This is a genomic window from Methylophaga thiooxydans DMS010 (assembly GCF_000156355.1).
Classification (GTDB): Bacteria; Pseudomonadota; Gammaproteobacteria; order Nitrosococcales; family Methylophagaceae; genus Methylophaga; species Methylophaga thiooxydans.
The window spans coordinates 156,002-213,092 of record NZ_GG657897.1; the positions used below are offsets into that span (position 1 = coordinate 156,002).

Consider the following 57,091-nt stretch of genomic DNA (forward strand, 5'->3'; position numbering starts at 1 on the left):
ATTGTTTCTGCCAACCAATAACAGGCGTATAGGTGGTTATAGTAGGTGTTTGTGTATGCGTTACCGGCTGTTAACACTTCATTTTCTGTATCCAGAAGATCTAGCAGAGTGCGTTGGCCCAGGTTAAATTGTTGCTGATAAGCTTCACGGGTTTGTTTAGCTGAGTTTAACCTTTGCTCAAGAATCGGCAGTTGGTGAGCAAAGTTATCCAATGCGTTCCATGCCAGACGAACATCACGCTCGATATCACGAATAGCAATATTGGCTTCTTCTCGTGCTTGCTCACTTAAAAAACTCGTTTGTTCCAGACGGGCTTTATCTGCACCACCATTTAACAGGTTGTAACGCAGACGAATCATCGCCAAAATTTCTTTTTCGTGGCCTTTCGTTCCATCCAGATCATTGTCTGCGCGTGTACTCAACTCCAAATCGACACGTGGGTGGAAAGGCGCTTCAGCGCCCTGCTCCTGCGCTAACGCTGCTTCATGTTGAGCCATCGCTGAGCGAAGGGCTGGATGTTGATGATAGGCAATTGCTAAGGCATCTTCTAAGGTTGCTGGTGCTTTATCACAACATTCCAAACCAGGATCAACGGTTGATTCCGGCATATTGCCGACCACACGGTGATAACTGCTAATGGCATCTTCAAGGTTACCTTCGTTTGAAGCTTGGTTAGCTTGAGACAAAGCCAAACGACCTCGAGTCTGCTCTAAATCAGCGCTATTACCCACACCGCTATTACTGCGCTGCTCAATTTGAGAGAAGATTTTTTCATGTCCCTCAAGGTTATCTTCTGTCAGTTTCAACAAATCTTGTCTACGCAACACATCGAGATAAACCTCAACAGCTCGCAACGAAGTGGTTTCGGCCGTATCCGTTACGCCATAACCGGCGGACTCAGCTAAAGACTGGCTTTGTTCAATAGAACTTTTGGTTGCAAACCCATCATAGAGCATTTGGGAAGCGCTCAAACCGGCTTCGCCTCGAGTCAACGTCCTGTGTCCAGGTGCCGTTGAATTGTTTTCGGCTCGCTCTCTACCAATGCCCAAGTTCAAGTCAACTGTTGGGAAGTATCCCGCTCTGGCTTGATCGACAGTCTTATCGACGCTCAGGCTACGGTTCGACTCAGCCAAAATGTTGGGATTACTTTGAATCGTTTTATCAACAGCTTCGGTAAGTGTTTGAGCTGACGCCGTTTGAGACAACATCAGCAATGAACCCAGAACTGAAGCTGATAATGTTAGTAATTTAAATTTTTGTAGCATTGCAATACTCCATCAATCAACGTGCGTTAATTTCGACACGACGATTTCTTACCTCAACAGTGTCATCAGGGGTGGACACTAACAGTCGATACTCGCCTTCGGCAGAGATTCTAACGCTGTCAGCAGGAACACCAAAGTCAATCAGTTGTTGACGGACTTTTTGGGCTCGACGCAATGACAGGGCCTCATTGTAGGCACTAGAGGCAGAGGTATCGGTATGACCCGTGATAACGACCTCACCAAAGCTTCTGTCAAGAATTTTCTGATAAATCTCTTGTGACTCTACTCTCGATTCAGCAGTAAACTCTGTTTTGTCCAGCAAGAAGAAGAGTTTTGCGCTGAATGGCTCAGGCAATGTAACCAACTTCGGTGTTTCAGGTAGCTCCATCGGCGGGACTTTACAGAAAGGTGACTCACCCTCTGCTACCACTACCGGTGCTTCTACAGATTCGCGTAAGTCTGACTGCATTTTGTCAGGCCCAATGGTGTTATGAATACCACTACAGCCTGTTACGACAAAAGCAACCAACAATAGCAGACTAGAACGGCACAACTTGATCATCTCTGATGCCCTTTATGAGAAACAATGTATGTTTGAAATTGGAGACGGGGTTGAGAATTGCGCAATAGGGGAGCTGAAATGAGCATAGCAAGACTGCTATAATCACTCTGCCTTGTGGCCGCTTGGCGCATAAAATCCTTCATCAATCATGTTCTCCCTGAATGCCGACCCACTAAGGTGACAGTACGTGTATCCTTGAAGTATCAATTTTTATCAATGGCAAGTCAACTTATGCATTTGTCCAAGATACTATCAATCTAAACAAAGCCATACGCATCTGTGACTATATCAGCTTGTTTACACAAGCCCTATTAAACATGATTGTTTGGTAAATGTGAACCGGATCACATTTTCTATTTTTACGACACCCGCCTAGCAGCCCTTATCAAATAGCTTTCCACGGCCGAAAATGGCTATTGTTTGCTATAACAAAGACTCAATGGCTGAATTCATTTGTGCTGAGCTTGGCTCTACTCGACTAGAGAAGTGCTCAACCACCTCTCCTTGCGGATTAATGAGGTATTTGTTGAAATTCCAATCAGGCTCTTCCGTCTGCTTATTAATTTCTCTGAATACTGGGTTAGCCCTATCACCTTTCACATAGCTCGGCGCTATCATGGTAAAGCTTACGCCAAAATTTTCGCGGCAAACTTTGGCTGCTGCTTCCTCTGTTTTCGCTTCCTGATTAAAATCGTTGCTGGCAAACCCGACCACAACCAAACCTTGTGATTTGTATTGTTGGTGCAAAGCTTCCAAGCCTTCAAATTGATGGGTATAACCACAGTGACTTGCTGTGTTGATTATCAATATGGGCTTGCCGGCCACCTCATTACAGAGGTTTACCGTACTGTTCGAATGCAATTTAGGTAAATCGTAATTTAGAAATGTTGGACAAAGATCGGCAGCATGAATGTTTCCGGAAAAAACGATGCCTAATGCAACTATAATTCCACGCATGGTTGTTCCTCTACTAATAAGTATCCCGACAAAAAGCCAGACCAACTATGCTCGAGTTGAAATGAAAATAATGTGATATCGAAAATTCTTACCTGCTTCCTCACACTGCTGTAGAAGTGTCGATAACTCAGGATGTATTGTCATGCTGAGTGTTTTATCTCTAATTACGTGATAAAAATGTGGCTAAAGATGAAGCCTACCCTCCCGCTAATATGGGAGGGCAGACTAGAATAATTACTGCATTGCGTCTTCTGCTTCATCAGCGGCATCTTCCATTGCATCGCCCGCTTCTTCCATAGATTCATCAATTTGCTCACCGGCTTCTTCAGCAGGCCCATCGTTATCACATGCCGCCAACAGGCCAAAGCCTGAGAATGCAAACATGATCATCAAAGCACGACACAACATCATGAATGAAGTTGATTTTTGTTCGTTCATTTTAGCTCTCCTATTAATGGGTCAATTCTTTGGTGAATGAGGGATTGTTTCCTCTATTCCCAAGACAACGAGAGTAACCTATCGTTCAACTTTGTCACAACAATCCCCATGACTGACTTCACAGTATGCAACTATTAACAACGATGCTGATAAACAGTCGCAATATGTATGGGACAACGTATCAATTATCCACAACTTCATTAGACGCTAAAACACTACCAGTATCAAAACAGCGGTGAACTTTTATCTATTTGAGTGCTCGGAATTTATAACGAGCATGTACACAAACAAATGGCTTGCTTGCATTAGCCCTGAATTATTCTGTGGCGATGCTCAACGAGGTGATAAACAAAGGAGACGACGATGAAAAAAATGCTATCTCTTATCTTGGGGCTGACTTTCGCCTTATCACTAACCGCGTGCAATACCATGGAGGGGGTTGGCCAAGACATGGAAGCAGCAGGTGATGCTATCGAAGGTGAAGCCGCTGAAAATAAAAATTACTAACCGCTATTCAGACAATCCCGGTCTGCTCCACCGGGGTTGTTGATAGTAAAAAAGCTAGGCAATAACCTGGCTTAATCAATAGAAGGAGCATTTGCGAAAAACAGCTTTTCTCTCAAATAAGAAATCGTCAACAGCCCGCCTGAGGTTGAATATTTCTTTGTGAAAACAACCTAGCAATGCCCCCGCGAAGAGTTGTGTGAACCGGGAGAAGCAGAAAACCTTAATGAACACTAATGGCCATACCTACACTCTATTTGCGCCCCAGCTTTTATAAATCTTCTCAGAAACACGTTCCAGAGTAGTTTCTGGCACGGCATCAGACATTCCGGGCTCAAGCGGGTCAAAATGAAAAATATATAAACGGGATGCAAATTGTTCAAATGGCAGAGACGCCTCACCTGAGCGTTCTGAATAGCCAGCAGTACTAACCAGAATATCGTCACCCCAGTGCTGACCACTGTCATTATTAGGGTTATAAAAATACACCCGCATAATATTCTCCTGATCCAAGGCAACACGTAGAATCGTGATGGCATGCCAACCTATGAATCGCATAGCACTATCAGTGATTGCCACTCCTGCGGGTTGCGGGTGAATTAGTGGCTGGTTGCCATTGTAATAAGGATGATAACTTGCGTAAAACCGTCTTAAAAAGTCGTCCAAATCAATCAACTTTCCCGTTGCAACATCAACATTAATACTGAAGCCTCGACCACACCACCAACCATGAAACTCAGGGTTGACCCAACGATGTGGATCGCCGTCTCTATCTGCACAACGTCTACCCATCTCAGCATAGATACGATCCAAATGTGGCACTAGAATCAGCGAAACTGGATCCAAATCAATCGGCAGTTCTTTGGCGACACCAGAAATACTCTCATGTGATGAAATGGCCTGCCCCTCAAAGTGCATGACAACCTCATCATCACGCGCGGCTCTGACCACAAGCTGTAATAGATTATCCGGATCGTTATAAGCCCACATCGAGATTGCTCGCGCTGACTGGCAAGTGGGGTTATTGCCTTGACCGACGCCTAAAGGCTGCCCCAACACACATAACACCCCTTCAAGTAAACGTGCTTCGGCTGAGGGTGTTTCACCAAACAGCAAGGTCAATCTCTGTTTCGAGAAGTCTGATAGCGTTAATGACAGCTGTCGCCATAAAGCAGGTGCGACAGGAGGCTGATACAAAATACAACGCTCCAACATTAACGCCAGACCATAAATAGCTTGTGCTGACTCTGGATGCACCGTTTTATCGATCAAAGCACGCACTAAATCCGCGAAACTGAGTAAACAGTCACGCCCGGTTGACGATAGCCCCAGAGCCTCACTAAGTAAGTGGTCACTATGCTCTGTAACATAGCGTAGCAGTACAGCATGATAGGGTGACACCAGTCCGGTGTCATGCATCGCTCTGGCAAACCCGGTGGCTTCATACTGCAAAGCCGCCGTATCCATGCTCTCAAGTCGAGACAAATACACATCAACACCGGGATCTTCCCTTGATGCCTGCGTTGCCCCATACAAGCTGCTAACCAAACGGTCAGCGCCATGACCACTCTGTCCCAGATCAATATCTGGATTTTGCTGGCAAATGGCAATCTGCGTCACCATTTGCTTGATGTGGTCAACTTGTATCGGACGCTGTTGCAGAATTCGCCAGATCTCGTCAATCAACTGCTCAATCACGTGCTCGTAACCGATACGCTGCGCAAGGTATTGCAGTAAACCACGACTGATTTGAGCCAAACGACCCTGCGTTTCACGTTCAGCCTCTGAAGGCACTGAAAATAATAGCTGTAAGTTGACTGCCAAAATCTGGGTCAGGTGATGATGCGCCTGCTCAGAGGAAATGTCGGCATGGTTGTATTGCTCATCAGCCACAGCCAGCAGCCGTAAATCACTTAAGGCCTCAATAAGCACTGTATCGGCATCAGCACTCTTTAACGCGTAGGCACTCAGTGACGGCACCAGAATCTGTGGAAAGGCATAATCGGTGTTATTGAACACACCCGCCCGCTCTATGCGCTCAATGTAACGTTCTATAAGCGCATAACCACCATCACACTGAACAACACGCTTGACGCTGTCATAGAGGCGTCGAACTTTAGTCGCTTTTGAAAAGTCGGGCGCTTCGTCGAGCGCCGTAATAGCGTTTTCCAGTCGTTCTAGTAAATGCGGTTGCATCGTTTCATCGTGGATACTGGCCTCATTAACTGATTCAACCAAACTCATTCCTTATAGCACCAAAGAGTGCATCAAACGTAGAAGTCTAAGGACTCCTGATGTTTCAACAAATCCCGTATTCTTTCAGGATCATCACCGAAAAAGTATATCAAACCCCAATGCGTGCCAAATGCCGTACGTTTTGTTACGGTCTCCTCTAGTGGCGCGGTTAATTCATGGAAATCGAAATACGGGTGGTTTTCAGTTTCGTCAGGCATTTCAAGGTTACTGACCACCCGGCGACGGGGGTATACACCAAAACACCCCGCATGCCCTTTCGCACCGACAACCTCTTCAGGGAAGAAGGCTTCAATTTCATCATCGGTAGTTTTAGGATCAAACGCCAAAATCAAGCCCTGATAAGCATTAAATCCGTAAGCCCGCTCTAACAATTCGAACACTTTAAAGCCTGGCGGGCGATAAGCCACCTCGCCAAAGTACATTTCACCGTCACTGGTGACAAAATATTCTGGGTGCACAAAGCCAAAATCAATATCAAAGGTTTTGATCAGTTTCTCGATCTGCGCTTTGATCTGAGGGCGGTATTTTTCCAACTCTGGGGTTGCCGGAACAAACACCGAATACCCCAATGTGACATACTCAGAAATATTGAGAAACTGTATTTTGCCGTTATGGATCCACGCTTCTACAGCAAACTCCCAACCATCAAGATGCGACTCCATCAACACAGGAAACTCTTCGTCAGGAATCATATCGACTTCATCTGGTGTTCTGATAACTCTGTGCCCAAGGCAACCAGCCTTATCAAAGGCCTTGAGATGTATAGGATCATTCGGATCACCATCTAGCTTTAATAAGGTCTGATTCACTCGTTTCAGGAAGCGAACCACATCTTCCTTATCGTGGGCTTCTTCAAAAATCCCCACTCTGATACCACCTAGCTGTGCTCTACGCTTCATTAAGGCTTTATCGCGTAACAGTAACGACTGGCCAAACAATTTGGGATTTTCAAGCAAGACAGAGTTGATCGCGCCTGCCCATTCAACGGTTTCTTCAAACAAGGGAATCGCCACATTAACACCCTTCTCTCGCAGTGTTTGTGCTATCTCCATAGAGCGATCATTAAGCCTTTCAAAATTCCATTTTATGTATGGAATGTTATGGGTATCGCAGTACTCTTCAGCCCAGTCAGGCGCAACTACGACATAACGTCGGTCAAACTTCTCAGCCGCCTCGACGGCATTCAGGCTCCACCCCAAAAAGGCAACGTAACCTTTATCAGGATTTTTACTTCTACTTTTTACTTCAGACATCGTGCTCCCCTAATTAAGTTAGTGGTGCATCTTAAACATTCGACAAAGCGCTGGTTCGTAACGTTTGTCGGCATGGTAATGCAAAACATCATGTGACTAAATCTATGGCGGTAATAAACAAGCTCATTGCAAGCTTGACGACTGAACCGATAAGGCGATCAGCCATATTACAAAGCAACAAATCGCTTAGGCCATTGGTGCTCAAAAAGAAAACACTCCTTGCCAGCTTTAAGGCAGGGATCGCTTTTCAGCTTATTTTTTAACTGCTCTAACGTCGCTTTGACTCTTCGGCCAGCAACGTACTGACCGCCAAAAGCGATGACTAATGCAGTACCCATGTCAACCGCACAAACATTGGACCAAAGGCAATGTTGATAATATCCTGAGCGAGGCTAATCTGACGTAAAGTCATCGCAATAGCCAATGTTTCCTTGGCATTCGGCATGCCTGCTTTAGCAATCAGTGCTTACATGTTGACTCCACAACGCGATAAATTGAATCATGGTTACCCCTTGAAAGCTAGTCACTGAGCACAACCCTATAGAAAAAAACCAACAATGTCCAAAATAACAAATAAAAACAATTGGTTAAATATCAGTCAATTTATTCTGTCACGCACTTCTTTTCCTGCCACAGATCATTTATTGTTAGCAATTTATTCAATAAAAAAGCCCCGAGATCAATATTGAACTCGGGGCTTTTACAGTTTTGGTGGGCCCACCAGGACTCGAACCTGGGACCAAGGGATTATGAGTTAAACGTCCCTAAATTTGAAATTCTTTTAATACCTTTTATTTTCAATTACTTAATTACTTTTTAGACTTTTCTGAGTTTGACATAATTGGCTCAAAATAGCTATTATTTGAGCGCTACTGTCTACATAGTGTCTACATAGGGACCAATGGGATTTTTGCTGCAGGTTTGATTTCAAACAGCCGCAAACACTTTCCAATCTATAACTTAACACACTGTATTTATTGATTTATTTCTCATGTAGACAGCAAGGAGAGTCATGAGAATTACCAAATCATTTGTAGACAAGGCGATTCCGCCCAAGCCAAAACCCGATCAAGTGTCTACACAGGACTTCTATCGCGATACCGCGATTCCTGGCTTCGCTCTCAGAGTCACTAGTGGTGGTGCCAAATCTTTCATCGTTGAAAAGCGTGTAAATGGCCGTGTAAAGCGGATCACGCTCGGACGTTACGGTAACCTGACTGTAGAACAGGCTCGTACAGAAGCCATGAAGATCTTAGGCAAGGTCGCCACTGGAGGTGACCCCATTGCTGAGAAACGGGAACGCTATGCTCGTTCTGTTTCTTTAATGGAAGTCTATCGAGACTATCTCGCTACACGAAAAGATCTCAAAGACTCTACGATCCATGATTACAACCGAATTATGAATGGTGCTTTTGAGGATTGGCTGAAAAAGCCGATTGCTGAAATCACCAAAGACATGGTGGAAAGAAAACATCGTGAGCTCGGCAAACGCAGTGAAGCCAGAGCCAACAACTCTATGCGCGTGCTAAGAGCACTAATCAATCATGCCATGAGTAAATATGAGGATGCTAAGGGTAACCCGATCATTATAGTGAACCCTGTCGAACGACTCAGCCAAACCAGAGCTTGGTACAAAGTGGAAAGGCGTAAAAACCTGATAAAGCCTCACCAATTGAAAGGTTGGTATGAAGCTACCCTTCAGCTCAACCAGGAAACCACACGGGATTATCTGCACTTTTTGCTCTTCACAGGCCTTAGAAGAACAGAAGCCGCTCAATTACGCTGGGAATATGTGAACTTCGAAGACCAAACCTTCACTATCCCTGACACCAAGAATGGTGAAAGTCACACACTGCCCTTCTCTAACTTCATAGAATCGATGTTAATCAGACGCCATGAGTCACGGCAGAGTCATTTCGTTTTCCCCAGCGACTCAAAAACAGGATACATTCAAGACCCCAGGAAGGCGATCCTGAGAGTGAGTGAGCTATCTGGTGTAGAATTTCGACTGCATGATCTCAGAAGAACTTTCATCACCATTGCAGAAAGTAGAGATATTCCAGCTTATGCTCTAAAAAGACTGTTAAATCACAAAGACAGCAGTGATGTTACATCGGGTTACATAATCAGTGATATTTCTCGTCTGAGAAGCCCTATGAGAGTCATCTCTGACTTCATCCTCCGCTCGATCGACTAAGTTAAATAATGGAAAGAATAACTATGCAGGAAGCTAACTTTAAGAAAAAAAACAATCTGAAATCATCAGCCCAACAAAGTCTTGCTGTTATATCTGGCTCACTCCTGTCTACGTCACTAGTTGTATTAACTGCGAAGTATTCAAACTTTCAGCCCTTCATCGCATACTCGATAACGATAATATTCCTAATACTGGGACTGGTTATTAAAAACAGAGTTACAAAGTTGCAGGATATGATAAGAACATTAATGTTGTCTTTTTTGGCCACATTCTTGTCATTTCAAGTTCTTAGTCTGGTAGCTGACATCACGTTAAGACTTCTGTATTGGGAGCTCCCCTTTCAAAATGTTCCATCATTAATTATCGACAATACTCCTCATCAGCAGAGTCTCTTTTCATCTCTATTTTATTTACTGATAGTGCCCACCATTGTGATCTGGCTTTGGGATCGACCATCTGAACTAAAGTTTGTGGATGAAATAAAAGTTCCAAGTTGCATGAAGGAGTTTATTTTGAAATACAAATTCTTTGTCATTTCAGCTTTTGCAATAATTACCTACTTCTTAGTAACGGGATTTTATTATTGGTTTGCAGGTGAGCAACCTATGGGCGGCCTGGCAAATTTAGCTCTTTTTGGGGATTTCTTTGGAGGGACTATGAATCCCCTTTTGAGCTTCCTAGCTCTGATTGCACTTTTTTACACAATCAGCATACAAAGCCGAGAGTTGGCCCTATCGAGGGATGAACTCAGAAATTCTGCAGATGCACTTACATCCCAAAATGCCACATTAAAAAAACAACACTTCGATAGCTCTTTTTTTGAGATGCTTAAAATGCATAACTCTCTAGTAGATGACATCGATATCACATTCTCTCATTTACACGCAGGAGCTAACCGATTCCAAGGAAGAGACGCATTCGACAAATTAATTGACGTCTTTAATAGACGTTATGAGGGAATACGAAACCAAAGTCCAGACATAAGCGAAGAAGATAAAATTGAACGAACGTACCAATCTTTCTACAGTTCTCACAATCCAGACCTTGGTCATTACTTCAGGTATTTATATAACCTCATTAAGTACATTGATCGGAATAGTTCTGAACTCAATGACCCCCGCATGTACTCAAACTTGGTCAGAGCTCAATTATCAGATGATGAAGTCGTGATACTTTTCTATAACTGTCTTAGCAGCCTTGGGAGAGAAAAATTTAAACCTCTAGTCGAGAAATATGCGCTTTTGAAGCACTTACCAGCTGATCGCCTAGTCCACGTTGATCATAAAAACTTTTACAAAGAATCTGCATTCACCTAATGAGTTAATCAATGACGGACTTGTATAAGGTTGATAAATACAACGAGAACTTTGATTTCTTTGACGATGAGATTCCTGAGAATGACAGGCTTTATTTCTCGTTGGGAGATCAACTTAACAGAGCTCGCTCGATTCTCCAGAGCCGTTCCAGAGAACAAATTGAGTACATCATTGAATCTCTCGACTGGATGCTTCGTGAGAGCAGTCAGCTAGAGTTTGAGAACTCTATGCGAAGACTCGAAAACGAAGATTCAGTGTTTATAAATCGAGTCAAAGCTTTCAAATTATTCAGTGAAAACTACGACATTAGAAACCAGCCAAACCTCCCAAATGCCTCATGGGCTGACTATTTCGCAACACTTTCCCTCGTCACCATATTGGAAGCCATCCACCCAGAAAATTATGAGTACAGCATTTCTCATTTGGACTTCCCCCTGGAAGCGCTTGAAGCAGTATGCATTGCTGAATTTCATAGAGAGATCGAACAGGCTGAAAGCTTGTCTGCAAAGCGAAAAGGCAAAACCGGTGGTAAAAGAAAAGCGAGTAAGTTTGCCGATATCATCAACAAAGTTCTTACTACCTACCGTGACACACCAGGCCTCTCTGATTTATCCAATAGAAAAGCCGGCTATATGCTCAGTGAAATACTCAAAGAAGAAATTGAGTCTTCGCCATTAGATACAGAAGAGCCAGAGCATCGAATTGAAATTTGGCTGGGTAAGTATAAGAACGGAAAACTTACCATTTCAGAGTAAATATATTCTTAGCTGCCAGAGGTATATCGCTAGCTGCTAGCAGCATTCAGAATAGGGACTCATAGCTTTAACTTTGTTTGTGCTTGTTTCACAAATGGAGAATAACTATGAGCAAACTTCTATCAACCAGCCAAGCTGCTGAATATCTTGGTGTAAGCAAAGCCTTCCTGGAAAGAGATCGCTGGGCCGGTGCACGTATTCCCTTTATCAAGATTGGGAGTCGTGCTGTCAGGTACCGTAAAAATGATCTTGATGATTACATCAATCAACAAGTGCGTGTTTCAACTTCTCAATATGGGGAGGAATAAATGCGTCACAGAAAAACAATGTCTTTAAAAGAGTGTTCTTTAAAGAAACCACCTCGTCTCACAACAAATTTCCCTTATAAGCAAATTCCCCTTATAAGAAATTCCAGTGCTTCAAAGGGAGGTGGTAACTAATGTTTCCCTTTAAAGAAAAGAAAACTGAAACGCTTTATAAAGATTGGGGCGAACCCGGTGAGATAAAAACATCAACACCCAGAGTTGCAAGAATGACTGAGGATCTTATGCCTACTCCTTTAAAGGATTGGCTAAAGGATGTCAGTCATAGAATGCAGACTCCGGCAGACTTTTCAACAATATCCGCTGTGGTCATGTTTGCATCAGTCATTGGTTCAGCATGCTCCATAAGACCAAAACAAGAAGATAGCTGGGAAGTTATCCCCAATCTCTGGGGTGCTTGTATCGGCCAACCTTCAGTCATGCTTAAATCACCCAGCATGCAGGAGGCAATGAGCATGCTCGAGAAGCTTCAGGCTCATTATGGTGAAGAATATGAGCACCAAAAGAGCCAATTTAAAGCTGATGAGCTGGAGAGAGAATTAAAGCTAAAGGATATTGAAAGGCGAATGAAAGACCTCGCAAGAGGCAAGGGTATTACAGGAACGGTTGAAGCTGATGCGATGGCAGTATTAAAGACTGACTATGCTGAGATATCTAAAGAGCTTGAACAAACGCCTCAAAGACGCCTTTTCAAAACCAATGAAACAACTGTCCAGAGTATGACTTTAATTCAGGAGCAAAATGAGAGAGGCATTCTGGTATTTAGGGACGAGTTAGTTGCTTTGTTACTGAATTGGGACAAAGAACAAAATGCCGACGAGAGGGGCTATTTTCTTGAAGGATGGAATGGAAATGGCACTTATACGGATATGAAAATATCAAGGGGGCTGACTGAGGCAAAAAATATATGCATAAGCTTATTAGGTGGAATTCAGCCTGATAAGCTAAAACGCTACCTACTCCAAGCTATTAAAGGTAACAACGATGGACTATTGCAAAGGCTTCAGCTTGCTGTATGGCCTGAAAATCCCGATTCATGGTCATTAGTAGACCAAAAGCCAAATTATGAAGCTAGAGATCATGTTGAGGTCATTTTATTTAAACTCGCAGAATGCGATTTCAAAAAGCTTGGCGCTAATGAAAATAGCGAGAAAAATAGACCATTTTTCAGGTTCGACGTTCAGGCTCAAAAAATTTTCAATGACTGGTTAACAGAGCTACAAACTCAAAAAATACCTCAAGAAGACAATCCTCTAATGCTGGAACACTTCGGTAAGTATCGTTCACTGATGCCTAGTCTTTCGTTGATTTTCCATTGTCTGGATAGTATTGATTCAAGTTACATTGGACCGATCAAAGCCTCATCTGCTCAACTAGCTGTGCGTTGGTGTGATTATCTTGAGAGCCATGCGAGAAAGATTTATTCAATGATAGATAAAGATGAAGAGCAAGCTGCAATCATTTTAAGTAAAAAAATTGAGGCAAAGGCCTTAGCTAATCCATTTACAGCAAAAACCGTATACAACAAGGGCTGGTATGGTTTAAAAGATAGAGTTGAGGTTGAAGCTGCTTGCAGGGTACTTATAGATCAGAATTGGCTTCAAATAGAAGCCCGTGAACCCAATAGTTCAGGAGGCAGGCGCCCACTACCAATTTATAGAATCAATCCAGGTCTTTTATGAATTGATATCTTAATGTGGGCATCTAAACCAGCTAAATCAGTAAAGATGGTTTAGTTGGTTTGTCTTTAGCGTTATGAGAAATTTTTCTCTAGCTCTCTTACCACCGGCTTCAAAGAATCATTAAATTCACGAAAGTTCTTAGCATAATGCGCGCGACGATGGCAGTTGGGACACAGGCCTATAACATTCATTGGATGATCAGGCCCTCCATCGGCAACCCGATGTAGATGATGACATTCGATATATGGACCTTTCCTGGATTCAAAAGGCGCGGGCACAGCACAAGCTTCACACTTACCCCCAGCTCTTTTTCTTACATACAGCCTCAATGCTTTAGATCGGTAGTAAGCCGACTGCCTCCTTTCACTAGCATTTTTAGTATGGGAAGGCTTTTCAAGAGCAGCCTCTCTCAACTCTAGTAAAGATTTTTTTCTCAAATCTTTTGGCGAGAAAGTTGAGATTGTTGTCGTACTGCTTCCAGGAATATCAGGGCAAGAGTCAATATCAAGGTGAAATATAATTGCTGACCTATCTTCACCATGCTTATCTGGTCGAACCTCTTCGTGATACCCAAGCAACTCAGCTTGCCCCATATATCTCACATGAGCCTTCCTGGTGTATTCAAAGGCATGAATAATTTTGTTATTTGCTTTGTGATTAAGAATGGCTTTGTTGCCATTCTTCATTTGCATATCACCAACCTGCCCTTCGCCGGTATACCAAAACGTTCCATCTGGGCGGTATTCATCTTTGTAGCTGTTCTCTTCACCTTCAGATGTAAAAATAAAAATCACATCTTCATCTTGAGGAGTAGATATGCCTCCTTGAGCCTGACCTTTATACCGCCCATGTATTTCTGTCTTGCGGTGATACTCTTTCCCTATTTCAAACTTCAAACTTGTACGTCCATATCAATTAGTTGTTCAAAGAATATTAGTTTAATTGTCCCCTCATAAGGTCTGTCTGTTGTGACTCGAATTGTTGAGCCATCAGGTACTATTTTTATACCTACTGGAGAGCTCGTAATGAATGTGCAGATAGGGTTCTCGATTAAGTCATCCAGGTTTACGATATATTCCGTTAGACCAGCATCAGTTAGTGAACTACACCCTCCACTCTCATGTATTGCGACGGTGCCCGAAGTATCGAATGTAATGAATCCTCCAACTTGATGAGCCCTGAAGCTTTCAGTCTCACCGACATGAACCTTATTTTCAACTTCATAAGGACTGTCACCATAATACTTAGATGTCCTGTTCAACTCATTAATAACCGATTTGGTACTGAGCTGACTTATAGCACTCCCTGTGACTTGATATGAGACTGCTAGTTCTGAAGCTGTCATTATCGACAGACCCAAAATTCTCGAAAGTTTGGAGTGGTCAAGTTTCATTCGAAAAGCAAAATTTATAATTCAGCTTGCTAGAGAGCAGAACTAAACAGATAACTAGCTAAAAGTACTTGTGCTCCAATAGCAGCAAAGCCTATTAACAAATTTTCAGGTATTAACTCACCTGCACTCACCTCAATACCATCTACTCTGAGGCAGTACCTCATAGAAAGGGCTCTAGGATATACATTCAAATGCAGGTGATGCTTCTGACCAGGGTTTATCTCATAAGTCTTTTCATCATTCATTGAAAACCCAGAGCCCGAAGCTCTCAATATCTCTTTCTCTCCATTTTTCAGAGTAGTCTCAGTACCCCAAAAAAGTCTTTTTGGTGAAAATCTGGTTTCAACCTGGAGTTCTGTGTCTTTCCATTGAAATTTCGTTGGCATATATTCCCTTGTTGTTGATTAAAACCTCTTCAGCTTAGAAGCCGTTCTCTGCAATCTGGACAAGCCCCAGTAGCTGTTAAGTTATTGCCGCATATAACGCATTGGCCGTACTCTCCCGATGTGGTCGGTATGTTTATTTCTTTTTCAGCAGCGTCTAAAAGTCCGAGCTGTTTCAATGCTAACTCGACGGCTTTTGAGGCCTCTGATACTGAGCAACAAAAAACTTCCCCAATAGGAGCAAGCTTATCGAGCTTCTCGACCAGTATTTGATGGGTTTCTGACTCAACCAGCTCAGCGCGTTCTGTGTGATAAACAGTGCTTATTTGCCACATGCCTAAGGGCTGATTGTAATGTCTAAACAACTTAACTCGCTTCTCAAGCGAATTAATTTTTCTGGTGACTGACCCTTTTTCAGTACCAGTAACGTTCTCAACTAGCTTTTTAAGGTTCTGAAGGTGCTGCTCAGCAAAAACCACTTCTCTCTCAATAGGAGCCCTATCCCCTCCAGGGCATTCAACTCCACTTACTACATGTTGAGGAACAAGTCCTTTAGTGTTGATGAAACGCCTTCCACCGCAAACCTGGCAAGTGGCTTTTAGTCCTATCCAGATGTTATTGAGATCTCTGAGTCGATCTAGAACATTAGTCGTACTCAGAATCGTCATGCCCACTTTCACACGCTGAGCTTTGACGTTTTCAAAAATATAAACAGCGCCACAGGGATAACGATAACTGGATTCGTCCATTCAAGGCTTAGCTTCTGTAGAGTGAAGACAGAAAAAATAACATTCTAAAGACCTTGCCTCTCGAAAAGATCATCTATTTGCTCATTCTCAGCTGCATCAGAATCAGATATTCCTTTCCACCGGTGTGGATTAGATTTAGCTTCTTCTTCATATCTATCTCTGTTTGATTCAACAATTGTGTCCTTGTCGCAGCTGTAAACAACGTCCCAAACTTCAGAGTCAGAAAACTCGATTTCAATGTTATCAAGTCTACCGGTAAGAAATTCGTAGAGTTCTGAGTCCTCTATTTCATGCGTCTCCAATGCATCTGGAAAGGCATCATATTCCATTACATCTCCAGTTAAATTCGAGTGGTAGTGCTCAATCACCCTAGTTTTGAGTAAATCCTTTAAATCCTCATCAACGCACATTAAATTCAGTATGTCTGCCACATACATGAACTCATCGTTGAGATCATCCCAAGACTCATTCAACTCATTGTTTAATTTATTTCTGATGTAGCTGCTAAGTCTAGTGTCATATGGACTTAATGCCTGCATTTCTAAATTAGAAAGTAGAAACTCGAACTCCTCTAACATAATCGTGTTTTCTTGACCAAAGAAGAACCTATCCAGCAGCTCATCTAGATCATATTTGCGCAAACACTGCTCTCCTAAATTAGCAAAAACAGTGTTAAAAAGTACAAGGGTATATTGATCGAGCTTCGGAGATATCTGAGTAGCTTTTAAGTAATAATCCAACTGTCTAACTAGAACTTGCTCGAGAGCCTCTTGGCTGATGATTCCATTTCTTGAGTAATTAGCGAGGGCGATGAGGGCATTGGGACTTCTAAGGTAAGTTAAGACTTCATTCATCAACGCTGTATTAGTTGCATACTCAGAATTTACAAAGTCTCTTATTGATGGATTGAAAAGTGAATAATAGTGTTTTTTATCGTAAACCTGAGTTCTGTTGACCAGGGCTCCGGTTAACGCCTTAATTTCGGTTGTAAATGAACTACTTTTTGCTAGACCCGGTTTATTTTCCAATAACCGATAATAGAATTCCTCCAATAACCCCTCTTCTATCGGCTTCTCATTCAAAACCACAGCAAGCACTAGATATAAAGATTTTTCACTCAACTGAGAATCAAAAACTTTCCTCCAGATTTGGGATGGATTACTAAGGCTTGTTTCGATATAGCTCCAGTAGTGTTCCGGTTTGACTTCATCCAAGCGCTGACAATCAGTAATAAACTGCACCAACCTAGGGTTGAAGTTTTTGTGCACAATTATTTTTAGATATCTTTTATCTGTATATAGCTCGTTGACATATTTTGGTGTCAGATTTCCAAACCAAATGTGGTTGTATAAAATTTTTGCTTTATCAAACTTCGATAAGTTACCAACCGCCAATAAGAACTCGTTTTGAGATGTGTTCTTTTGCTCAAATATCTCGGAAAGACGCTTCGCTCTGTTGAGGATATTTGTCCGCGAGGTCAATATGAACCTCTTATTACTGCTAGATTGAACTCTTTTTATAAAGCTAACTACGTGAGAATCCTCATGAGCATTGAAAGCCTCAAGGTAGTTTGTCCCTAAAAAATCATCAAAATAAAATATCTGCTTTTTTTGAGGATCAAAAATATCCTCAGCTTCATTTAGAGAGTTCTCAATGTAAATAAATTTATAATCTTGGGCGATATATTGATAGCAAAGCTGCTCGGCCAAAAATGTTTTACCTACACCAGGTTCACCACAAATTATTACTGAGTGTAGCTCCTCAAGTTTTTTCTCAGCTTTTAGGTGACTCTCCGTCATCGCATACATTGCGAGTTTTGAGCTAATTTCTTCTATTTTGTACTGACTTCGACCATGTATCGCACTGTGAATTATTCGGTTAAGTACAGTGGTACTTGTCATCCACAATTTATAGTGCTTTTCCTCAATGTTTGGGTTATCACCCAGGAAGTCGTTAAGGTCTTCCCTGCCAACCACATCAGACTCTTTATGGATGAAAGGGCTAAAAATCGATTTTATCTTTTGCTTATTTGCCTTTGACAACTCCAAAGATGTTACAAAAATATACCTTTCCGGTGAGAGCTTTTTTACCTTCTCAACTTCTTCCTTTTGAAGGTGTGATAACAACGCAGTAATACCGGTTTTAAACCAATGCTTGCATTGAATTATGATTTCGCCACCTGTAGAGGAGAAGTATCTTCCATCAACGCCTCCATCTTTGCCTGGCTTAAAGCGCTCTACGAGAACGCCATCTCTTTTAGAAATAACATCTGCAGCCAGGACCTCGAATTCCTTGTCATTTAGAGCATGAAAATCATATTCGCTCACGAAATATCCTTTTTAACAGCACCACAATGAGTATAAGTCTACATTAGAAAATAAACCGAATTCTGTCTACATAGTGTCTACATAAGACATAAACAAAAAAGCCTTAACGCTAAAAATAACGCTAAGGCTTTGATATATATGGTGGGCCCACCAGGACTCGAACCTGGGACCAAGGGATTATGAGTCCCCTGCTCTAACCAACTGAGCTATAGGCCCGACAACTTGTTGTCTTATGACCCTTCTGAATCGAGGAAACTTCTCAATTGATCAGAGCGTGATGGGTGACGCAGTTTACGCAGTGCTTTCGCTTCAATCTGACGAATACGTTCACGTGTGACGTCAAACTGTTTACCGACTTCTTCCAAAGTGTGGTCAGTATTCATATCGATACCGAAACGCATACGCAGTACTTTGGCTTCTCTCTCGGTCAAGCCGTTTAAAACGCCTTGTGTCGCTTCACGCAGACCTTCAATAATCGCTGAATCAGATGGCGAGATGACGTTCACGTCTTCCACAAAGTCACCCAGGTGTGAATCTTCATCATCACCGATCGGTGTTTCCATCGAAATTGGTTCTTTAGAGATTTTCAGCACTTTGCGTACTTTGTCTTCTGGCATTTCAACGCGTTCAGCTAACTCATCAGGTGTTGGCTCACGCCCCATTTCTTGGAGCATTTGTCGCGCTACACGGTTGAGCTTGTTGATCGTTTCGATCATATGCACCGGAATACGAATTGTCCGCGCCTGATCCGCTATTGAGCGGGTAATCGCCTGACGAATCCACCACGTCGCATAGGTAGAGAATTTGTAACCACGTTGATATTCGAACTTATCAACGGCTTTCATCAAACCGATGTTACCTTCCTGAATCAGATCCAAGAATTGCAAACCACGGTTGGTGTATTTCTTCGCAATTGAGATAACCAAACGCAGGTTAGCTTCGACCATCTCTTTTTTGGCACGGCGCGCTTTAGCTTCGGAAATCGACATTTGGCGTGCAATTTCTTTGATTTCGGAAATCGAAAGACCACGGTCTTCTGAAATCTCAGCCAATTTGCTTTGCGCAGCAACGACTTCATCATGATGTTTTTTGATCGTTGAAGAGTAATGTTTTTTCGCTCGGATGTGCTTATCTGCCCAGTTAACGTTACTTTCATTGCCTTGGAATGAATCGATAAAATCACGGCGATTCATTCGAGCCTGATCAACAACGATGCTCATAATCGTTCTTTCTTGCTTACGAATTTCGTCGATGGTGTCGGCCATCAAGTCGTTGAGGTAGATCAGGGTCTTAGGCGTAAGTTTGAATTCCATGAACAAGTTGCTTGTTTGTTCACGCGCTTCTTCAGCAGCATCGCCAGCGGCTTTGTTGTAGGCTTTGAAGCTATCACGCAAGGCATCAAATCGCGCCTTGGCTTCTTCTGGGTCAATCTCACCAGAACCTTCTTCGTCATCACTGACGTCATCTGAATCGTCGTCATCGTCATCAGACTCGCTGTCTGACTCTTCGACAGAGACCTCTTCCTTAGCTTCTTCTTCTGCGACTTCTTCTTCAGCAACAATAAAACCTTTGATCAGCTCGTTAAGACGCATTTCACCAGCTTCAACGGCATCAAATAATTCGAGAAATGACGCAATACAGTCAGGATAGGTAGACAGCATTTGCAGGCTTTCGCGCAGACCGGCTTCGATACGCTTGGCGATAACAATTTCGCCTTCACGCGTTAGTAGCTCAACCGAGCCCATTTCGCGCATGTACATGCGAACAGGGTCAGTGGTACGGCCAAACTCACCATCGGAGCTGGCTAAAACTGCGGCAGCCTCTTCATCAGAGACTTCATCATTAGAAGAAATGGCCTCAGCAAGGCGCTCCATTTCATCGGTATCCATGCCATCTTCATGGACCATGATACCGAGGTCGCTAAACATGCTGACGATATCTTCTACCTGATCAGCATCGACTAGATCTTCTGGAAGATGATCATTAATCTCACCGTAGGTGAGATAACCACGTTCTTTCCCTAAGGCGATAAGTTCCTTAACGCGTGATTGTTGATCTTTCATGCGGCCCCTTTAAAACCCTTGACGCTAATAGTCGTGAACACTTCATTATACTGAAATGCTTAATTTTTTGCATCAAATTTAGCTAAAAACATTTACTTATACGACTTAACTTCGGCTTTTTCTGCCTCCGTTAATTCACTGAACGGCTTGCTGGTCAACTCATTGATTCGCTGGGACTTTGCTTCTTTTTGCAAACGAGAAACAATACCGGTGAGTTCGTGTTTGAGTGCATCCGCTGATAAGCTTAACGGTTGCAATGCAAGTTTCTGAAGATGCGCCCCGTTTTCTTTGTCTCGCCAGCGCTCCAGCAGGGCCGCAGTAGTTAAATGGGGATGCTGGTGCAGAGTTTCAAGCAGTTCCTGCAAAATATTCACGCCAGGCTGTTTTACCGACTGAATAGCAGCCACATCATCAATCTCACGAGCCAGTATCGGATACTGCAACACAATGGTGATAGCCATGCGAATTGGCGTCATTGTTGCCATAGCCTGTTTTTTAGCAGGACGTTTTTGTTGTTGAGCCGGTTTTTCTAAATGCTTGTTCAGAGTCGCTATATTGGTTTTGCTTAGCTCTGCTAGACGTTGTTCTAGCATATCCCGGTAAACACCAGCGGGCACATGCTTGAGATAAGGCTTGGCCATCTCAACTAATCTTGCTCGACCATCCATTGAGGCCAAATCCACTTGGCTGCCTAATGTTTCAAAAAAGAATTCGGAATAATTCTGTGCATTTACAACGCGCTCATTAAACGCCTCGGCACCTTGCTCAGAAACCAGACTGTCTGGATCTTCACCATCAGGCAGAAACATAAATTTGAGTTGCTGATTGCCGCCTAACATTGGCAACGCATTTTCAGCAGCACGCCAGGCCGCATCACGTCCCGCTCTGTCGCCATCAAAGCAGAACACCACTTCCGGCGCCGCGCGTAATAGCAAGCGAAGATGATCAGCGGTGGTAGACGTGCCTAATGTAGCAACAGCATTGGATATACCATGCTCTGCCAACGCAATCACATCCATATAACCTTCAACAATGACGATGCGCTCAAGCTTACGATTCGCTTTGCGAGCCTGATAGAGACCGTATAGCTCCGCCCCCTTATGAAAGATTGGCGTTTCAGGTGAATTCAGATATTTGGGTGTGCTGTCATCCAAAACTCGACCGCCAAAACCAATCACACGCCCTCTTCTATCCCATATCGGAAACATGATTCGATTACGAAAGCGATCGTAGGTTCGACCTTTGTCGTTTTTGATCAACAAACCGCCATCTAATAACTGCTTGGTTTGCTGTGGATTACTGCCAAACGTTCGCAACACATTATCCCAACCATCTGGTGCCATGCCGATACCAAATAACTCGACAGTTTTTTGGGAAAGACCACGTCGTTTCAGATAATCAACAAACGCTTGTCGTTGCGGATGGGTTTGCAATTGATGCACATAATATTGGCCGACCTTATCCATCAGGTCGTAAAGGCTTTGTTTAACGGGAGAAAGGCTTGCCTGTTGTGTAGTGGGCACTGTCATACCCACATGATCCGCTAGCTCCTGAATCGCTTCAGGGAAACTTAGCTGATCATATTCCATTAAAAAGCCAATCGCCGTGCCATGCGCACCGCAACCAAAGCAATGATAAAACTGCTTTTCTTGGCTTACTGTAAAGGAAGGTGTTTTTTCATTATGAAAAGGGCAGCAGGCATGAAGGTTTTTACCTGCTTTTTTGAGCGGCACACGGGTATCGATGATATCAACGATATCAACCCGTGCAAGCAGCTCATCAATGAATTGTGTGGGGATTTGTCCAGCCATAAGCGCTATTATGGCTTAAATTCGCAGTAAAGATTAACCACGTCTAGATAGACTTGGCTGCATAAGCTTTTAGTTGCTCAACGCAGCCTTAACTTGACCGCTTACCGCGCTCATATCAGCACGACCTTGGATCTTAGGACGCAGTACATTCATTACTGCTCCCATGTCTTTAATGCTGGAAGCGCCCGCTTCAGTAATCGCTGCCTGGACGGCTTCCGCAATTTCTTCTTCGCTCAATGCTTCAGGCAAGAACTCTTCAATAATGACTAGTTCTGCCTTTTCAATCGATGCCAGATCATCACGGCCCGCATTTTCATATTGATCCAATGCTTCACGACGTTGCTTGGTCATTTTAGTCAGGATGACAATAATGTCGTCATCTGACAGATCCGCGCGGTTATCCACCTCAACCTGCTTGATGGATGCGGTAATTTGACGCAACACATTCAGACGATCTTTGTCTTTGGCGCGCATCGCGTCTTTGACATTATCCTGAATGGTGACCTTTAATGGACTGGCTTCAGCTGGCATAGTCTTAATCTAAATTGCGTGATTAGTACAAACGAATACGGCTTGCGTTTTCACGAGACAATTTCTTTTGATGACGCTTAACTGCCGCTGCTGCTGCGCGTTTACGAACAGTTGTTGGCTTTTCATATGCTTCACGAGCACGTGCTTCAGCAACAGTACCGGCTTTTTCACAAGCACGTTTGAAGCGACGCAAAGCTACGTCAAATGGTTCGTTCTCTTTAACTCTAACTGCAGGCATTCAATGCTCCCTAAACAATTCTTGTACGGAAAACCCCCAATTGTACGAAATATCTACCAGAAAGCAAACAGTTAAATCACTTTATTTCAAAAAAAGGCATAATACTTCTGTTTAGATTAATAGCCTGGATAAGAAATGCGCGTTTTAGGAATCGAATCATCTTGTGATGAAACTGGTGTGGCCTTGTATGACACAGAGCAGGGCTTGTTGGCTCATGCCTTGTTCAGCCAGATCGATCTTCATGCTGAGTATGGTGGTGTGGTTCCGGAACTTGCCTCACGCGACCATATTCGCAAAACCTTACCGCTTATTGATGAAGTTCTGAACTCTGCGGGTTTAACCACACAAGATATTGACGCCGTTGCTTACACCGCAGGCCCAGGCCTTGCCGGCGCGTTACTGGTTGGCGCCGCGATAGGTCGTAGTGTGGCTTGGGCACTTGATAAGCCGGCATTAGCCATTAACCATATGGAAGGCCACTTATTATCGCCATTGCTTGAAGATCGCTCCCCGGCGTTTCCCTTTGTGTCTTTATTAGTATCGGGCGGCCATACCTTGCTGGTTGATGTAAAAGCTGTCGGTGACTATGAGTTACTGGGCGAATCTGTAGATGATGCGGTTGGTGAGGCCTTTGATAAAACAGCAAAGCTTCTAGGCATGGATTACCCTGGCGGCCCTTATTTGGCAGCAAAAGCGGAAGAGGGTACTGCTGACCGATTCGAGTTTCCACGCCCCATGACCAACCGACCAGGTCTCGATTTCAGTTTCAGTGGCTTAAAAACCTTTGCTATGAATACCTGGCTGGACAGTGATAAAACCGAGCAAGATAAAGCTGATATTGCCTTAGCATTTCAAACGGCTGTCGTGGAGACATTAGCCATTAAATGCCGCCGCGCCCTGAAACAAACCGGTCATAAACGCTTGGTGGTCGCCGGTGGCGTCAGTGCCAATAAAGCGTTGCGCACTAAGCTTGATGCGATGCCGGGTGTCGATGTGTTTTACCCGCGCCAACAATTTTGTAGTGATAATGGCGCCATGATTGCCTTCGCAGGGGCAATTCGTCAGCAGGCGATGGTCAAACAAGATGCGCCCAGTTTCAGTGTTCGCCCGCGCTGGCCGCTGAATGAATTAACACCACCTTAAGACTTTTCTTCTTCGCGGCTGAGTAGGCGGCGAATATTGCTGTGATGGCGGGCAATTAGCATCAGCGCTATCAGCAAAATCAGCCAGCGTGCTCCAGCGCTCTCGATCAGCCACAAACTATATAGCGGTGTTAAGGCTGCTGCGGTCAGTGCTGACAGGGAAGAGAGCCGGCTGATCGCAAACACCAACAACCAAGTGGCGAGTCCCGCTGATGCCAAAAGCGGCGACAATGCCAGAAAGCCACCCAAAGCGGTGGCGACCCCTTTACCACCTTTAAATTGAAAAAATACCGGGAATAGGTGTCCTAAAAATGCCGCAAAGGCGGTAGCAGCCACCCACACCATCGTTAAGCCCAAAAGATGGGCAACCAACACCGGTATAACACCTTTGAAGACATCAATAATCAGCACTGTCGCAGCCAGCTTTTTACCACCGAAACGCAATACATTAGTAGCGCCGGGGTTACCTGAGCCCTGTGTACGTGGATCAGGCAGGCCACCAAGTTTGCAAAGCACAATGGCACTGTTCAGAGAGCCGATTAGATAAGCAGCCACAAGCAGCGTTATGGGTAAAGCGAGCGTTTCAAGCATGGTATGATGCTTCCTATTTAGTTTTTGCGACATTATAGGTCGCAAAACGATGATTGCCACCCTCAAAGCAGCATGCAGATGGATAAAATATTTCTCAACGACCTTAGCATTGACACCATTATCGGTATTTACGACTGGGAGCGCCAAACCCAGCAAACGCTGACCTTTGATCTTGAAATGGACTGGGATATCCAGCCCGCAGCAGCGACTGAAGATATCAGTAAGACCTTGGATTATGGTGCCATTGCGCAAACCATTGTGGCTTTTGTTAAAGCCAGTGAGTACCAATTAATCGAAACATTGGCAGAAGATCTCAGCGCGATGTTACTAGCGCAGTATCCTATTCCCAAACTAAAGTTAACCCTGAGCAAACCCGTTGCCCTGCATGGTCAAAATACGGCTCGCATTGTGATTGAACGGCCGCGCGGATGAGTCAATGCAGGACCGGCTATCTGCTGGGATTAGGCAGCAATATCGCACCGTTTGAAAACTTTGCCCAAATGACGACCTTGTTACTCAAATGCTTTGAAAAAATCAGCATGAGCAGGGTATTACATATTCCACCAGTGGGAATGAACAGTCAGCATTATTTTCTCAATGCGGTCGCTTTTATCGAAACCGATCTCAAACAAGACGATCTCAAACATATCTGTAATCAGATTGAAATCGCCTTGGGCAGGGATCGTGACGATCCCGATAGCAAACATAAAGATCGACCAGCCGATCTTGATATCCTTGCTTATCTGGAGTTTCCCCGTGACATCAATCGTGAGGCCAACAGCATCACTGATGAGTATTTTTTATACCCGCTGATTGATGAAATAAAAGCCTATTTGAATGATAAACCTTGTCAAACAGGCATTCAAAAGGGGGCTGAAGTTACCGTTGGCAATTTAACGTTTGGACAAACGGCGACCACCATCTACCGGAATTGAAACACCGGTTAAAAATGGATTAATCAGCAGGCTTTTCACTGCAAGATAAACGGGCTCAGCACCACCTTCCCGCGCCAACGGCGTCTCTTGCATCATGTTGTTTCTGACTTCTTCTGAATGTGACTCAGTAAATAACACTGGTCCGGGTGCAATTGCATTCACCTTAATGTCAGGGGCGTACTTTTTCGCCAATACCAGCATCATATTGTGTAAACCCGCCTTAGTCGTGCCATAAATATCAAAGCGTGGCGTGGGGTTCTCGACATTGATATCCGTTATATGAATGATGTCTGCCGGATCATTATTGTCGCCATGCAAACGGTCATGCAGGCCCTGATTAATAAGATACGGTGCCATCATATGTGCATAAAAAAAGGTTTCATATTGTTCAGCCGCCTGTGCTAAATCGTCATCGGTCGGGAAAAAGCTGGAGGCGTTGTGGATGATGGCTCTGAAGTCTTGATACTGCTTGCGCAGTCGGGCCACAAACTCAAGAATACTGTCGCGACTGTCAAAGTTGGCGCGGATGGTTTCAACCCCCATTGCTTTCAATTCTTGGACACCTTCGGTCTCACTACGGTAATGTGCTAACACCGAATAACCGTCTTGATGCAAACGTTTCGCGAGATGCAAGCCAACTCGACGACTGGCACCGGTAACAAGAACCTTTTTTTGCAATGGTTTATCCTCAGAAATGAATGACACAATAACAATAGCTGCTGACAACATGCTGGCGCAACAACATAGTGACCAGCTTAAAGCGTTGATTACTGCTGAGATTGAGCAGCAGGGCGGTTTTATCAGTTTTGCCGACTATATGCAGCGTTGTCTCTACCAGCCAGGGTTCGGTTACTACAGTGCTGGCAGTCATAAACTGGGGCAGGGTGGTGACTTCACCACCGCGCCTGAAATCAGCCCTTTATTTGGCTATGCTGTGGCTAATCAGGTTCATGATGCTTTGCAACAATGCACCAGCAAACATATTCTCGAATTTGGTGCTGGCAGTGGTCAGCTTGCCATCGCCATGCTAACTCAGCTTGAGAGCCTAAACGCGCTTCCTGAGCGCTATTTTATTCTCGAGATCAGCGCCGATCTGCAAGCACGACAACTGCAACTGATTGAGCAACAACGCCCCGATCTTGCTGATCGTGTTGAGTGGATACAAACTCTGCCCGACGTGTTTAACGGTGTCATGCTGGCCAATGAAGTCTGTGATGCTATGCCAGTCCATTTACTGCGACTGACAACCTCAGGCATGTTTGAGCGTGGTGTCAGCATTGAAAACGGCCACTTCATCTGGCAGGACAAAAAACTGGCTCATCCGCGACTTATTGCTTTTGCTGAGCGAATTAACGAGCCATCACAGGCCGAAGACTACCTTACCGAAGTCAATCTCAACGCTGTTGACTGGATGCAAACAGCCGCCGCCTCACTGCAACAGGGTGCTATTTTCATCATTGACTATGGTTACCCGTTTAACGACTACTATGCCGCTGAGCGAGTACAAGGAACGCTGCGTAGCTATTATCGCCAGCAGGCTATTGATGATCCGCTACAACTTCCCGGTCTACAAGATATAAGCGCGCACGTGGACTTCACCACGCTAGCGGAAACCGCGCTGGAAGGAGGTTGTCACGTGGCAGGATTTCATGAACAAGGTGACTTCTTAGTGGCGGCCAACATCACGCAGATAGCCGCTCAACTGGAGGCCAAAAAAGATGCGCTAAGCTGGCTTCAACATAGCGCCGCGCTAAAACAACTCTTAATGCCGCATGTCATGGGCTATCAATTTAAAGTATTAAGTTTAAGCAAAGCGATTGAACTATTACCGCGTTTGCAGTTACAAGATCGCCGCTACCAGCTATAAAAAAAGGAGCCCGAAGGCTCCTTTTAAACGTTGATGAAGTGACGGTTTATTCCGCTTTCGATTCATCAAGCTGTTTTTGCAGTTTGTCGAGCTTATCGCTCATTTCAAACAGTACTTCTTTGATATTCGCCATGTCATCACGCAGGTTATTTGTTTCTTGCGTGTTGCGTGCAATGGCTTCTTTTTGTTCAGGCGTCAAAGAGCCGCCTTGCTGCGCCTCTGCTTCACGCTCTGCCGCTGTTGCCAACACGGTAGGAATATCAATAACAATCCAGTCACTACGCTCTTCACCGGTTTTAGGGTCAACGTAATAAGATTGGCCATTGTCTAAAACGATGGTTCTATCTGGTTCTGAATCGCTACGACGAGTACCCGGTAACAGTGGATTTGTTCTGCGATCGATAGGCTGATTAGTGATGGGATCTTTTTCTCGGTAAACCTCTCTCACTTTACCGAAAATAATATTCAAACGACCGCCACTATAGAACACACGACCCGTGTTGGTTTCTCTTTCCGCTGCTAATGCACTTCTATGTGTACCGATAGTCACAAACGTCACATCTTGACTTGATTCAGCCCGCGACAGCCCCGATGCCAATGATGTGCTCAAGACCTGTAGCTCACCAGGCGAAAATAGCGGTGTTTGGCGCTCTTGGAACAATACCGTATCGGTGATGTACATTGATTCAAGAATCGTGCGCAGGTTCTCCGATGAAATAGCGAGGGGATGATCGTTAGCTACGCCTGCGACATCTCTTTCTTGAATCTGGACATTTTGCAAACCCGCTTCAAAGACGGTTTTGCCTTCCAGAGAAATTTCAACTTCGTCTTTCTTTGGCGAACTACCGCAGCCTGCCAGTCCCAGACTGAGCATCATGACCGTGGCAATCGTTGTGCTGTACTTCAATATGCCTCGCATAGATTGTTCCTCTTTAGTTAACCTGGTTTCCTGCAGGATGCAGCAACTCTGCTTTTTGTTCCCTGCACAATAATGTTTGTACCGACTCGCGCGGATCGTACCCTTCGAACAAGATTTTGCATACCTGTTCAACAATAGGCATTTCCACACCGACCTGCTCCGCACGTAATAAAACTTCTCGAGCAGCATGCATGCCTTCTACTGTTTTGCCAACCGTTTTGACTGCATCAGCAACACTAAGCCCCTTACCCAGCGCCAAACCTAATTGCCGATTTCGACTTTGATCGTCGGTACAGGTCAGAATTAAATCACCAATACCCGACAACCCGAATAAGGTTTCCGTTTCTGCGCCTAAGGCTGCTGCCAGACGTCGTATTTCTGCCATACCTCGGGTGATAAGCGCTGCGCGCGCATTCGCGCCGTAACCCAAGCCATCAGAAATACCCGCGCTGATAGCCAACACATTTTTTACCGTACCACCGATTTGCGCGCCCAGTACGTCATGCGTTGTGTACACCCGCAGCGTCGGGGAGTGCATCAGCTCTGCGAGATCCTCTAATAAACCCTGGTCGGGTGAAGCCAGTGTCACTGCTGTCGGCAAATTGTCAGCGACTTCCGCAGCAAATGAGGGCCCAGAAAGTACTGCTAGTGGTTGTTGAGGCCCAAGAATCTGCTTTGCAGCATCAAACAAAAATTGCCCTGTTTCCGGCGTCAGTCCCTTGGTCGCCCAACTTACCGGTGTCGATGCTTTCAGTACTGGTTGTAATGCTTTCAAGGTTGCAACAAAAGCAGTACTTGGCACTGAAATCAGGACATGTTGGCAAGCTTTAGCAGCCAATTCAAAATCGTCAACTATTGCCAGACTATCAGGGAACCGCACACCCGGCAGATACCGACCGTTTTCACGTGACTGTTTCATTTCTGCCAGCTGTGCCTGATCTCTTCCCCACAACCAGACTTCTTGACCAGTTCTAGCAATGGCCATCGCCAAAGCCGTGCCCCAGGCACCAGCGCCAATAACCAGCGTAGGAGAAAGTTTAGCCTGCGTCGTCACAAACTTGTCCGGTATTAATGAGTCGCTTGTGATTGAGCTGCTTCAGCTTGTTTCTGAGCCTGCTCTTTCTGATGCATGTACATCGCGTCAAAGTTAACCGGAGACAGCACTAATTGTGGGAAACCACCTTTAGTCACTAAATCAGATACCACTTCACGAACGAATGGGAACAGGGTGTTCGGGCAGTAGCTGCCTAACAATGGGCCCATTTCTTCATTGCTGTAACCAGTCAATGTGAAGATACCAGCTTGTTTCACTTCTACCAGAAATGCTGTTTTGTCACCCACTGTCGCGGTAACCGTCACTGTCAGGATAATTTCGTGATTATCATCGTCGATGCGGTTGTAACCATTGCCCAGCTGCAGATCCAGCTTTGGACGCCACTCTTCACGGAACATTTCCGGTGAGTTTGGCGACTCGAATGACACATCTTTTGTGTAGATTTTTTGAATGATAAAGCGTGGTTTTTGCTCTTCGCTAGCTGCTGTATTTTCTTCAGCCATGATTATTCCTTCTCTATAACGTTATGATTGTGCCAACAGGCTGTCGAGCTGCTTGGAGCGATCAATCGCAACCAAATCGGTGTAACCGCCTACGGCTTTATTATTGATAAAAATTTGTGGCACCGTTCGTTGCTGACTTTTTTTCATCATTTCTTCGCGTTTTGACGGATCTAAATCCACACGAATTTCCTGATAGTCCACGCCTTTACGTTCAAGCAACTGCTTCGCCATAACGCAATACGGACAATGCGCGGAAGAATAAACGATTACCTTAGCCACAAAAAAACCCCTGCCATTTCTGAAAATTTAGTTGAACAGAGGCAGTTTAGCCTCTTTCCAAGCATGCAAACCGCCTGTTAACACATAGACTTGTTCAAAGCCTTTTCCTCGTAACTGTTTAGCGGCGCTACGAGCACGCTGACCACTGGCACAGACGATCACCACTGGTTGCGTTTTGTCCTTAAGTTGTTTTGACTCTTCTGCCAGTTGCGACAATGGCAGGTTTAACGAATCGGCAATGTGCTCTTTTTCGTACTCTGACGGATCTCGCACATCGACAAATTTACCTTTGTTCTGATTCACCAGTCTAACGGCCTGCGTCGCGCCCAGTGGCTGCAGACCACTTAGTCTGCGGTTTATTGAGTCAGAAAAGACCAGCCACGCCAGAATCACAAAGGCCGAGACCAAAATCCAATGATTAACAATAAACTCACCCACGTTTTCCATAGCACCCCTTCATGCAGACTAAACAGTTATTTTTTGAAAATAAATACTATCTCAGCCACTCGCTTTTGATTCGATAGCGCACGGTGAGACTCAAACGTTATTTATATCTTGGCTGTGACAGCACCCGCAAAGCATAGCGCAGAAAATCGATTAAGCCTTCGCGCCCCGCCTACTGATGCAGCGCCAATCCAGCGCATTCAATATTGTTGCGACTTGCGATAGTATCTTGCCTATTGGCCAAAACCAAGCTTCAGCCCACGACTCGTTGCGACTGTATTTCATCACAAAAGCCCATATAATACACGGCATCAACTTTGAATTACATATAACACAACGGTCAGCCACAATAGAGCCTGATCACTTCTAGCTTTAAGGATTATTTAATGACTCACCCACACCGACCATTGGCGCTAATTATTCTTGATGGATGGGGTTACAGTGAAGACCCGGACAATAATGCCATCCTTGCAGCAAATACGCCCGTTTGGGATAAACTCTGGCAGCAATATCCGCACACCTTAATCCACGCTTCAGGAGCCGGTGTCGGTCTCCCCGGCGATCAAATGGGTAACTCTGAAGTTGGCCACCTTAATCTGGGAGCGGGCAGGGTCGTCTATCAGGAATTCACACGCATTAGCAAAGCCATCGAAGAGGGTGCATTCTTCGATAACCCCGTGTTATCTGAGGCGGTCGACAAAGCCGTGGCCAACAACAAGGCTGTGCATATCTTCGGTCTGTTGTCAGACGGTGGCGTACACAGTCACGAAACGCATATTCATGCGATGGTGGAAATGGCAGTACAACGTGGGGCAGAAAAAGTCTATGTTCACGCCTTTTTAGATGGTCGTGATACCCCACCGAAAAGTGCTCAATCAGCGCTTGATGCCCTCGAAAAAACCTTTGAAAAATGTGGTAAGGGGCGTCTAGCAACCTTGGTAGGCCGGTTTTATGCAATGGATCGTGACCAACGTTGGAATAGGGTTGAAGAAGCCTACAAACTCATCGCTGAGGGGCAGGGTGCCTATCATTTCGCCACTGGCAGTGAAGGCTTGGCAGCCGCTTATGAGCGTGAGGAAACCGACGAGTTCGTTAAACCGACTACGATAGGCGATGCGGCGCCCGTCGAAGATGGAGACAGTATCGTCTTTATGAATTTCCGTTCGGATCGTGCCCGTGAATTGACCGAATGCTTTATCAAACCGGAATTTGACGGCTTTACATTACCCCGCCATATCAAGCTTGCCAGCTTTGTCACACTGACAGAATACAAAAAAGACTTTGCTGTACCAGTCGCTTTCCCAACCGAAAAGATGAACAACATCTTAGGGGCTTACTTGTCGTCGTTAGGCCTCAAGCAGCTGCGTATTGCGGAAACAGAAAAATATGCCCATGTAACCTTTTTCTTTAATGGTGGTCTTGATAAACCCTTTGACGGTGAAGATCGCATTTTGATCCCCTCACCCAAAGTCGATACCTACGATCAACAACCAGCAATGAATGCGCCGGAAGTCACTGAGAACTTGGTTGAAGCCATTCAAAGCAAAAAATACGATGTCATTATCTGTAACTATGCTAATGCCGACATGGTGGGACATACCGGAAACTTTAATGCCGCTGTTGAAGCCATTGAAGCGCTGGACACTTGCCTTGGTAAAGTCTGGGGAGCATTAGAACAGGCCGGAGGCGAAATGATCGTGACGGCGGACCATGGTAATGCTGAACGCATGGTCAATCATGAAACCGGACAGGCTCATACAGCTCATACAAACAATGTTGTTCCGCTTATATTTGCTGGACGTAACGCCACCTGCCATGAAAACGGTACTTTGTCAGATATTGCACCGACCATGTTGTCGTTAATGGATCTGCCTATTCCGGCAGAAATGAGCAAACACTTATTAATTGAAGAAAAGGCATAAAGCCACTGTGTTGACGCGTTCTTTTCAAGCTCTGGCGCTGTTGCTGGTCTGCACCGGCGCTTATGCCGCACCTGACTCCGCACAACAGTTGGATTCTGTTCGTGAGGAAATCAAAACGCTCAATGCTGATTTGTCAGCACAAAAAGCCAGCCGCGAAGAACTCTACGCAGAGCTGAAAAAGCAAAGTCGGAGTGTCTCGACGCTCAACCGTAAACTACGGGATTTACAGCAACAGATTCAGCACAAAGATGCTGAACTCAACCGCTTGCGTACACAAATGGGGATCAAGGAAGAAGAGCAAAGCCAGCAGCTTGAGGCGCTTTATGCTCAGATCCGAGCCGCCTTTATCAATGCTGAGCCCAGCTATCTCGAAATGCTACTCAATCAACAGGATATTGCCACCATCAGTCGCGGCAGCACCTATTTTCGTTATTTTCATCAAGCTCGTGAAACCCAGATCGATCAGATCAACACCCTGTTACGCCAGCTTACTGAAGAACAAAAAGCGGTGTTACTGGCTCAGCAATCATTAGAGACCTTGCTGGAAGAGCAAAAACATCAGCAACTGAAGTTGCAACAGGAAACGGAAAAACGCCAGGCCACCTTAGCGGCGTTGGATAAAACCATTTCCGGTAAAAATGCACAATTGAGCTCCTTGCAGGAAGAAGAAAAAAACCTGCAAAATTTACTTGATTCTCTGGCAAGAGAAGAAGCCAAACGCCAACAACAGGCAAAGCAAGCACAAAGCAAAGCCCCCACTCAAAAAACTGTTACAGCCGTGAAACCAAACACACCTTTTTCACGTCTGACTGGTAAGCTCAGCTGGCCGGTGAACGGAAAAGTGCTGGCGCGCTATGGTAGCCTACGAAATCTTGGTAAACTCAAGTGGCAAGGCATTGTCATCGCCTCACCAACAGGCAATGAGGTCACAGCCACGGCATCGGGCAGAGTGGTGTTTGCCGACTGGCTAAGAGGGTTTGGCCTGCTAATCATCATTGATCATGGCGAACAATACATGACGCTGTATGGTAATAATGAAAGCCTGCTACGCGAAGTAGGAGATGTTGTCCAAGCCGGTGATACGATTGCCCAATCGGGTGAACAAGGAATTCGCGGGCTGGCCGGATTGTATTTTGAAATCCGTCATCGTGGCAGCCCCACCAACCCAATGAAATGGTTGGGAACACAGGGCTGATTGATTAATCTATAAGGAAAGAATATGAGCTTGTTTAAACGTGATTTCGGACTGATAACCAGCGGCGTAATTCTTGGTGCCACGCTGGTCTTCGGCCAAATGGTCTTTGCAGATAAAGAGGCTGTGAAACCGGATCTTCCGCTTGAAGATCTACGTACTTTCTCCGAAATTTTTGGCCGTATCAAAAGTAGTTACGTTGAACCGGTCGAAGACAAACAACTCATCGAAAGTGCGATCCGCGGTATGTTATCCGGCTTGGATCCACATTCCACTTATTTAGATTTGGACGATTTCAAGGATCTCCGCGAAGGTACCTCGGGCGAGTTTGGTGGCTTAGGCATTGAAGTCAGTATGGAAGATGGCTTTGTTAAAGTGGTCGCCCCCATTGATGACACCCCGGCAGCCGAAGCTGGCATCAAACCCGGTGACCTGATTATTCGTCTAGATGACACTCCTGTTAAGGGCATGACACTCAACGATGCCGTCGATATTATGCGGGGTAAACCGGGTAGTAAGCTGTTACTCACCATCATCCGTGAAGGGGCAGACAAGCCACTAAAAGTCGAGTTAACTCGCGCAATCATTAAAGTTGAAAGTGTGAAGAACAAAATGCTGGAGCCGGGCTACGGTTACGTCCGTATCTCTACCTTCCAGTCGCGAACCGGTGCCAGCTTGCGCGAAGCCATCAGTGATCTGAAAAAAGAAAACGATGGCAAACTCAACGGTATGGTGCTTGATTTACGTAACAATCCAGGCGGTGTTTTGGATGCCGCTGTCGATGTGTCAGATGCCTTCATAACCAAAGGCATGATTGTCTATACCGAAGGCCGTATTGCAGACTCTGAACAAAAATTCCACGCAACGCCCGATGATCTACTTAAAGGTGCACCGCTGATTGTTCTTGTTAATGGCGGCTCGGCATCAGCCTCTGAAATCGTCGCAGGGGCATTACAAGACCAGAAGCGTGCCATCATTCTGGGTAGTAAAACCTTCGGTAAAGGCTCAGTACAAACGGTGATGCCTTTGACCAATGACACCGCTGTGAAAATGACTACTGCGCGTTACTTCACGCCATCGGGTCGTTCTATTCAGGCAGAAGGTATCGTGCCGGATATCGAGATTAATGGCATTCGCGTGGCATCCGTTGAAGACAGCGAGTTCACGCCGCTACGTGAACGTGATCTGGCCCATCATCTGGAAAATGGTGAAGCAGAAAACGGTGAAGAAAAGACCGAACAACCGGTGACTGAAAACGCTGAGAGTACTGAACAAACTGACGAAAATACGGAAGCGGAAGCAGAACAACCACTTGAAGTCAGCGATTATGTGTTGTCTCAAGCCTTGAACTTATTAAAAGGCATGACCATCCTGAATCGATAATATCTCGGGAGTTATCAATGTCGAAGGTGCTGATACCTCTGGCAGACGGCTGCGAAGAACTCGAAGCCGTCACGCTGATTGATTTGCTCAGAAGGGCTGGCATCACAGTCACAACGGCGAGCCTGTCAGCTCAACGGCAACTCACTGCCAGCAGGCAAGTTGGCTTAGTGGCCGATTGCCTGCTCGACGAGGTCATCAACAATGATTTCGACATGATAGTACTGCCAGGTGGGCAACCGGGTACTGACAATCTAAATAATGATGAGCGTATTCATCTTCTCGTCACACAATTCCAGCAGGCTGGAAAATATATTGCCGCGATTTGTGCCGCTCCTATCGTACTAGCAGATGCCGGCGTATTATCAGGTCGCCATGCAACCAGTTATCCTGGCGCCTTAGATCCACAAAAATGGTCCGATATCAGCATCAGTAACGACGCCATTGTTATGGACGACTTTATACTGACCTCCAAAGGTCCGGGAACGGCGATGGATTTCGCCTTGTTAATTATTGAACTATTGACTGATAAAACCACACGCGATGAGGTTGAAGCAGGACTGGTTCGTAGCTGAAAATACGACTCATATGGCATCACTGAAAGCGTCTGACTTATCAATCCTGCTGGTGGAACCTTCAGCCATGCAACTCAAACTCATCATGCGGCATCTGAGTGAAGAAGGTATACAAAAAATCGACGGCGTAGCTAACGCTGCAGATGCTTTAAAACACATTAGCCAATACCCGCCTGACTTGGTTATCAGTGCCATGTATTTGCCCGATATGACGGCGAATGAGCTGATAGCTGAAATACAGCAGCAACACAGTCAAGTCATCCCCTTTATGCTGATTTCCAGCGAGACCGCCGCTCGCGCACTAGAGCCAGTAAGGCAAGCCGGGGTGATGGCCATTCTGCCTAAACCTTTCAACCGAGACGATTTACAACGGGCGATTCGTGCAACGCTGGATGTCATTGATCCAGAAGAAATACAGCTACAAAACTATGATGTCAGCGAATTGAACATCTTACTGGTAGATGACAGTTTCACCTCGCGTAACCATATCTCTCGGGTATTGAACAGCATGGGGATTGATCATATCGATCATGCTGAAAATGGCCGTGAAGCAGTTGAATTGTTAGCGGCACGTAAGTATGACCTGATTGTCACCGATCTGAATATGCCGGAGATGGATGGTGAACAGTTAGTGCACTATGTTCGTGACGAAATAGGGGATGTGATGGTGCCGATATTAATGGCGACCACGGAGAATAATCAAGCCACATTGGGCAACGTCCGCCAGGCCGGTGTCTCAGCAATTCTCGACAAACCTTTTGAACCACAAGTCATACGTGACATTCTCTATCGCATGCTCGATGAGTAACTACTTACTTACATTTATCCCCTTTTGCTGTCCTAACTCAACAAAGCGCTGCATATAGACGACATCCTGTTCACCTTCCCGCATGGCTGCGAATAAGGTTTTCATCACGCCTTTCTTGCCTAATTTCAGCACTTTCACTGCCATATTTTTCTGATAAAACTGAGCGAGCCAATGAGGTAAAACCGTCACACCACGCTGTAAGCCCACCATTTGTATCATAATATCAATCGACTCCATGGCTTTATGTCTGGGGCTGACACCTGCCGGCGTCAGAAATTGGCTATACACATCCAGACGCTCATGAGGCACCGGAAAGGTTAACAGCAACTCATTCGTCAACGCCTCTGCCTCAATCTCGTCATATACCGCCAGTGGATGATCTGCCGCGACCAGTAAGACTAGTTCATAATCAAACAACGGGGCATATACCAAGCCTTCTCGCTTTACTATGTCGGGCGTCACCAATAAATCGATATGAAAATTAAGCAAACCTTCCAAACCGGAAAACTGGAATTTATGCACGATATCAACATCCATTTTTGGCATCGCGATCAGGTAATCTGACAAAATACCTTTCAACCACTCATAGCAGGGATGGCACTCAACCCCGAGACGAAGTATCCCTTGCTGGCCCTCACCATACGCTCGCAGCGTATTCTCAGCTTGCTCCAGTACCGGCAAAACCTGTCCTGCAACCCGCAGCAGCAACTCACCGGCCTGTGTAAGACGTAATTTACGTCCTTGTCGCTCCCATAAAGACACTTCCAGCTTCTGCTCTAAATAACGCATCTGGTGCGACAACGCGGGTTGTGTCACAAACAAGGCATTGGCGGCGGCAGTCAGGCTGCCGTGGTCAGCCAAGGCCTGAATAATTCGGAGATGGTTTCGCTCTATCATCTATGAGTTTTTCTTATAGGTTTGTTAAAAAATATCATTATTACTTATATGTCACTGTCTTTACAATGGCGCCACTCAGCTATTTTGTAAGGACATAATTATGGTAACAACACACAACCTCGGCTTTCCCCGCATTGGTAAAAACCGTGAATTAAAATTTTCTTTAGAAGCCTATTGGCGCGGTGAGACAAGCTTAGTCGATCTGGAAAAAACAGCTCAGGACTTGCGTCAAACACACTGGCTTAGCCAGCAGCATCTTGATTGGGTGCCTGTCGGTGACTTTTCCTTTTATGACCACGTATTAGACACCAGTCTGTTAGTCGGTAATTTGCCTAAACGTAGCGATGCCAGACTGGGAGATGTTGATCGCTACTTTCAGGCAGCACGCGGGCAATCCTCAAAAAATCTCGAACAAACGCCAATTGCAGCGGCTGAAATGACCAAGTGGTTTGATACCAATTATCACTATATGGTGCCGGAATTTGATCAAGACACCCAGTTCCAGCTTCATGCTGAGCGCTATCTTGCTCAATACCAAGAAGCCGTCAACCAAGGTGTGAATGCAAAACCCGTATTATTAGGTCCGGTCAGCTACCTTTGGCTGGGAAAAGCTAAAGATGATATTGATAAACTGGCACTGTTAGATAGCCTATTACCGGTTTATGAGCAATTATTGATAGCCTTGGCCGATGCTGGCGCGGAATGGGTTCAGATTGATGAACCGATTTTGGCCACAGAACTGGGTAGTGACTGGCAGCATGCATTAACACAAGCGTATTTTTCCCTGCACAAAACACCGGTCAAACTATTATTAGCAAGCTATTTCGGCCCTCTCAGGGAAAACCTGAATCTGGCTTGCGAATTAGCCACAGCCGGTTTACACATTGATGCCATCAATGCCGCTGATGAATTCGTCAACGTTGTCGACTGGTTACCACCACACAAAGTCCTTTCCTTAGGTGTTATCAATGGTCGTAATATCTGGAAAACTGACTTAAACAGTACGCTTGATAAGCTAGAACCTATACACCAAAGGCTCGGCGATCGGCTTTGGTTAGCGCCGTCATGCTCTTTGTTACATGTCCCCGTTGATCTGGAACAGGAAACAACGCTGGATACAGAGATTAGAAACTGGCTGGCCTTTGCCAACCAAAAGCTTAATGAGCTATCCATCCTGGCGCAGGCATTGAGCTCCGGCAGACAAGCCGTCGCTGAAGAGCTAAACGCTAATGCCGAAGCTATTCTCAGCCGCCAACACTCAAAACGTGTTCATAAAAAAGCGGTACAAACGCGACTGGAAAATATTTCCAGCGACATGGCACAACGCCAACAGCCTTATTCTGAGCGGGTGGGCTTACAACAAAAACAGTTTGTTTTGCCGTTATTCCCAACCACCACAATAGGCTCTTTTCCACAAACACCGGCAATAAGACAAAGCCGCCGACTATTTAAAAAGGGTGAGTTGGATCAACAACGCTACCACGCTGATATGAAAGCACAGATCGAGTTAGCGATCAGAGAACAAGAAGCAGTAGGGCTGGATGTACTCGTTCATGGTGAAGCCGAGCGTAACGACATGGTCGAATATTTCGGTGAACAGCTTGAAGGCTATATCTTTAGTCGCCTTGGCTGGGTGCAATCTTATGGTTCGCGCTGTGTTAAGCCGCCAATTATCTTTGGTGATATTGAACGCCCCCAAGCAATGACCGTGGACTGGATAAACTATGCTCAATCGCTTACAGACAAGCCGGTAAAAGGCATGCTGACCGGACCTGTAACTATGCTGAACTGGTCGTTTGTGCGTGATGATCAGCCGCGCTCTGTGACCTGTCAGCAGCTAGCACTGGCTATTCGTGATGAAGTCCAGGATCTGGAACAAGCCGGTGTCAAAATCATCCAAATTGATGAAGCAGCTCTACGTGAAGGCTTACCTTTACGTCAAAACGACTGGCAGACCTATCTCGATTGGGCTGTATTTAGTTTCAAACTATCCGCGAACGGCGTTGCCAATGAGACTCAAATCCATACACACATGTGTTATTCAGAGTTCAATGACATTATCGAGTCGATTGCTGCTATGGATGCCGATGTCATCACTATAGAAACATCTCGCTCTGATATGGAGCTGCTGGATGTCTTTAACGCTTTTGATTATCCGAATGAAATCGGGCCAGGCGTCTATGACATTCACAGCCCGAATATTCCATCAGTTGCATCGATTTGCCAGTTGATGGAAAAAGCAGCACAGCGTATTCCACCAGAGCGTTTATGGGTCAATCCTGATTGTGGTCTTAAAACGCGGCAGTGGACCGAAGTCAAACCCGCACTTGAAGCGATGGTTAACGCTGCCAGACAATTACGCCTAGATGTTGCGGCATAATTTCCTCTTGGTTTGGGTGAGTAGGGCAAGGATGCCTTATTTATCCAAACCTTTTCATTGCCACTTGTCGGGCAGGTGCGTTTTTAAATACTCAAAAAAAGCCGTCACTTTCGGTGTTTTTGCATAACGATCCAATAGGCAGAAATAATACTCCAGCGGTTCTGCCTCTACTTCTACATCAGGGCTCTGCTCCTTCTCAAATAGCTGAATTAATGATCCATCAGCAAGAAAGGGCATTGCCACAAAGCTTGCTAAACGGGCAATCCCACCACCCGAAATAGCCAGTCGCGCCAACAGATCAATATCGTCACTGATCATCGTTGCCTTAACTTCGGGCTCATAACGCACACCATCGCGTATAAACGCCCAACGAAAGATCTTGCCCTCCACCGGAACCCGAAACATCAAACAGTTATGCTGTAACAAAGCCTGTGGTGTATCAGGACACCCGACTTGTTTTAAGTAACTAGGCGAAGCACAGAAATGTAACGGCACCGTTGCTACTTTTCGAGCAACGATGCCTTCTTCAAGCTGCTGTCGAATGCGGATACTGACATCAATCCCTTCACCAATATGATCGGGGCGCCTATCTGTCGCCACAACTTCTAGACTTATTTGCGGGTAAGCGGCTTGAAAGCCAGGAATTAACGGTGCCAGAACATGGCGAGCAAATGCCGCAGAGCAAGCGACGGTTAATTTACCGCTCACCTCACCTTGTGATGCTGAAACAGCTTGTTCTGCTAACTCTAATTCCTGTATCAGACCTTTAACTCGTTGATAATAGACTTCACCACTATCGGTTAATGCCAAGCTTCGTGTCGTTCTGGTTAGTAACCTTGCGCCCAAGCCTTTTTCTAGCCTGGCGATATTCTGACTGGCAGCTGCCGAACTGATGTTGAGCCGCCTTGCTGCCGCAGCGATACTCCCTAACTCCACCGCCCTGACAAAGCTCTCGATGCCACGCAATGTATCCATAAGGCATATAAACCATTAAATATTTAATTTATTAAGTTTACCTTAATAGTTTATGTAGCCGAAATCCACTACCGAGTCGACATCGTCGTGCGTAAAGTATTAACCATGAGTTACTTAAGGAGAAAACCGATGTCATCCCTGACAGCAGCTATAACAAGAAAATTGCCTGCAAGCACAACACCTGTGGTGTTTGCTTTTTATATGTCCGCGATTATGGCTGTTTTGATGTGCTTAATCATCACCGGAGCCAATCAAGGAGTTAGCGCTCACTATCTTGAAGATGCTTTTAATGCCTATAAGATAGCAATGCCTTCAGCCTTTATCTGTGTGATGGCGGTAAGACCTTTGGTGGGCTATTTAGTACAGAAAACAGTTCAAACAAAAGCATAAGTTTAGCTGGCAAGACTAATTTCGGACTGCATCTTATCTGCAATTCTCATTGCCAACGATAACTGTAAAGCTTGGGTACGTTGGCGCTTGTCACATAAGGCACTACGAAAACCTAAGTAGTCCGCATTGAACGGTTGGAGTAATGTAATATCATCGATTGCCAACGCTCCCGCCAAACCACACAGCATACTCAACTCGTGTGCTCTACTCACAAAAGTCCTGAGCTGCTGCTCAGACCAGTGATCAAACAAACGTAAACCATCTTTTGTGGCGGTATCCACCATCACACCGGCAAAACCGGCCTGCTTGATAAGTGATAGGTCTAATTCTGTCTTCTGATCAGCAAACACAACGGCAATGGTAGGGGTTTTGAGTTTGGCTAGGGTTGTTTTCAGCTCCAACAAGCAGCTTTGCAGGTTTTTATCCGCGAATAAGCCCACTTTGACATAATCAACACCGCTGCTCGCCATTGCCGTAACGGCCTCTGCGATAACTGGCGCTTTCATCGGCAAATCACCCACCGTTGCACTAGTTAAACAACGTCCATCAAGCCACTGCACAATGGTCTCTACGTCATAAACAGATAAAGCACCCAATGCGCCTTGTGAGGGGTTTTTCAGATCCAGAATATCTGGCAGACACGAGAGCAGCGTTTGTGCCTCTGCCAGTGACTGCACGCTGGCCAACCATTTAGTCATGCTCAATGTGAATACCTGCCTGTTCTATTTTTTCCATTAACCAACCCCAAGCTTCTAACTCACGCTCTCCGGCTGTTTTTTCGATTCCGATACGGAGGTAGGCGAGCTCTTCGCGTATCTTCTGCTCAGATAACATGCCAATGCGGCTGACCAAAATTGCTGCTTCAATCACCGCACTTTGGGCACGATTGAAACCGCGGTAGGGCGCATGACTCAGTTCTTCAACTACCTGGCCGTAGAAACAAGCACGAGGGTCATCATCATCAACCCGTTTAATCTCTAATTCACTGTGAGATAAGGCCTGCTCTAAATACTCACCTTTAATTTGTTTACAGGGCAGGGTAGGCCAGTCTCGTCGGCCGGTTAATGCGCCAGCAAACACGCGCACATCATCCGTGTAATTAATGGTGCATTGCGGATGTCTTTTCAGGTTATCGTAGGTCGATGAGGGTTTGAATGGTTTAATATGAAAGTAACCATTTACTTCGCTTATGCCCATTGGCGCAGAATGTGGTCTACCACCTTCATCCAAGGTTGTTACGATAACTTCATGTATCCGACTTGTCAGCCGTGCCACAAGCGCGCCCCTTTTTATTGTCTGTTTGCTCTGCCGTGCCACAGGCACGATCTTTTTTCTTTTTCATGGTCGTGCCTTCCGCTTTTTGCTGCGTCAGATCCTCTTGTTCCTGCTCAACGGCGCATCCCCATTGTAAGTCTTCATCTTGCACATAGCGTTTTCCCAGTTGCCATGCCACTTCAGCACGCGCCAACTCAACCCCCAAGTAAAAGGCGTGGCCCGGATCATCTTTCACTTTTAATTGTGGGTAAAACTCAAACGGGTCGGTATCTTGCACTAAACCATCACGATTGAACATAAAAATGCCTTCTCGGGCGACTTTAATCCGATAGTTAGGATCTTTAATATTCGCCGCTAACTCAGCAATTTCATCGACCGTATCGGTAAACGGTCTTCGTTCATGTGCTATCAATAAATCAGACGTAAAATCTCGTGGCAGGCTGTTATCTTGTTTAGCAGCAAACATCATGCGTCTAGCCACATCGGCTTCACGAATCGCACGTCGTGCATGCGGGCTGACTTCTGTTGCCAACACACAGTTGATATCTAATTCTGAAATCATACCGAACAACATGGCATTGATACCGCTGGTATCAGCATCGGTCAATTCGGTTAGATTACCGACGCCCATCATAATCGGCGCATCCGGGTATTTTTTCCGCAGCGTATGGTAACGTACGACCGACTCGGTAAAACCAAAGTGAATCGGATCTAAAATGGGATCAGCTATCCATGGCTTGCCAATTTTATCCATGGCCTCCATCGCTCTTTCCAGTGAGGCGAGAGAGCCCGGCTCAGCGGGAACCAAGACTGGAACAGCATCCGTGTCTTTTGCCAGATCGATGGTTTCTTCCGTCAGACTCAGTAAATAGTCTGCGCCAGCTTGCGAAGCTCGTTGTAGATCAGGAATAGATAGTGAGTCTACACTTACCTTGAAACCCTCTGAATGAAGGGAGTGTATTGCTTCTTCAAGGTGAGGAAACTCCTCTTGTGGCAGACAACCAATATCAATCACATCAGCGCCATTATCACGATAATAGCTTGCTCGCTGTATCAGGCTATCTATACTTCTTTCTGGTGCATCCACAATCTCTGCAAAGATATTAACCTGATAACGGCTGAGATCCGGTTTTTTGCGTTGCTTGCCAAACTGCATCGGCAGATCTTTGATTTCTTCCGGTCCCCGTATCACCGAAATACCCAATTCTCGACTCAAGGCTTCTAAATCACCACGGCAGCGGCCAGGCACAATAATTTGCGAGCAATCCTGATAGTCTTCCGGTTTTAGCCTTCGAGCAATCATTTTGTCGGTCATCAGGGCTGCCACTGATAAACCCAACTTATGAACACGATACTCAAATGGTAATGGCGCCATTTCCTGCAAGACCTTGTGCACACTAGGCTCAGCCAGCTTGCCAGTCAAAAACAGAATTTTATCCGCCATAACAGTGTATTAACCTAACTCCGCCAGTCGTGACTGCAGAGCCTCAAATAACTGATCGGCATTTTCAACCACTGTCGTTGCTTCAAAGGTTTTCAGCTTCTCAGTATGCTCTAAGTCAACCTTGCGAGGCCATAAGCGGACAATGCGATCCGGGGCTGGTGTATCCACTTCAGCTTCACTGTCACAGGCAAGTATGATGCTGGGTATACGGCACTTTCCAGCCTGAGCATACACATTGGTCACCAAGGTATCAGAGAGCCCCAAAACCATTTTAGCGACCGTATTCGACGTCGCCGGCGCCACCACCAGAGTGTGATAATCACCACGGTAAAACAAGCCTACAGGCGGGGAACTTGCAGCTCTATCACGGTATATACGCCCTTCCGGTACCAGTGATTTAGGGTCGTCACCATACATCCTCACGACCTCTTCACCGGCTCGACTGTAGAACAAATCGACTTCATCCAGTTCACGCACGATTTCCAAACACTCTTTCAAATAGTGTCCGGAACCAGTTACGGCCCAAGCCAGACGGGGTTTTTCAGGCCTTGCTTGCATATTGCATCTCTTACCATCAGTTAAGGTTGTAAATTTTGCCAGACTCGGCTCCTATAGTAAAAATAAGATAGTTTTTATAGGGTTTTTTACGTTAAAATCACATCTTTATTAATAAGTCTGCGTCGGATTGGAGCCATTGCGAATGTCTAACGATATCCCAAAAATCGTTGTAGTTGGGGGCGGAGCGGGTGGTCTGGAACTGGTCACCAAGCTCGGCAAGAAACTGGGTAAAAAAGGTAAAGCACAAGTCACATTGGTTGACAGCACCCATACCCATATCTGGAAACCACTGCTACACGAAGTCGCCGCCGGCACATTAGACTCGCACGAAGATGAAATTGAATACCTAAGTCAGGCAAACTGTAGTGGCTTTCGTTTTCGATTGGGCCGTATGGATGGCTTAGATCGCGAAAACAAACAGATTTCTGTGGCACCGACTATCAATCAGGAAGGGCTTGAAATTATTCCTCGTCGTAAATTCGACTATGATTATCTGATCATCTCAGTTGGCAGTATCAGTCATGATTTCGGCATCAAAGGTGTCCGTGATCATTGTTTATTCCTCGATACCACGAAACAGGCTGAAACCTTCCAAAACAAACTACTTCAGGCTTATCTTCGTGCTCACACTCAAGGTAAACCACTGGATGAAGGTCAGCTTAATATCGCTATTGTTGGCGCCGGCGCGACTGGTATTGAGTTGAGTGCGCAACTTCACGAAGTCTCACACCTGTTAACAGCGTATGGTTTGGATGAAGTTAAGCCTCAAGACGTCAAAATCAGCATTATCGAAGCGGCTAATCGCGTTTTACCCGGTCTACCAGAAAACCTGTCTGCAGCGACAGAAGATGAACTACGTAAGTTGGGTGTCGATGTCATGACCAACGAACGTGTGGTAGAAGTGACCGATGCAGAGATAAAAACAGAAAGCGGAAAAACTATTCCAGCTGCTATTAAAGTCTGGGCAGCGGGTATCAAAGCACCTGAATTTTTAAAAGATATTGATGGACTAGAAACTAACTGGATGAATCAGTTAGTTGTTCGTCAAACGCTACAATCGACACTCGATGACAATATCTACGCCATTGGCGACTGTTGCGCATGTAAATGGCAGGGTCACGACGAAAACGTGCCACCACGCGCTCAAGCGGCACATCAAATGGCATCATTAGTTTATAAATCCATTATCAACCGAATGAATGACAAAGAGGTGCCTGAATACGAGTATCACGATTATGGCTCTCTGGTGTCTTTAGGCCGCTACAGCACCGTTGGTAACCTGATGGGTAATCTAAGTCGTGGAAGTATGATGATAGAGGGCTTTATGGCCCGTCTGATGTATCTTTCTCTATACAAAATGCATCAAGTCGCCTTATTCGGCCCATTCCGTGTAGTCATGCTGTCGTTGTCTCACCTGTTCAGACGCAGTGTTCATCCTAAGATCAAGCTGCATTAATTTCTGCTTAGGTAATATTGCTTAAAAAAAAGGCCCTGTCATGGGCCTTTTTTGTAGTGCTATTTATCGCGTTTGAATAACGACATTCGCTGACTAATCTCATTTCCAGCCAGACGATGTTTCAGCGCTGCGGCGATATGCAGCAATAACAAAGCAATCAGGGTAAACGCCAGGAATGCATGAATCGCTGAGAACGACTCTCGCATTGCCACATCAGCCTCAGCGAGTCTGGGCACCACGATGCCCCAGAACTTGGTGTCATACTCACTAAACATTGATTGCATGTAACCCGTAACAGGCATTGCGACCATTAAGCCGTATAACAGGCCATGAACGGCTGCTGACACGCGCCTCTGCCACGTTCTCACTGAGTCGGGCAGTGGGGGAGCCTTATGAGTCAAACGCCAGCCCACGCGCAACAGAATCAGTATTGCTACAGTCATTCCCAGTGATTTATGCAATAAAAACCAGAATGCACGAACACTTTCTTCGCCAGGGGGTAACTCAGACTCTTTGGGTAACTGCACCATAAACAGCCCGATCGCTATCATGCACAGAATGATTGCAGCGATTAACCAGTGCAGCAAAATTTGTACGCGATCATAACGGGCAACGGCCACGGACATAATAATTCCTTATTCCAAGACATAAAAAAGTCATACAACCAATCGGCTGTATGACTTTTAGTGTTCAAAAAGATTCCAGTCGTTAGATATCGAGATTAGATACCTGTAATGCGTGTGTTTCAATAAATTCACGACGCGGTTCAACATTGTCACCCATCAAGGTGTTAAAGGTCTCATCCGCAACAATGGCGTCATCAATTTTCACTTGTAGCAAACGACGCTTGCTTTTATCCATCGTGGTTTCCCACAACTGATCAGGGTTCATCTCACCCAAGCCTTTATAGCGCTGCACGTGCTGTCCGCGACGCGCCTCAGCCAGTAACCAGTTAACTGCTTCAGCAAAGTAGCTGACTGACTCTTTTCTGTCTCCACGTTCCACACGGGCAGAATCGGTAAATAAGCCATTGATTTTATTAGCAAATGAAAGTATTTTTTGATACTCAGTACTTGCGAAGAACTCACCGGGCACATGATAATCAGTGCTGATCCCATGACGGCTAAAACTGATGTTTACTAACGGTACAGGCTCATCATCTTGCTGCTTAACGCTCAGTTTATAACTGGTTCCCGTTGGCAGTCCCTTATTCAAGGCGGCCTCTATGGTTTGCAACCAAGGCTCAATTGCTGATTTATCAGTCAATGCCGGCACTTCGGGTTGATACACTAACTGGTTAAGAAAAGCAGGGTAGTAGTGGTTTGCCAAACGGCCAATGATCGCATTCACTGTTTGGTATTCTGTTACCAAGGCTGCCAGGGCATTGCCTTCAATTGCAGAAGCATCTTCTGATGGATACAAGGCGGCATTGTTCAGCGCCACTTCCGTCAGATAACGCTCCATTTCAGCATCATCTTTCACATAACGTTCTTGCTTGCCTTTCTTGATTTTATACAACGGTGGCTGTGCAATATAAACATGGCCTCGTTCGATCAACTCAGGCATTTGACGATAGAAAAATGTGAGCAATAAGGTACGGATGTGAGAACCGTCGACGTCCGCATCCGTCATAATGATGATGTGGTGATAACGCAGCTTTTCCGGATCGTATTCATCACGGCCAATACCACAGCCCAATGCGGTAATGAGTGTGCCTACTTCGGCGGAGCTTATCATCTTATCGAAACGCGCACGCTCAACATTTAAGATTTTCCCTTTCAAAGGCAAAATCGCTTGGGTACGTCTATCACGACCTTGTTTTGCACTACCGCCCGCAGAGTCACCCTCCACCAGGAATAGTTCTGATTGCGCTGGATCACGCTCCTGACAATCAGCCAACTTACCAGGCAGACCGGCAATATCAAGTACACCTTTGCGACGCGTCAATTCACGCGCTTTTCTTGCTGCATCGCGCGCACGCGCAGCATCGATCATTTTATTGGCAATTAATTTAGCGTCATTAGGATTTTCGATCAGGAAGTCATGGAAAAACTCATTAACATAAGACTCTACGATGGTGCGCACTTCTGATGACACCAACTTGTCTTTTGTTTGTGAACTAAACTTAGGATCGGGCACCTTAACTGACAGCACCGCAGTTAACCCTTCTCGAGCATCATCACCGCTGGTTGTGACTTTTGACTTCTTCGCCAAACCTTCACTTTCAATGTACTGGTTTAAGGTTCGTGTTAATGCAGCACGAAAGCCAGCTAAGTGAGTCCCGCCATCACGCTGTGGAATATTGTTGGTGAAGCAGTAGATATTTTCCTGATAGGAGTCGTTCCACTGCATCGACAACTCAACATTGACGTCATCACGCATACCATCAATTTTAATGATGTTGTCATGAATCACGCTTTTGTTTTTATTCAAATGCTCAACAAAGGCGGTGATACCGCCTTCATAGTAGAATGTTTCTGTTAACTCATCACGCTCATCGGTTAAAACAATTCTGACACCGGAGTTCAAAAATGCCAGCTCACGAATACGCTTCGCCAGAATTTTGTAATCATAGGTCACGTTGGTAAACGTTTCCTCACTTGGCCAGAATTGGATTTTAGTACCCGTAATTTCTGTATCATCAACATCCGTCAACGCAGCATCCGGCACACCATGCGTGTAGGACTGTTTGTAAATACGACCACTGCGATGAATTTCCATAGACAGCTTTTTCGATAACGCATTCACTACGGAAACACCCACACCATGCAAACCGCCTGACACTTTGTAGGAGTTATCGTCAAACTTCCCGCCAGCATGTAATACCGTCATGATAACTTCAGCGGCAGAAACGCCTTCTTCTTCGTGAATATCGACAGGAATCCCACGGCCATTATCGATGACAGATACAGAGTCATCTGGATGAATTCGAACTTGGATCTCACTACAATGGCCCGCTAAGGCTTCGTCAATTGCATTATCCAACACCTCAAAAACCATATGATGTAAGCCGGTACCATCGTCTGTGTCGCCGATATACATGCCTGGTCTCTTTCTCACCGCATCAAGTCCCTTAAGAACCTTGATATTCGATGAGTCGTAGGTATTGTTGTTTTCTGTTGTCATAATCAAACTATTCCTATCTAGGATGTTGAATAACCTATTATTCTACTATGTCTGGGTTTGTGTTGATAGCATGCTTCACTTTCTCGGAAATCACGCCATGTTTCACGTGAAACTTTTTCTCATTATCTGCTTTGAGTAGTTGTGATAAATCGTCATTTGTACTTGAAATAAATGCCTGAACGGGCAGAGTACGAAGCGTTTCAATAACGGTATTCTGATGATGCCAATCTAGCTCTGAACTAAGATCATCTATCAGCAGCACAGAGTTTGTGATTTCTTTTTGGGCGGCAAGTAACTTAATTTGCGCCATACTCAAAGCCAGAAAAAATAATTTTTGTTGTCCTCTTGAGAGCATTTCGTAAGGATCACCATCATCAATTTTTAGTGACCAATCTGCTGCATGTGCACCTGAGCGAGTGTAGCCCAGGGCACGATCACGTTCGATATTTTCGCGTAAATAATCAGCAAAGTCTGTCTCTTTATTCCAGCCCTGCTGATAGCGTAATACGAACGAGGCTGTTTCTAACTCAGGACATAACTGACGAAACAAGGGTAAAAATTCTTTTACCAGCTGTTGCAAATAACCTTGTCTGAACTCAGTTATTTTCATGCCGTGTTTAATAAGGTGGGTATCCCAAAGTGCGATCTCGTTACAGGGTTTATATTTACGTATAGCAGCATTACGTTGTTGAAGTGCTTTTTTATATGACTGCCAGTGAAAATTAAAGCTATGTTCCACGTGAAACACACCCCAATCAACCATCCTTCTTCGATACTTTGGACCAAGTTCAAAAAACTGATGACAGTTGGCAGGAATAAACTGCAAGGGAAGGTGAGCAGCAAGATCGGAAAGGCGTTTCAATGGCGCGTTATTCAATCGAATAAGCAAGCCAGACTGTAAATCGTATTGCAGGCCAATAGGGGTTTGATCCATTGATCGTGCAAAAACTGTCAGACGCTGCTGTTGCTTTTTGACAAGATGCTTTAATGCACGAGAGCGAAATGAACGCCCCATTGCCAACAAAAAAAGCGCTTCTAGTAAGCTTGTCTTTCCAGAGCCATTCTCACCAAGAATGAGATTAATCCCTGATGCCGGCGTTATCTCAGCAGAAACAATGTTGCGAAATTGAGAAACACTAAGCTGAGCTAGCACAAAGATTCAATGTTGTTTTAGATAAGACAAAGAAAAACCAACCCGATCGAGATAATCAAGGTTGGTAACAAAGCACTGTTATTAGCTGTTTAATCACAGCTCAATCATTTCAAAGTCTTCTTTACCCACACCACACTCGGGACACTCCCAATCATCAGGAATATCATCCCATGCGGTGCCTGGTTCAATTCCTTCTTCTGGAAGACCTTTTGCTTCGTCATAAATAAAGCCACAGACAATGCATTGCCACTTTTTCATAAAACCGTTCTCCTAAAACTAAACCGTAAAACTGAGTATGCTGATTCTAACAAATCTATGAATTCTGCGTGTGTGTGACTTGAAAACTTCTTGACAGTTCAACAGTCATACCCATCAATGAGCGAAGATGATAAGGTCTTTTCGTACAATATGCTGAACTTATGATACTTTTACCATACTAATCAATAGCTAATTATTAAACGGAAAATCCGATTATGCGGTTACCCACATTACGTCAATTACAGTATCTGACCAGTGTTGTTGAAGAAAAACATTTTGGTCATGCTGCTGAAAAGTGTTTTGTTACTCAATCAACGCTGAGTGCAGGTATACAGGATCTCGAACAACTTCTTGAGGTCTCTCTTCTTGAGCGAACAAATCGTAAGGTTCTACCAACCCCTATCGGAGAAGAAATCGCCAGTCGTGCGCAGCAAATATTATCCCTCAGCGAAGATTTAGTTGATTTAGCACAATCGGAGAAAAACCCCTTATCGGGTCGAATTCAAATAGGTGTTATTCCAACCATCAGTCCATTTTTGTTACCAAAAGTGTTGCCGTCGGTACGAAAACAGTTACCCAATCTTGAGATAGTTTTGATTGAGGATCAATCTGAACGTCTATTGGATCGGTTGGAGGCGGGCAGCATAGATGTGGCTGTGCTCGCATTTCCTTTCAACACGCGAGGGCTGACTCACCGCGTATTTGCCAAAGAGCCATTTTGGATCGCAATGCCAAAAAGTCACAAGCTGGCTAAAGCGAAAAAATTAAAAGCCGCTGATTTACCCACCAATGAGCTTCTTTTACTCGCTGAAGGTCATTGCATGCGCGAACATGCCCTGAGTGCCTGTCAGCTACCCGCGTCCGCACAACGTAAAAGCGTACAAGCAACGAGCCTCTACACATTGATTGAAATGGTTGCCAGCGGCTTAGGCATTACCCTGATACCCGATATGGCGATTAACTCAGACATGGTGAGCCATTCAGATATTAGCTTGGTGCCACTAGAAAACAATAATAATCAGGCCGTGCGTGAAATTGGCCTTGTCTGGCGTCCGAGCTTTCGTAGAACAGCAACCCTAGAGCAACTTGCCAAGACCTTTTCTGATGCCCTAGCAGATACCGATTATTCGCTGCGCGCATAGAAGTCCCTGAGCGCAAAAAACTGCTGCTGAAGGGTAAATGACGTAAACGGCGGTTTAAAACGCGCATAGACGCGCCCCTTGGGATCGACCAGAAAAATATCGTGCTGCTGCTCGATTTGGTAACCCTGTTTGAACTGGGTACGCAAAAACAGAAACCCAAACGCCTTCATCACCGTATCTAGAATCTGCTTATCTCCCGTATATAAGGGCAGGGCAGGCTTAACTTGCTCTGTTTCATAAATAGACTGTTGATCATCGTAGTTTATCAATAAGAACTGAATATCAGCGGCGGCAAAAAACTGACTCAAATTATTTAGTACCGCCAAAACCGCTCCACATTCAGGCTGACAATGTGGATGCGTAAAATAAACAAATGACCAGCGTTGCTTAAATGACTGATTAGTAAGTACTTGCTTTCCTTTAGAGTTCAATAAAAACTGAGGAAGCTGCCGCGCAGGAGAAACCAAATGGGGTTTTAATGCGACGGGAATATCACGTGTTTCGGGTTGTGTTATTTGGAGTCTGGAAACCCAAAGCAACAGCATTATCACGATGACAAGAAGATATAACAGTAAAAAACCCTTAGAATTAACTTTTTTCGACGGCTTAAACATAAGATTTTCCGTGTGACTGGCCAACCGATAATTCTGAACACGTAGAGTGATGCATGAGCGAAAAGCTGTTTAAGTCTACCGCAGTTGTCAGTGTGATGACCTTTATCTCACGTATTCTTGGTTTTGTACGCGATATTGTAATTGCCCGTATGTTTGGCGCAGGCCTCGGGGCTGACGTGTTTTTTGTCGCCTTTAAAATCCCAAACTTTTTACGTCGCTTGTTTGCCGAAGGGGCGTTCTCCCAAGCCTTTATTCCTGTCTTAGCCGAGTTTCGGGAAAAGGGCGATGAACCACTCCGGGAGTTGATTGCTAGGACCAGTGGCACGTTAGCGGCCATTTTGATGCTAATAACCGCCATTGGCATGCTGGCAGCCCCCGTATTGATCATGGTCTTTGCTCCAGGGTTTATTGCTGATCCCTATAAACTCGACTTAGCTGGTCAATTATTGACGATCACCTTTCCCTATATCCTGTTTATTTCTTTAACTGCACTGGCAGGGTCGATTCTCAATAGTTTTGGTAAGTTTGCAGTACCGGCCTTTACCCCGGTGTTCCTAAATTTGTCATTGATTGGTAGTGCAATTTGGCTGGCTCCCAACATGGATGAACCTGTTAAAGCATTGGCGTGGGGGGTGTTTATCGGTGGTGTCGTGCAGCTAGTGTTTCAACTACCGTTTTTGCTTGGCATCAATAAACTTCCCAGACCACGATGGGGTTGGCGCAGTGACGGTGTTAAAAAAATCATCAAATTAATGATTCCTGCCATGTTTGGTGTGTCGGTGGCGCAAATCAATTTACTGCTGGATACGTTATTAGCTTCTTTTTTGGTTACTGGCAGTATCTCATGGCTATATTACTCAGACCGTTTAGTAGAGTTTCCATTGGGTGTGTTTGGCATCGCACTGGCCACAGTCATTCTGCCTAGTTTGTCGCAAAAACATGCGTCAAAGTCCGCCGATGCGTTTTCTGACACCATCGACTGGGCATTAAAGTGGGTTTTTTTATTAGGGACACCTGCAGCAATCGGCCTGATTGTGTTGGCAGAGCCATTGTTAATCACTTTATTTCAATATGGTGAATTCACCAGCAGTGATGCACACAAAGCCTCACTGAGTCTGATGGCATATGGTCTGGGCTTATTACCGTTTATTTTCATCAAAGTCTTGGCACCAGGCTATTTTGCGCGGCAGGATACCAAGACGCCGGTCAAAATTGGCATCATTGCTATGGTCAGCAATATGGTTCTGAATATTATTTTGATGATCTACCTTGCACATGTCGGCCTTGCATTAGCCACCGCCTTGTCCGCTGCACTCAATGCTGGATTGCTTTATATCGGATTGAGAAAACGCAATGTCTATACACCTAATCCGGGTTGGGCTTTATTTAGTCTGAAACTGTTGATTTCAAATGCCGGTTTGTTAAGCGTTCTGCTGATCCTGATGCCGACCGCTGAGATCTGGACTAACTGGAATGTGTGGCAGCGTTGTGCGGAACTAGCAGGGTTAATCTTCGGCTCCGCAGCGGTCTATTTTGTATTGCTGGCTTTATTCGGTATCAGAATCAATACCTTGATTCGTCCATTGAGCAGATAAAAAAAGACCCTCCGAAGAGGGTCAAACACGACGAGGACAAAATGTGGGGCTAAAAACGACGACCGATACCCACTCCCCAAACGAATGGATCGATGTCCGTATTGATTTTGAGACGAGCGGCAGCGGTGCCATCAAAATGCGCTTCGGTATCAATGTCGATATATTTGACATCAAAGTTTACAAACCAGTCTTGGTTTAAGGCGACATCAACACCGGCCTGAACTGCCAAGCCCCATGAGCTATCCAACTTGATATCATCACCCTGTGCTGCAACCAATGAGCTACTGGGCACTTTTTCATCGAAAAAGTAAGTGTAGTTAATACCCGCACCTAGGTAGGGGCGTACATCACCGTCAGGTCTGAAGTGATACTGAAGCAATAAGGTCGGTGGTAAAACCTTCGACTCGATCACTTGGCTAGAGCCGTTCATACCCAGACCTCTAGCAGTTATCTCAGCGCCTTTGTGAACAGCGACATTGTGTTCTGAAAAACCCAGAATCAATTCAACACCCCAATTTCGGGTGATCATATAGGTGATATCCAGCTCGGGAACCGTGTCATTATCGACCTTCACACCTTCACCAATGCTAGTGTAAGCGCCGGGGGAGAGCGCATCAGTGTATAGACGGCCACTATCATCATTTGGCGCCACGGTAATCACACGACCACGAACCAGCCAATCACCCGCTTCATAAGCAAACACAGGAGCGGTAACCGCTGATAAGCCTATTGCAGCAAGTAGGATAGTAGCGAGTTTTGTTGTTTTCACGTTTTCATTCCTCCACGGACATAGCTTTTCCATCAATCTGGATAATATTGTCGTGGAGACGCATTCTGGCCGCATTGACCTAGATCAATAATCGTTACGCTAAAGTGAAAACTTAGCCACAGAGTTGTTTGAGCCGCTCAGCATCACGCAGAGAAATCGCTTTATTCTTGGTATAAATCAAACCATCATCCTGAAAGCGGGTAAATAAACGACTTATCGTCTCTACTGCCAGCCCCAGGTGGTTGGCAATATCACCACGAGACATGGTCAGCTGAAAGTCTGCGGCGGAAAAACCACGGTCTTGAAAACGCTTGGAAATAGACAATAAAAATGTGGCTAGTTTTTCTTCTGCCGTTTTTTTACCTAACAAAAACATCAGGCTTTTATCACCCGAAAGCTCTCTGCTCAAACGTGACATTAATTGAATTTGCAGTTGCGGCATAGTGGCGCTGAATTCTTGCAGCTTTTCAAAAGGCAGCTCGCAAACGGTACTGCTCTCCAGGGATTTGGCTGTGGATTTATAGGCTTTTGCATAAATCGCATCCATGCCAATAAACTCACCCGGAAAGTAAAATCCGGTGACATGTTCGCGGCCATCAACAGCCTGCACGGTGGTTTTAAACGAGCCTGAGCGCACAACAAAGATAGAATGGAATGATGTGTCGGTATTAAACAGAGCGTGGCCACGCGGAAAACTTTGACTGCGTTGGATGATTTCATCCAGTTCCGCAAGATCATTTCTATGTAACCCTAATGGCAGGCAGAGCCTGTATAGAGCACAGTCTTGGCAGGCAATATTGTGGTCATGTTCAACTTTGGCGAGGTCATTGAATAACGGTGTAACGTTGCTCGACTGGGCCATAGTGGATCCTATAAATACGACATGGCTTATAATAACCCTTCAAACCCTTGTTAGAAACAGTTATTATCTCCGTTTATTGTCAAATTCAGGACTAACAATGACCACTCGCAGCGCGACCGTAGCGCGAAATACGCTGGAAACCCAGATCGATGTCTCTTTGAATCTGGATGGCAGCGGTCAATTCCAGGCAGAGACCGGCGTCCCTTTCCTTGATCACATGATGGAGCAGATTGCTCGTCACGGTTTATTTGATCTTTCAATAAAAGCCAATGGTGACTTACACATTGATGCTCACCACACTGTGGAAGATATCGGCATCACTATCGGTCAGGCCTTAAAGAAAGCACTCGGCGATAAAAAAGGCGTCGTCCGTTACGGTCATGCTTATGTGCCGTTGGATGAGGCATTATCTCGCGTTGTTTTGGATTTATCGGGTCGTCCTGGTTTTGAATTTAATGTCACCTTTAACCGTGACAAAATCGGCGAATTTGATGTCGATTTGTTCTATGAGTTCTTTCAAGGGCTGGTCAATCACGCGGGCGTGACATTGCACATTGACAACCTGAAGGGCCGTAACGCCCATCACATTGCCGAAACGATTTTTAAGGCCTTTGGTCGTGCTCTGCGTATGGCTGTGGCATTAGATCAACGTGCTTTGGAACAATTACCCTCTACCAAAGGGGCGTTATAATTTTTTGAACTAAAAAATTTATCGTCTCAATTACTCTAAGAAATTTGCATACAGGTCTAACATGCGTCGCGTAGCAGTTATCGACTATGGCATGGGCAATCTTCGCTCTGTCTCCAAAGCATTAGAAGCGGTTTCCAATAAGGTAACCGTAGAGGTTACTTCGGATCCCAGTACCATCCTATCCGCCAGTCATGTGTTATTTCCCGGCGTCGGTGCAATCCGAGATTGCATTGCCGAGTTGCAACGCCTGCAGCTGGATGAAGTTATCGCGCAAGCCGCGCAAACCAAACCCTTCCTGGGCATTTGTCTGGGTATGCAAGCGTTGTTAACACACAGCGAAGAAAACAATGGCACCACGGGTTTGAATATCATTCCAGGTGAAGTCACTTTGTTTGATAAACCGGTTGATGCTGAAGGCAATAAACTCAAAGTCCCGCATATGGGCTGGAATCAGGTTGAACAAACTTGTGCTCACCCTTTATGGAACAATATCGAACAAAATAGTCGTTTCTACTTCGTTCACAGCTATTTTGTCAGTCCTGCAGACGAGGCCGTCATTGCTGGTACCAGTCGGTACCCAGAAAAATTTGCAGCGGCATTACATCGCGATAATATTTTTGCCGCACAGTTTCACCCGGAAAAAAGCCAGCGTGCTGGCCTGCAATTACTTGAAAATTTTGTAAACTGGGACGGTCAGAGTTGAAACCCGCCCAATTAACGGAGAAAAAAATATGTTGTTAATCCCTGCCATTGATCTCAAGCAAGGTCACTGCGTGCGTTTGCGTCAGGGTCGAATGGAAGATAATACCGTGTTCTCTGAAGATCCTGTTGCGGTCGCACGGCAATGGGTAGAAGCCGGTGCGAAACGTTTGCATATGGTTGATTTGGATGG

General features: G+C 45.2%; 58 protein-coding genes and 1 tRNA gene (2 of these 59 cut by a window edge). 23 read left to right on the top strand and 36 right to left on the bottom strand.

From position 1 onward, the window contains the following. The 4 genes from MDMS009_RS07640 to MDMS009_RS07655 all read right to left on the bottom strand — a co-directional run. Positions 1 to 1,265: the 5' portion of a TolC family outer membrane protein gene (locus MDMS009_RS07640; RefSeq protein ID WP_052298150.1), read on the bottom strand. Its footprint begins 82 nt before the window's first position; only the first 1,265 of its 1,347 coding nucleotides appear in the window; its start codon is at positions 1,263 to 1,265; its stop codon lies off the left edge, out of view. 16 nt (positions 1,266 to 1,281) lie between these two features. Continuing rightward, the gene (locus MDMS009_RS07645) at positions 1,282 to 1,827 is read right to left on the bottom strand and encodes an OmpA family protein (protein ID WP_081443605.1); all 546 of its coding nucleotides are present in this window, start codon (positions 1,825 to 1,827) and stop codon (positions 1,282 to 1,284) included. Positions 1,828 to 2,250: 423 nt separating this feature from the next. Then, positions 2,251 to 2,784, bottom strand: coding sequence for a glutathione peroxidase (locus MDMS009_RS07650; RefSeq protein ID WP_043888052.1), 534 nt, complete (start codon positions 2,782 to 2,784; stop codon positions 2,251 to 2,253). 234 nt (positions 2,785 to 3,018) lie between these two features. After that, complete coding sequence (locus MDMS009_RS07655) at positions 3,019 to 3,222, bottom strand: hypothetical protein (RefSeq protein ID WP_008290883.1); 204 nt, start codon at positions 3,220 to 3,222, stop codon at positions 3,019 to 3,021. A gap of 363 nt (positions 3,223 to 3,585) precedes the next feature. On the opposite strand from MDMS009_RS07655, the gene MDMS009_RS07660 reads away from it, so the two are divergent. Beyond that, the gene (locus MDMS009_RS07660; RefSeq protein ID WP_008291102.1) at positions 3,586 to 3,729 is read left to right on the top strand and encodes an entericidin A/B family lipoprotein; all 144 of its coding nucleotides are present in this window, start codon (positions 3,586 to 3,588) and stop codon (positions 3,727 to 3,729) included. 243 nt (positions 3,730 to 3,972) lie between these two features. On the opposite strand, the gene MDMS009_RS07665 is transcribed toward MDMS009_RS07660, so the two are convergent. From MDMS009_RS07665 to MDMS009_RS16585, 3 genes are all read right to left on the bottom strand, one after another. Beyond that, on the bottom strand, positions 3,973 to 5,970 hold the full coding sequence (locus MDMS009_RS07665) for a hypothetical protein (RefSeq protein WP_008291014.1): 1,998 nt from the start codon (positions 5,968 to 5,970) through the stop codon (positions 3,973 to 3,975). A 23-nt stretch (positions 5,971 to 5,993) separates the two neighbouring features. Further along, on the bottom strand, positions 5,994 to 7,235 hold the full coding sequence (locus MDMS009_RS07670; protein WP_008291133.1) for an ATP-grasp domain-containing protein: 1,242 nt from the start codon (positions 7,233 to 7,235) through the stop codon (positions 5,994 to 5,996). 322 nt (positions 7,236 to 7,557) lie between these two features. Next, the gene (locus MDMS009_RS16585) at positions 7,558 to 7,680 is read right to left on the bottom strand and encodes a hypothetical protein (RefSeq protein ID WP_272941072.1); all 123 of its coding nucleotides are present in this window, start codon (positions 7,678 to 7,680) and stop codon (positions 7,558 to 7,560) included. A 567-nt stretch (positions 7,681 to 8,247) separates the two neighbouring features. On the opposite strand from MDMS009_RS16585, the gene MDMS009_RS07675 reads away from it, so the two are divergent. The 5 genes from MDMS009_RS07675 to MDMS009_RS07695 all read left to right on the top strand — a co-directional run bounded on the left by MDMS009_RS07675 (position 8,248) and on the right by MDMS009_RS07695 (position 13,508). After that, entirely contained in the window at positions 8,248 to 9,432 is a 1,185-nt protein-coding gene (locus MDMS009_RS07675; protein ID WP_008291142.1) for a tyrosine-type recombinase/integrase, read from the top strand. Between the two features lie 8 nt (positions 9,433 to 9,440). Then, positions 9,441 to 10,748, top strand: a complete 1,308-nt coding sequence (locus tag MDMS009_RS15820) for a putative phage abortive infection protein (protein WP_008290936.1) — start codon at positions 9,441 to 9,443, stop codon at positions 10,746 to 10,748. Between the two features lie 11 nt (positions 10,749 to 10,759). Continuing rightward, complete coding sequence (locus MDMS009_RS07685) at positions 10,760 to 11,503, top strand: hypothetical protein (RefSeq protein WP_008290951.1); 744 nt, start codon at positions 10,760 to 10,762, stop codon at positions 11,501 to 11,503. Between the two features lie 107 nt (positions 11,504 to 11,610). Next, complete coding sequence (locus MDMS009_RS07690; RefSeq protein WP_008290926.1) at positions 11,611 to 11,811, top strand: helix-turn-helix transcriptional regulator; 201 nt, start codon at positions 11,611 to 11,613, stop codon at positions 11,809 to 11,811. Positions 11,812 to 11,942: 131 nt separating this feature from the next. Then, positions 11,943 to 13,508 (top strand): YfjI family protein, encoded by a 1,566-nt coding sequence (locus tag MDMS009_RS07695; RefSeq protein ID WP_008291088.1) that lies wholly within the window; start codon positions 11,943 to 11,945, stop codon positions 13,506 to 13,508. Between the two features lie 71 nt (positions 13,509 to 13,579). Here MDMS009_RS07695 and MDMS009_RS07700 read toward each other — a convergent pair whose 3' ends face one another. The 9 genes from MDMS009_RS07700 to rpsU form a co-directional block, all read right to left on the bottom strand. Beyond that, positions 13,580 to 14,404, bottom strand: a complete 825-nt coding sequence (locus MDMS009_RS07700; protein WP_008291169.1) for an HNH endonuclease — start codon at positions 14,402 to 14,404, stop codon at positions 13,580 to 13,582. A gap of 526 nt (positions 14,405 to 14,930) precedes the next feature. After that, entirely contained in the window at positions 14,931 to 15,287 is a 357-nt protein-coding gene (locus MDMS009_RS07710; RefSeq protein ID WP_043888054.1) for a hypothetical protein, read from the bottom strand. A gap of 29 nt (positions 15,288 to 15,316) precedes the next feature. Continuing rightward, positions 15,317 to 16,033, bottom strand: a complete 717-nt coding sequence (locus MDMS009_RS07715) for a hypothetical protein (RefSeq protein WP_008290898.1) — start codon at positions 16,031 to 16,033, stop codon at positions 15,317 to 15,319. Between the two features lie 44 nt (positions 16,034 to 16,077). Further along, on the bottom strand, positions 16,078 to 18,360 hold the full coding sequence (locus MDMS009_RS07720) for an ATP-binding protein (RefSeq protein WP_008290993.1): 2,283 nt from the start codon (positions 18,358 to 18,360) through the stop codon (positions 16,078 to 16,080). Positions 18,361 to 18,499: 139 nt separating this feature from the next. Continuing rightward, positions 18,500 to 18,576 (bottom strand) — tRNA-Ile (locus tag MDMS009_RS07725). A 14-nt stretch (positions 18,577 to 18,590) separates the two neighbouring features. Beyond that, complete coding sequence (gene rpoD, locus MDMS009_RS07730; protein ID WP_008291123.1) at positions 18,591 to 20,423, bottom strand: RNA polymerase sigma factor RpoD; 1,833 nt, start codon at positions 20,421 to 20,423, stop codon at positions 18,591 to 18,593. Positions 20,424 to 20,515: 92 nt separating this feature from the next. Then, a complete protein-coding gene (gene dnaG, locus MDMS009_RS07735) occupies positions 20,516 to 22,234 on the bottom strand; it encodes a DNA primase (RefSeq protein WP_008291095.1) in 1,719 nt (572 codons plus the stop codon). A gap of 69 nt (positions 22,235 to 22,303) precedes the next feature. Next, positions 22,304 to 22,765 (bottom strand): GatB/YqeY domain-containing protein, encoded by a 462-nt coding sequence (locus tag MDMS009_RS07740; RefSeq protein ID WP_008291153.1) that lies wholly within the window; start codon positions 22,763 to 22,765, stop codon positions 22,304 to 22,306. A 22-nt stretch (positions 22,766 to 22,787) separates the two neighbouring features. Then, on the bottom strand, positions 22,788 to 23,003 hold the full coding sequence (gene rpsU, locus MDMS009_RS07745; RefSeq protein ID WP_007144284.1) for a 30S ribosomal protein S21: 216 nt from the start codon (positions 23,001 to 23,003) through the stop codon (positions 22,788 to 22,790). Positions 23,004 to 23,138: 135 nt separating this feature from the next. Between rpsU and tsaD the strand changes: the two genes are divergently transcribed. After that, complete coding sequence (gene tsaD / locus MDMS009_RS07750) at positions 23,139 to 24,146, top strand: tRNA (adenosine(37)-N6)-threonylcarbamoyltransferase complex transferase subunit TsaD (protein WP_008290868.1); 1,008 nt, start codon at positions 23,139 to 23,141, stop codon at positions 24,144 to 24,146. Here the strand turns inward: tsaD and plsY are convergent. Beyond that, positions 24,143 to 24,736: a glycerol-3-phosphate 1-O-acyltransferase PlsY gene (gene plsY, locus MDMS009_RS07755; protein WP_008291115.1), complete on the bottom strand. Its 594-nt coding sequence runs from the start codon at positions 24,734 to 24,736 to the stop codon at positions 24,143 to 24,145. The two genes, tsaD and plsY, sit on opposite strands and share 4 nt — an antisense overlap. A gap of 78 nt (positions 24,737 to 24,814) precedes the next feature. Between plsY and folB the strand changes: the two genes are divergently transcribed. After that, the gene (folB, locus tag MDMS009_RS07760) at positions 24,815 to 25,168 is read left to right on the top strand and encodes a dihydroneopterin aldolase (RefSeq protein WP_008290874.1); all 354 of its coding nucleotides are present in this window, start codon (positions 24,815 to 24,817) and stop codon (positions 25,166 to 25,168) included. Then, the gene (gene folK / locus MDMS009_RS15825; RefSeq protein ID WP_052298152.1) at positions 25,165 to 25,671 is read left to right on the top strand and encodes a 2-amino-4-hydroxy-6-hydroxymethyldihydropteridine diphosphokinase; all 507 of its coding nucleotides are present in this window, start codon (positions 25,165 to 25,167) and stop codon (positions 25,669 to 25,671) included. Before folB ends, folK begins: the two co-directional genes overlap by 4 nt. Here folK and MDMS009_RS07770 read toward each other — a convergent pair. Further along, the gene (locus MDMS009_RS07770) at positions 25,630 to 26,349 is read right to left on the bottom strand and encodes an SDR family oxidoreductase (protein WP_154646997.1); all 720 of its coding nucleotides are present in this window, start codon (positions 26,347 to 26,349) and stop codon (positions 25,630 to 25,632) included. The genes folK and MDMS009_RS07770 overlap by 42 nt on opposite strands. Positions 26,350 to 26,365: 16 nt before the next feature. Here MDMS009_RS07770 and MDMS009_RS07775 point away from each other — a divergent pair, with 16 nt between their 5' ends. Beyond that, positions 26,366 to 27,538, top strand: a complete 1,173-nt coding sequence (locus MDMS009_RS07775) for a class I SAM-dependent methyltransferase (protein ID WP_043888055.1) — start codon at positions 26,366 to 26,368, stop codon at positions 27,536 to 27,538. 46 nt (positions 27,539 to 27,584) lie between these two features. Here MDMS009_RS07775 and MDMS009_RS07780 read toward each other — a convergent pair whose 3' ends face one another. Genes MDMS009_RS07780 through MDMS009_RS07800 form a run of 5 tightly spaced genes read right to left on the bottom strand, consistent with a single transcriptional unit; the run spans position 27,585 to position 30,740 of the window. Beyond that, positions 27,585 to 28,457 (bottom strand): hypothetical protein, encoded by an 873-nt coding sequence (locus MDMS009_RS07780; RefSeq protein ID WP_008291063.1) that lies wholly within the window; start codon positions 28,455 to 28,457, stop codon positions 27,585 to 27,587. Between the two features lie 13 nt (positions 28,458 to 28,470). Further along, positions 28,471 to 29,511: an NAD(P)H-dependent glycerol-3-phosphate dehydrogenase gene (locus tag MDMS009_RS07785; protein WP_008291106.1), complete on the bottom strand. Its 1,041-nt coding sequence runs from the start codon at positions 29,509 to 29,511 to the stop codon at positions 28,471 to 28,473. 14 nt (positions 29,512 to 29,525) lie between these two features. Continuing rightward, positions 29,526 to 30,014 carry a protein-export chaperone SecB gene (secB, locus tag MDMS009_RS07790; RefSeq protein WP_008291146.1) on the bottom strand — a complete coding sequence of 163 codons (489 nt, stop codon included), beginning with the start codon at positions 30,012 to 30,014 and terminating at the stop codon, positions 29,526 to 29,528. A 21-nt stretch (positions 30,015 to 30,035) separates the two neighbouring features. Next, entirely contained in the window at positions 30,036 to 30,293 is a 258-nt protein-coding gene (gene grxC / locus MDMS009_RS07795) for a glutaredoxin 3 (protein ID WP_036311300.1), read from the bottom strand. 27 nt (positions 30,294 to 30,320) lie between these two features. Continuing rightward, positions 30,321 to 30,740: a rhodanese-like domain-containing protein gene (locus MDMS009_RS07800; protein ID WP_008290943.1), complete on the bottom strand. Its 420-nt coding sequence runs from the start codon at positions 30,738 to 30,740 to the stop codon at positions 30,321 to 30,323. A 383-nt stretch (positions 30,741 to 31,123) separates the two neighbouring features. On the opposite strand from MDMS009_RS07800, the gene gpmI reads away from it, so the two are divergent. From gpmI to MDMS009_RS07825, 5 genes are read left to right on the top strand one after another with little or no spacing between them, the layout of a single operon-like run. Beyond that, positions 31,124 to 32,659 carry a 2,3-bisphosphoglycerate-independent phosphoglycerate mutase gene (gene gpmI / locus MDMS009_RS07805; RefSeq protein ID WP_008291054.1) on the top strand — a complete coding sequence of 512 codons (1,536 nt, stop codon included), beginning with the start codon at positions 31,124 to 31,126 and terminating at the stop codon, positions 32,657 to 32,659. A 7-nt stretch (positions 32,660 to 32,666) separates the two neighbouring features. Continuing rightward, positions 32,667 to 33,854: a murein hydrolase activator EnvC family protein gene (locus tag MDMS009_RS07810; RefSeq protein ID WP_008291064.1), complete on the top strand. Its 1,188-nt coding sequence runs from the start codon at positions 32,667 to 32,669 to the stop codon at positions 33,852 to 33,854. A 24-nt stretch (positions 33,855 to 33,878) separates the two neighbouring features. Further along, positions 33,879 to 35,234 carry a S41 family peptidase gene (locus MDMS009_RS07815; protein WP_043888057.1) on the top strand — a complete coding sequence of 452 codons (1,356 nt, stop codon included), beginning with the start codon at positions 33,879 to 33,881 and terminating at the stop codon, positions 35,232 to 35,234. A gap of 17 nt (positions 35,235 to 35,251) precedes the next feature. Continuing rightward, the gene (locus tag MDMS009_RS07820; protein WP_008291141.1) at positions 35,252 to 35,806 is read left to right on the top strand and encodes a DJ-1 family glyoxalase III; all 555 of its coding nucleotides are present in this window, start codon (positions 35,252 to 35,254) and stop codon (positions 35,804 to 35,806) included. Then, complete coding sequence (locus MDMS009_RS07825) at positions 35,775 to 36,614, top strand: response regulator (RefSeq protein ID WP_237700496.1); 840 nt, start codon at positions 35,775 to 35,777, stop codon at positions 36,612 to 36,614. Before MDMS009_RS07820 ends, MDMS009_RS07825 begins: the two co-directional genes overlap by 32 nt. Here MDMS009_RS07825 and MDMS009_RS07830 read toward each other — a convergent pair whose 3' ends face one another. Further along, the gene (locus MDMS009_RS07830; RefSeq protein ID WP_008291071.1) at positions 36,615 to 37,511 is read right to left on the bottom strand and encodes a LysR substrate-binding domain-containing protein; all 897 of its coding nucleotides are present in this window, start codon (positions 37,509 to 37,511) and stop codon (positions 36,615 to 36,617) included. It abuts the gene before it with no gap. Positions 37,512 to 37,611: 100 nt separating this feature from the next. On the opposite strand from MDMS009_RS07830, the gene metE reads away from it, so the two are divergent. Beyond that, on the top strand, positions 37,612 to 39,891 hold the full coding sequence (gene metE / locus MDMS009_RS07835; protein ID WP_008291147.1) for a 5-methyltetrahydropteroyltriglutamate--homocysteine S-methyltransferase: 2,280 nt from the start codon (positions 37,612 to 37,614) through the stop codon (positions 39,889 to 39,891). A gap of 54 nt (positions 39,892 to 39,945) precedes the next feature. On the opposite strand, the gene MDMS009_RS07840 is transcribed toward metE, so the two are convergent. Next, positions 39,946 to 40,866, bottom strand: coding sequence for a LysR family transcriptional regulator (locus MDMS009_RS07840; protein WP_008291077.1), 921 nt, complete (start codon positions 40,864 to 40,866; stop codon positions 39,946 to 39,948). A gap of 129 nt (positions 40,867 to 40,995) precedes the next feature. Between MDMS009_RS07840 and MDMS009_RS07845 the strand changes: the two genes are divergently transcribed. Next, the gene (locus MDMS009_RS07845) at positions 40,996 to 41,256 is read left to right on the top strand and encodes a DUF2798 domain-containing protein (RefSeq protein WP_008290995.1); all 261 of its coding nucleotides are present in this window, start codon (positions 40,996 to 40,998) and stop codon (positions 41,254 to 41,256) included. A gap of 2 nt (positions 41,257 to 41,258) precedes the next feature. Here the strand turns inward: MDMS009_RS07845 and MDMS009_RS07850 are convergent, their stop codons facing one another. From MDMS009_RS07850 to MDMS009_RS07865, 4 genes are read right to left on the bottom strand one after another with little or no spacing between them, the layout of a single operon-like run. After that, the gene (locus tag MDMS009_RS07850; protein ID WP_008290985.1) at positions 41,259 to 41,954 is read right to left on the bottom strand and encodes a (5-formylfuran-3-yl)methyl phosphate synthase; all 696 of its coding nucleotides are present in this window, start codon (positions 41,952 to 41,954) and stop codon (positions 41,259 to 41,261) included. Continuing rightward, a complete protein-coding gene (locus MDMS009_RS07855; RefSeq protein WP_043888059.1) occupies positions 41,947 to 42,531 on the bottom strand; it encodes a DUF447 domain-containing protein in 585 nt (194 codons plus the stop codon). Before MDMS009_RS07855 ends, MDMS009_RS07850 begins: the two co-directional genes overlap by 8 nt. Further along, positions 42,503 to 43,975, bottom strand: a complete 1,473-nt coding sequence (locus MDMS009_RS07860) for a DUF6513 domain-containing protein (protein WP_008290955.1) — start codon at positions 43,973 to 43,975, stop codon at positions 42,503 to 42,505. The genes MDMS009_RS07855 and MDMS009_RS07860 overlap by 29 nt, the downstream gene beginning before the upstream one ends. A gap of 9 nt (positions 43,976 to 43,984) precedes the next feature. Continuing rightward, positions 43,985 to 44,533 (bottom strand): flavoprotein, encoded by a 549-nt coding sequence (locus MDMS009_RS07865; protein WP_008291027.1) that lies wholly within the window; start codon positions 44,531 to 44,533, stop codon positions 43,985 to 43,987. 142 nt (positions 44,534 to 44,675) lie between these two features. Here MDMS009_RS07865 and MDMS009_RS07870 point away from each other — a divergent pair, with 142 nt between their 5' ends. Continuing rightward, positions 44,676 to 45,989, top strand: coding sequence for an NAD(P)/FAD-dependent oxidoreductase (locus MDMS009_RS07870; RefSeq protein WP_008291117.1), 1,314 nt, complete (start codon positions 44,676 to 44,678; stop codon positions 45,987 to 45,989). Between the two features lie 59 nt (positions 45,990 to 46,048). On the opposite strand, the gene MDMS009_RS07875 is transcribed toward MDMS009_RS07870, so the two are convergent. From MDMS009_RS07875 to rd, 4 genes are all read right to left on the bottom strand, one after another. Then, positions 46,049 to 46,615 carry a cytochrome b gene (locus tag MDMS009_RS07875; RefSeq protein ID WP_043888060.1) on the bottom strand — a complete coding sequence of 189 codons (567 nt, stop codon included), beginning with the start codon at positions 46,613 to 46,615 and terminating at the stop codon, positions 46,049 to 46,051. A gap of 82 nt (positions 46,616 to 46,697) precedes the next feature. Further along, positions 46,698 to 49,115, bottom strand: coding sequence for a DNA topoisomerase (ATP-hydrolyzing) subunit B (gene gyrB, locus MDMS009_RS07880; RefSeq protein ID WP_043888061.1), 2,418 nt, complete (start codon positions 49,113 to 49,115; stop codon positions 46,698 to 46,700). Between the two features lie 37 nt (positions 49,116 to 49,152). Next, positions 49,153 to 50,268 (bottom strand): DNA replication/repair protein RecF, encoded by a 1,116-nt coding sequence (recF, locus tag MDMS009_RS07885; RefSeq protein WP_043888062.1) that lies wholly within the window; start codon positions 50,266 to 50,268, stop codon positions 49,153 to 49,155. A 93-nt stretch (positions 50,269 to 50,361) separates the two neighbouring features. Further along, the gene (gene rd, locus MDMS009_RS07890) at positions 50,362 to 50,526 is read right to left on the bottom strand and encodes a rubredoxin (protein ID WP_008291098.1); all 165 of its coding nucleotides are present in this window, start codon (positions 50,524 to 50,526) and stop codon (positions 50,362 to 50,364) included. A 215-nt stretch (positions 50,527 to 50,741) separates the two neighbouring features. Here rd and MDMS009_RS07895 point away from each other — a divergent pair, with 215 nt between their 5' ends. Beyond that, positions 50,742 to 51,668 (top strand): hydrogen peroxide-inducible genes activator, encoded by a 927-nt coding sequence (locus MDMS009_RS07895; protein ID WP_008290940.1) that lies wholly within the window; start codon positions 50,742 to 50,744, stop codon positions 51,666 to 51,668. Here MDMS009_RS07895 and MDMS009_RS07900 read toward each other — a convergent pair. Further along, entirely contained in the window at positions 51,650 to 52,282 is a 633-nt protein-coding gene (locus MDMS009_RS07900) for an SCO family protein (RefSeq protein ID WP_008291154.1), read from the bottom strand. The genes MDMS009_RS07895 and MDMS009_RS07900 overlap by 19 nt on opposite strands. 53 nt (positions 52,283 to 52,335) lie before the next feature. Here MDMS009_RS07900 and murJ point away from each other — a divergent pair, with 53 nt between their 5' ends. After that, positions 52,336 to 53,877, top strand: a complete 1,542-nt coding sequence (murJ, locus tag MDMS009_RS07905) for a murein biosynthesis integral membrane protein MurJ (protein ID WP_008291116.1) — start codon at positions 52,336 to 52,338, stop codon at positions 53,875 to 53,877. A 49-nt stretch (positions 53,878 to 53,926) separates the two neighbouring features. Here murJ and MDMS009_RS07910 read toward each other — a convergent pair whose 3' ends face one another. Together MDMS009_RS07910 and fnr are read right to left on the bottom strand one after the other, a co-directional pair. Further along, the gene (locus tag MDMS009_RS07910; protein ID WP_008290887.1) at positions 53,927 to 54,646 is read right to left on the bottom strand and encodes an OmpW/AlkL family protein; all 720 of its coding nucleotides are present in this window, start codon (positions 54,644 to 54,646) and stop codon (positions 53,927 to 53,929) included. 112 nt (positions 54,647 to 54,758) lie between these two features. Next, on the bottom strand, positions 54,759 to 55,508 hold the full coding sequence (fnr, locus tag MDMS009_RS07915) for a fumarate/nitrate reduction transcriptional regulator Fnr (protein WP_008291091.1): 750 nt from the start codon (positions 55,506 to 55,508) through the stop codon (positions 54,759 to 54,761). 97 nt (positions 55,509 to 55,605) lie between these two features. Between fnr and hisB the strand changes: the two genes are divergently transcribed. From hisB to hisA, 3 genes are all read left to right on the top strand, one after another. Then, positions 55,606 to 56,199, top strand: a complete 594-nt coding sequence (gene hisB / locus MDMS009_RS07920; RefSeq protein WP_036311247.1) for an imidazoleglycerol-phosphate dehydratase HisB — start codon at positions 55,606 to 55,608, stop codon at positions 56,197 to 56,199. A gap of 61 nt (positions 56,200 to 56,260) precedes the next feature. After that, positions 56,261 to 56,902 (top strand): imidazole glycerol phosphate synthase subunit HisH, encoded by a 642-nt coding sequence (gene hisH, locus MDMS009_RS07925; RefSeq protein ID WP_008290982.1) that lies wholly within the window; start codon positions 56,261 to 56,263, stop codon positions 56,900 to 56,902. Between the two features lie 28 nt (positions 56,903 to 56,930). Continuing rightward, positions 56,931 to 57,091, top strand: partial view of a 1-(5-phosphoribosyl)-5-[(5-phosphoribosylamino)methylideneamino]imidazole-4-carboxamide isomerase gene (gene hisA, locus MDMS009_RS07930; protein WP_008290965.1) — the 5' portion only. 589 nt of this gene lie beyond the right edge of the window; only the first 161 of its 750 coding nucleotides appear in the window; the start codon lies at positions 56,931 to 56,933; its stop codon lies beyond the right edge, outside the window.

What these genes read in the sequence shown, in the direction of transcription:
- MDMS009_RS07645 (WP_081443605.1), bottom strand. Translation starts at nt 1,827, where the DNA reads ATGATCAAGTTGTGCCGTTCTAGTCTGCTATTGTTGGTTGCTTTTGTC.
- MDMS009_RS07650 (WP_043888052.1), bottom strand. Translation starts at nt 2,784, where the DNA reads ATGCGTGGAATTATAGTTGCATTAGGCATCGTTTTTTCCGGAAACATT.
- MDMS009_RS07655 (WP_008290883.1), bottom strand. Translation starts at nt 3,222, where the DNA reads ATGAACGAACAAAAATCAACTTCATTCATGATGTTGTGTCGTGCTTTG.
- MDMS009_RS07660 (WP_008291102.1), top strand. Translation starts at nt 3,586, where the DNA reads ATGAAAAAAATGCTATCTCTTATCTTGGGGCTGACTTTCGCCTTATCA.
- MDMS009_RS07665 (WP_008291014.1), bottom strand. Translation starts at nt 5,970, where the DNA reads ATGAGTTTGGTTGAATCAGTTAATGAGGCCAGTATCCACGATGAAACG.
- MDMS009_RS07670 (WP_008291133.1), bottom strand. Translation starts at nt 7,235, where the DNA reads ATGTCTGAAGTAAAAAGTAGAAGTAAAAATCCTGATAAAGGTTACGTT.
- MDMS009_RS16585 (WP_272941072.1), bottom strand. Translation starts at nt 7,680, where the DNA reads ATGCCGAATGCCAAGGAAACATTGGCTATTGCGATGACTTTACGTCAG.
- MDMS009_RS07675 (WP_008291142.1), top strand. Translation starts at nt 8,248, where the DNA reads ATGAGAATTACCAAATCATTTGTAGACAAGGCGATTCCGCCCAAGCCA.
- MDMS009_RS15820 (WP_008290936.1), top strand. Translation starts at nt 9,441, where the DNA reads ATGGAAAGAATAACTATGCAGGAAGCTAACTTTAAGAAAAAAAACAAT.
- MDMS009_RS07685 (WP_008290951.1), top strand. Translation starts at nt 10,760, where the DNA reads ATGACGGACTTGTATAAGGTTGATAAATACAACGAGAACTTTGATTTC.
- MDMS009_RS07690 (WP_008290926.1), top strand. Translation starts at nt 11,611, where the DNA reads ATGAGCAAACTTCTATCAACCAGCCAAGCTGCTGAATATCTTGGTGTA.
- MDMS009_RS07695 (WP_008291088.1), top strand. Translation starts at nt 11,943, where the DNA reads ATGTTTCCCTTTAAAGAAAAGAAAACTGAAACGCTTTATAAAGATTGG.
- MDMS009_RS07710 (WP_043888054.1), bottom strand. Translation starts at nt 15,287, where the DNA reads ATGCCAACGAAATTTCAATGGAAAGACACAGAACTCCAGGTTGAAACC.
- MDMS009_RS07715 (WP_008290898.1), bottom strand. Translation starts at nt 16,033, where the DNA reads ATGGACGAATCCAGTTATCGTTATCCCTGTGGCGCTGTTTATATTTTT.
- rpoD (WP_008291123.1), bottom strand. Translation starts at nt 20,423, where the DNA reads ATGAAAGATCAACAATCACGCGTTAAGGAACTTATCGCCTTAGGGAAA.
- dnaG (WP_008291095.1), bottom strand. Translation starts at nt 22,234, where the DNA reads ATGGCTGGACAAATCCCCACACAATTCATTGATGAGCTGCTTGCACGG.
- MDMS009_RS07740 (WP_008291153.1), bottom strand. Translation starts at nt 22,765, where the DNA reads ATGCCAGCTGAAGCCAGTCCATTAAAGGTCACCATTCAGGATAATGTC.
- rpsU (WP_007144284.1), bottom strand. Translation starts at nt 23,003, where the DNA reads ATGCCTGCAGTTAGAGTTAAAGAGAACGAACCATTTGACGTAGCTTTG.
- tsaD (WP_008290868.1), top strand. Translation starts at nt 23,139, where the DNA reads ATGCGCGTTTTAGGAATCGAATCATCTTGTGATGAAACTGGTGTGGCC.
- plsY (WP_008291115.1), bottom strand. Translation starts at nt 24,736, where the DNA reads ATGCTTGAAACGCTCGCTTTACCCATAACGCTGCTTGTGGCTGCTTAT.
- folB (WP_008290874.1), top strand. Translation starts at nt 24,815, where the DNA reads ATGGATAAAATATTTCTCAACGACCTTAGCATTGACACCATTATCGGT.
- folK (WP_052298152.1), top strand. Translation starts at nt 25,165, where the DNA reads ATGAGTCAATGCAGGACCGGCTATCTGCTGGGATTAGGCAGCAATATC.
- MDMS009_RS07775 (WP_043888055.1), top strand. Translation starts at nt 26,366, where the DNA reads ATGAATGACACAATAACAATAGCTGCTGACAACATGCTGGCGCAACAA.
- MDMS009_RS07780 (WP_008291063.1), bottom strand. Translation starts at nt 28,457, where the DNA reads ATGCGAGGCATATTGAAGTACAGCACAACGATTGCCACGGTCATGATG.
- secB (WP_008291146.1), bottom strand. Translation starts at nt 30,014, where the DNA reads ATGGCTGAAGAAAATACAGCAGCTAGCGAAGAGCAAAAACCACGCTTT.
- MDMS009_RS07800 (WP_008290943.1), bottom strand. Translation starts at nt 30,740, where the DNA reads ATGGAAAACGTGGGTGAGTTTATTGTTAATCATTGGATTTTGGTCTCG.
- gpmI (WP_008291054.1), top strand. Translation starts at nt 31,124, where the DNA reads ATGACTCACCCACACCGACCATTGGCGCTAATTATTCTTGATGGATGG.
- MDMS009_RS07815 (WP_043888057.1), top strand. Translation starts at nt 33,879, where the DNA reads ATGAGCTTGTTTAAACGTGATTTCGGACTGATAACCAGCGGCGTAATT.
- MDMS009_RS07820 (WP_008291141.1), top strand. Translation starts at nt 35,252, where the DNA reads ATGTCGAAGGTGCTGATACCTCTGGCAGACGGCTGCGAAGAACTCGAA.
- MDMS009_RS07825 (WP_237700496.1), top strand. Translation starts at nt 35,775, where the DNA reads ATGAGGTTGAAGCAGGACTGGTTCGTAGCTGAAAATACGACTCATATG.
- MDMS009_RS07830 (WP_008291071.1), bottom strand. Translation starts at nt 37,511, where the DNA reads ATGATAGAGCGAAACCATCTCCGAATTATTCAGGCCTTGGCTGACCAC.
- metE (WP_008291147.1), top strand. Translation starts at nt 37,612, where the DNA reads ATGGTAACAACACACAACCTCGGCTTTCCCCGCATTGGTAAAAACCGT.
- MDMS009_RS07840 (WP_008291077.1), bottom strand. Translation starts at nt 40,866, where the DNA reads ATGGATACATTGCGTGGCATCGAGAGCTTTGTCAGGGCGGTGGAGTTA.
- MDMS009_RS07845 (WP_008290995.1), top strand. Translation starts at nt 40,996, where the DNA reads ATGTCATCCCTGACAGCAGCTATAACAAGAAAATTGCCTGCAAGCACA.
- MDMS009_RS07850 (WP_008290985.1), bottom strand. Translation starts at nt 41,954, where the DNA reads ATGACTAAATGGTTGGCCAGCGTGCAGTCACTGGCAGAGGCACAAACG.
- MDMS009_RS07860 (WP_008290955.1), bottom strand. Translation starts at nt 43,975, where the DNA reads ATGGCGGATAAAATTCTGTTTTTGACTGGCAAGCTGGCTGAGCCTAGT.
- MDMS009_RS07865 (WP_008291027.1), bottom strand. Translation starts at nt 44,533, where the DNA reads ATGCAAGCAAGGCCTGAAAAACCCCGTCTGGCTTGGGCCGTAACTGGT.
- MDMS009_RS07870 (WP_008291117.1), top strand. Translation starts at nt 44,676, where the DNA reads ATGTCTAACGATATCCCAAAAATCGTTGTAGTTGGGGGCGGAGCGGGT.
- MDMS009_RS07875 (WP_043888060.1), bottom strand. Translation starts at nt 46,615, where the DNA reads ATGTCCGTGGCCGTTGCCCGTTATGATCGCGTACAAATTTTGCTGCAC.
- gyrB (WP_043888061.1), bottom strand. Translation starts at nt 49,115, where the DNA reads ATGACAACAGAAAACAACAATACCTACGACTCATCGAATATCAAGGTT.
- rd (WP_008291098.1), bottom strand. Translation starts at nt 50,526, where the DNA reads ATGAAAAAGTGGCAATGCATTGTCTGTGGCTTTATTTATGACGAAGCA.
- MDMS009_RS07895 (WP_008290940.1), top strand. Translation starts at nt 50,742, where the DNA reads ATGCGGTTACCCACATTACGTCAATTACAGTATCTGACCAGTGTTGTT.
- MDMS009_RS07900 (WP_008291154.1), bottom strand. Translation starts at nt 52,282, where the DNA reads ATGTTTAAGCCGTCGAAAAAAGTTAATTCTAAGGGTTTTTTACTGTTA.
- murJ (WP_008291116.1), top strand. Translation starts at nt 52,336, where the DNA reads ATGAGCGAAAAGCTGTTTAAGTCTACCGCAGTTGTCAGTGTGATGACC.
- fnr (WP_008291091.1), bottom strand. Translation starts at nt 55,508, where the DNA reads ATGGCCCAGTCGAGCAACGTTACACCGTTATTCAATGACCTCGCCAAA.
- hisB (WP_036311247.1), top strand. Translation starts at nt 55,606, where the DNA reads ATGACCACTCGCAGCGCGACCGTAGCGCGAAATACGCTGGAAACCCAG.
- hisH (WP_008290982.1), top strand. Translation starts at nt 56,261, where the DNA reads ATGCGTCGCGTAGCAGTTATCGACTATGGCATGGGCAATCTTCGCTCT.